This window comes from Bradyrhizobium sp. CCBAU 11430 (assembly GCF_028128855.1).
Classification (GTDB): Bacteria; Pseudomonadota; Alphaproteobacteria; order Rhizobiales; family Xanthobacteraceae; genus Bradyrhizobium; species Bradyrhizobium ottawaense.
This window is the reverse complement of sequence record NZ_LBJV01000041.1, coordinates 1-52,366: the sequence shown is the minus strand read 5'-3', so window position 1 is coordinate 52,366 and position 52,366 is coordinate 1. Positions and strand designations below refer to the sequence as shown.

General features: G+C 57.4%; 43 protein-coding genes. 27 read left to right on the top strand and 16 right to left on the bottom strand.

Features of this window, described 5'->3' with window-relative positions; translation table 11 throughout:
• Positions 1-528: 528 nt before the first annotated feature.
• The 3 genes from XI04_RS10950 to XI04_RS10940 form a co-directional block, all read right to left on the bottom strand.
• Entirely contained in the window at positions 529-1,056 is a 528-nt protein-coding gene (locus tag XI04_RS10950; RefSeq protein ID WP_271623689.1) for a hypothetical protein, read from the bottom strand.
• 309 nt (positions 1,057-1,365) lie between these two features.
• Entirely contained in the window at positions 1,366-1,614 is a 249-nt protein-coding gene (locus XI04_RS10945; RefSeq protein ID WP_271596574.1) for a hypothetical protein, read from the bottom strand.
• 56 nt (positions 1,615-1,670) lie between these two features.
• Complete coding sequence (locus XI04_RS10940; protein ID WP_271623688.1) at positions 1,671-2,201, bottom strand: hypothetical protein; 531 nt, start codon at positions 2,199-2,201, stop codon at positions 1,671-1,673.
• Positions 2,202-2,873: 672 nt separating this feature from the next.
• Here XI04_RS10940 and XI04_RS10935 point away from each other — a divergent pair.
• The 8 genes from XI04_RS10935 (at position 2,874) to XI04_RS10900 (ending at position 11,611) form a co-directional block, all read left to right on the top strand.
• Entirely contained in the window at positions 2,874-4,259 is a 1,386-nt protein-coding gene (locus tag XI04_RS10935) for an ABC transporter substrate-binding protein (protein WP_271623687.1), read from the top strand.
• Positions 4,260-4,327: 68 nt separating this feature from the next.
• A complete protein-coding gene (locus XI04_RS10930; protein WP_271596571.1) occupies positions 4,328-5,290 on the top strand; it encodes a carbohydrate ABC transporter permease in 963 nt (320 codons plus the stop codon).
• Between the two features lie 12 nt (positions 5,291-5,302).
• Complete coding sequence (locus tag XI04_RS10925; protein ID WP_271623686.1) at positions 5,303-6,163, top strand: carbohydrate ABC transporter permease; 861 nt, start codon at positions 5,303-5,305, stop codon at positions 6,161-6,163.
• Complete coding sequence (locus XI04_RS10920) at positions 6,160-7,101, top strand: ribokinase (RefSeq protein WP_271623685.1); 942 nt, start codon at positions 6,160-6,162, stop codon at positions 7,099-7,101. Before XI04_RS10925 ends, XI04_RS10920 begins: the two co-directional genes overlap by 4 nt.
• Positions 7,098-7,868 carry an SDR family NAD(P)-dependent oxidoreductase gene (locus XI04_RS10915; RefSeq protein ID WP_271596568.1) on the top strand — a complete coding sequence of 257 codons (771 nt, stop codon included), beginning with the start codon at positions 7,098-7,100 and terminating at the stop codon, positions 7,866-7,868. The genes XI04_RS10920 and XI04_RS10915 overlap by 4 nt, the downstream gene beginning before the upstream one ends.
• Positions 7,861-8,688 carry an HAD-IIA family hydrolase gene (locus XI04_RS10910; RefSeq protein ID WP_271623684.1) on the top strand — a complete coding sequence of 276 codons (828 nt, stop codon included), beginning with the start codon at positions 7,861-7,863 and terminating at the stop codon, positions 8,686-8,688. Before XI04_RS10915 ends, XI04_RS10910 begins: the two co-directional genes overlap by 8 nt.
• Complete coding sequence (locus XI04_RS10905; RefSeq protein WP_271623683.1) at positions 8,688-9,800, top strand: ABC transporter ATP-binding protein; 1,113 nt, start codon at positions 8,688-8,690, stop codon at positions 9,798-9,800. The genes XI04_RS10910 and XI04_RS10905 overlap by 1 nt, the downstream gene beginning before the upstream one ends.
• 131 nt (positions 9,801-9,931) lie before the next feature.
• Positions 9,932-11,611: a phosphoenolpyruvate hydrolase family protein gene (locus tag XI04_RS10900; RefSeq protein WP_271623682.1), complete on the top strand. Its 1,680-nt coding sequence runs from the start codon at positions 9,932-9,934 to the stop codon at positions 11,609-11,611.
• Between the two features lies 1 nt (position 11,612).
• Here the strand turns inward: XI04_RS10900 and XI04_RS10895 are convergent, their stop codons facing one another.
• The 6 genes from XI04_RS10895 to XI04_RS10870 all read right to left on the bottom strand — a co-directional run bounded on the left by XI04_RS10895 (position 11,613) and on the right by XI04_RS10870 (position 19,403).
• Positions 11,613-12,233, bottom strand: coding sequence for a hypothetical protein (locus XI04_RS10895; RefSeq protein WP_271623681.1), 621 nt, complete (start codon positions 12,231-12,233; stop codon positions 11,613-11,615).
• A gap of 287 nt (positions 12,234-12,520) precedes the next feature.
• The gene (locus tag XI04_RS10890; RefSeq protein WP_271623680.1) at positions 12,521-13,426 is read right to left on the bottom strand and encodes an NAD(P)-dependent oxidoreductase; all 906 of its coding nucleotides are present in this window, start codon (positions 13,424-13,426) and stop codon (positions 12,521-12,523) included.
• Between the two features lie 3 nt (positions 13,427-13,429).
• Positions 13,430-14,110, bottom strand: a complete 681-nt coding sequence (locus XI04_RS10885; protein ID WP_271623679.1) for an HAD family hydrolase — start codon at positions 14,108-14,110, stop codon at positions 13,430-13,432.
• Positions 14,110-15,699, bottom strand: coding sequence for a hypothetical protein (locus tag XI04_RS10880; protein WP_271623678.1), 1,590 nt, complete (start codon positions 15,697-15,699; stop codon positions 14,110-14,112). The genes XI04_RS10885 and XI04_RS10880 overlap by 1 nt, the downstream gene beginning before the upstream one ends.
• Positions 15,700-16,298: 599 nt before the next feature.
• Entirely contained in the window at positions 16,299-18,011 is a 1,713-nt protein-coding gene (gene nodU, locus XI04_RS10875) for a nodulation protein NodU (protein ID WP_271623677.1), read from the bottom strand.
• Between the two features lie 522 nt (positions 18,012-18,533).
• Positions 18,534-19,403, bottom strand: a complete 870-nt coding sequence (locus XI04_RS10870; RefSeq protein ID WP_271623676.1) for a hypothetical protein — start codon at positions 19,401-19,403, stop codon at positions 18,534-18,536.
• 688 nt (positions 19,404-20,091) lie between these two features.
• Between XI04_RS10870 and XI04_RS10865 the strand changes: the two genes are divergently transcribed.
• From XI04_RS10865 to XI04_RS10855, 3 genes are all read left to right on the top strand, one after another.
• Positions 20,092-21,243 (top strand): hypothetical protein, encoded by a 1,152-nt coding sequence (locus XI04_RS10865; protein ID WP_271623675.1) that lies wholly within the window; start codon positions 20,092-20,094, stop codon positions 21,241-21,243.
• Between the two features lie 10 nt (positions 21,244-21,253).
• Positions 21,254-22,246: an AraD1 family protein gene (gene araD1, locus XI04_RS10860; protein ID WP_271623674.1), complete on the top strand. Its 993-nt coding sequence runs from the start codon at positions 21,254-21,256 to the stop codon at positions 22,244-22,246.
• Between the two features lie 155 nt (positions 22,247-22,401).
• Positions 22,402-23,754 carry an aminotransferase-like domain-containing protein gene (locus XI04_RS10855; RefSeq protein WP_271623673.1) on the top strand — a complete coding sequence of 451 codons (1,353 nt, stop codon included), beginning with the start codon at positions 22,402-22,404 and terminating at the stop codon, positions 23,752-23,754.
• Between the two features lie 55 nt (positions 23,755-23,809).
• On the opposite strand, the gene XI04_RS10850 is transcribed toward XI04_RS10855, so the two are convergent.
• Positions 23,810-25,255 (bottom strand): aldehyde dehydrogenase family protein, encoded by a 1,446-nt coding sequence (locus XI04_RS10850; RefSeq protein WP_271623672.1) that lies wholly within the window; start codon positions 25,253-25,255, stop codon positions 23,810-23,812.
• 208 nt (positions 25,256-25,463) lie between these two features.
• On the opposite strand from XI04_RS10850, the gene XI04_RS10845 reads away from it, so the two are divergent.
• From XI04_RS10845 to XI04_RS10835, 3 genes are all read left to right on the top strand, one after another.
• Complete coding sequence (locus XI04_RS10845) at positions 25,464-26,675, top strand: CaiB/BaiF CoA transferase family protein (protein WP_271623671.1); 1,212 nt, start codon at positions 25,464-25,466, stop codon at positions 26,673-26,675.
• 62 nt (positions 26,676-26,737) lie between these two features.
• On the top strand, positions 26,738-27,517 hold the full coding sequence (locus XI04_RS10840; protein WP_271623670.1) for an enoyl-CoA hydratase-related protein: 780 nt from the start codon (positions 26,738-26,740) through the stop codon (positions 27,515-27,517).
• 950 nt (positions 27,518-28,467) lie between these two features.
• On the top strand, positions 28,468-29,808 hold the full coding sequence (locus XI04_RS10835; protein ID WP_271596552.1) for an MFS transporter: 1,341 nt from the start codon (positions 28,468-28,470) through the stop codon (positions 29,806-29,808).
• A gap of 391 nt (positions 29,809-30,199) precedes the next feature.
• Here XI04_RS10835 and XI04_RS10830 read toward each other — a convergent pair whose 3' ends face one another.
• From XI04_RS10830 to XI04_RS10805, 6 genes are all read right to left on the bottom strand, one after another.
• The gene (locus XI04_RS10830; RefSeq protein ID WP_271623669.1) at positions 30,200-31,435 is read right to left on the bottom strand and encodes an NAD(P)/FAD-dependent oxidoreductase; all 1,236 of its coding nucleotides are present in this window, start codon (positions 31,433-31,435) and stop codon (positions 30,200-30,202) included.
• A complete protein-coding gene (locus tag XI04_RS10825) occupies positions 31,432-32,307 on the bottom strand; it encodes a sugar phosphate isomerase/epimerase family protein (protein ID WP_271623668.1) in 876 nt (291 codons plus the stop codon). The genes XI04_RS10830 and XI04_RS10825 overlap by 4 nt, the downstream gene beginning before the upstream one ends.
• A gap of 29 nt (positions 32,308-32,336) precedes the next feature.
• A complete protein-coding gene (locus XI04_RS10820; protein ID WP_271596549.1) occupies positions 32,337-32,660 on the bottom strand; it encodes a MocE family 2Fe-2S type ferredoxin in 324 nt (107 codons plus the stop codon).
• Positions 32,661-32,723: 63 nt separating this feature from the next.
• On the bottom strand, positions 32,724-33,725 hold the full coding sequence (locus XI04_RS10815; protein ID WP_271596548.1) for a sterol desaturase family protein: 1,002 nt from the start codon (positions 33,723-33,725) through the stop codon (positions 32,724-32,726).
• Between the two features lie 65 nt (positions 33,726-33,790).
• Positions 33,791-34,621 carry a 3-methyl-2-oxobutanoate hydroxymethyltransferase gene (locus tag XI04_RS10810; protein ID WP_271623667.1) on the bottom strand — a complete coding sequence of 277 codons (831 nt, stop codon included), beginning with the start codon at positions 34,619-34,621 and terminating at the stop codon, positions 33,791-33,793.
• 154 nt (positions 34,622-34,775) lie between these two features.
• On the bottom strand, positions 34,776-35,714 hold the full coding sequence (locus XI04_RS10805; RefSeq protein WP_271623666.1) for a ribokinase: 939 nt from the start codon (positions 35,712-35,714) through the stop codon (positions 34,776-34,778).
• A 274-nt stretch (positions 35,715-35,988) separates the two neighbouring features.
• Here XI04_RS10805 and XI04_RS10800 point away from each other — a divergent pair, with 274 nt between their 5' ends.
• From XI04_RS10800 to XI04_RS10740, 13 genes are all read left to right on the top strand, one after another.
• Positions 35,989-36,840: an AraC family transcriptional regulator gene (locus XI04_RS10800; RefSeq protein ID WP_271596545.1), complete on the top strand. Its 852-nt coding sequence runs from the start codon at positions 35,989-35,991 to the stop codon at positions 36,838-36,840.
• A 434-nt stretch (positions 36,841-37,274) separates the two neighbouring features.
• Positions 37,275-38,789, top strand: coding sequence for an amidase (locus tag XI04_RS10795; RefSeq protein WP_271596544.1), 1,515 nt, complete (start codon positions 37,275-37,277; stop codon positions 38,787-38,789).
• A gap of 32 nt (positions 38,790-38,821) precedes the next feature.
• Positions 38,822-39,679, top strand: a complete 858-nt coding sequence (locus tag XI04_RS10790) for a branched-chain amino acid ABC transporter permease (RefSeq protein WP_271623665.1) — start codon at positions 38,822-38,824, stop codon at positions 39,677-39,679.
• A 7-nt stretch (positions 39,680-39,686) separates the two neighbouring features.
• Positions 39,687-40,904, top strand: coding sequence for a substrate-binding protein (locus XI04_RS10785; protein WP_271623690.1), 1,218 nt, complete (start codon positions 39,687-39,689; stop codon positions 40,902-40,904).
• An 18-nt stretch (positions 40,905-40,922) separates the two neighbouring features.
• Positions 40,923-42,008, top strand: a complete 1,086-nt coding sequence (locus XI04_RS10780; protein WP_271623664.1) for a branched-chain amino acid ABC transporter permease — start codon at positions 40,923-40,925, stop codon at positions 42,006-42,008.
• Positions 41,995-42,729 (top strand): ABC transporter ATP-binding protein, encoded by a 735-nt coding sequence (locus XI04_RS10775; RefSeq protein ID WP_271623663.1) that lies wholly within the window; start codon positions 41,995-41,997, stop codon positions 42,727-42,729. The genes XI04_RS10780 and XI04_RS10775 overlap by 14 nt, the downstream gene beginning before the upstream one ends.
• Complete coding sequence (locus XI04_RS10770) at positions 42,722-43,423, top strand: branched-chain amino acid ABC transporter ATP-binding protein (protein WP_271623662.1); 702 nt, start codon at positions 42,722-42,724, stop codon at positions 43,421-43,423. Before XI04_RS10775 ends, XI04_RS10770 begins: the two co-directional genes overlap by 8 nt.
• A 643-nt stretch (positions 43,424-44,066) precedes the next feature.
• Positions 44,067-45,320, top strand: a complete 1,254-nt coding sequence (locus XI04_RS10765; protein WP_271623661.1) for a Tm-1-like ATP-binding domain-containing protein — start codon at positions 44,067-44,069, stop codon at positions 45,318-45,320.
• Positions 45,307-46,152, top strand: a complete 846-nt coding sequence (locus tag XI04_RS10760; protein WP_271623660.1) for a phosphoenolpyruvate hydrolase family protein — start codon at positions 45,307-45,309, stop codon at positions 46,150-46,152. Before XI04_RS10765 ends, XI04_RS10760 begins: the two co-directional genes overlap by 14 nt.
• A complete protein-coding gene (locus tag XI04_RS10755) occupies positions 46,136-47,935 on the top strand; it encodes an FAD-dependent oxidoreductase (protein ID WP_271623659.1) in 1,800 nt (599 codons plus the stop codon). The genes XI04_RS10760 and XI04_RS10755 overlap by 17 nt, the downstream gene beginning before the upstream one ends.
• Positions 47,936-48,482: 547 nt before the next feature.
• Entirely contained in the window at positions 48,483-48,851 is a 369-nt protein-coding gene (locus XI04_RS10750; protein WP_271623658.1) for a nuclear transport factor 2 family protein, read from the top strand.
• A 1,528-nt stretch (positions 48,852-50,379) separates the two neighbouring features.
• Positions 50,380-50,904, top strand: a complete 525-nt coding sequence (locus XI04_RS10745) for a hypothetical protein (RefSeq protein WP_271623657.1) — start codon at positions 50,380-50,382, stop codon at positions 50,902-50,904.
• Complete coding sequence (locus XI04_RS10740; RefSeq protein ID WP_271623656.1) at positions 50,901-51,518, top strand: hypothetical protein; 618 nt, start codon at positions 50,901-50,903, stop codon at positions 51,516-51,518. The genes XI04_RS10745 and XI04_RS10740 overlap by 4 nt, the downstream gene beginning before the upstream one ends.
• Positions 51,519-52,366 lie beyond the last annotated feature (848 nt).

The window sequence follows — 52,366 nt, the reverse complement described above, 5'->3', positions numbered from 1 at the left end:
CTCGCCGTCGCCTCCTTCACGACCTCGCTGAGCACGTCGGGAATCGTCTCCTCGAGCCCCAAGAATCGCGTGATCGTCTCGTCGGGTTCCATTTTCATCAGTTCCGCCTGGCGTCTCCAGTGCCGCGGCAGGACTTCTGAGAACTAATTGCGCAACCCTGTTTGAGACTGATTTTATTGCGTTTTTCGGTCCGGCGATCCGTTTTTGTGTCACTCTGGGGGGCGGCGCCCCACGTTCACAGGCTACCAACCAGGATTTTGGGTCATCCTTCCAGCGATGGGGAGCGGATGAACTCGTGCGGGTTCCCGTGAACATAAGGTCCTGAACCCGAAGCCGAGAAAAGCGTTGCCAAAGGACCGGGGAAGTTGTAATTTCCTCGGAGATCGCTGGATATAGGGCGTGAGCATAACCAGCCCCGCCTAGGGTAAAACTAGGACCATCCGAACGGATGGGCAGCCCTCACGGGTCAAGAGGTTCGCCCCGAGACACTTAGGTGTCGAGCAGGCCCGAAAGGGCCTGTTTCTATTTCTACCATGGCGTTCTGCGCTTTTGATCGTAGATGCGTGGGGGCAGCTTCCCCTTGAGGATCAGCCCGACCAGATTGACGAAGCGGACCTCGCCGTAAGTGGCAACATGCTTGTCGTCGGTCCGGTGGAAACCGGTACGAACCCGCATCAGCAATTTCGCATCTGCCCGGCCCTTCAACTTCTCCAAGCTCAGCGCGATGATGTAGTGCGCGTTACCCAAGTCCACGGTGAGCACTAGATAGCGGTCGCGCTCTCCCATCCACACACGGCCCCGCATCGCGCGCTCGATGTGCCCCCACATCTCCAACGACGCGGCGTACCGTTTTGTGCAGAAGCGACCATCAGTGCGGCTGCATCCGGGGAACACAGGTCGCTCATCGTTCGGCTTTGGGTCTTCCGTGAAGCAGTGATCAGAGAAGGTCAACAAGATAGGAACTTCAACGCCGCCGACCGTAACTGCAGCAATGCGGTCGTCGAGATGGCTTAGGTCGAATGTCTGGCCTCCGGTTTGGAAAGCGCCCCACGGCACCGGTATCGATCCTTCAAATGTTTCAGTTGCGTGAGCTCAGTTGCTAGTCGCAATTATCACGGTCCGCAACCAATCATCTTGACCAGATGATGCGTGGGTCTCACGGTATCGGCCGCTTCTGCAGTTCCTGGCTCGACCATTTGGGGAAGGCGCAAGAATGCCGACTGAGCCAGGTAACGGGCGCCGCGTCATCGAAGATGTGATCACATCCACGGTCCGCGTTGTCCTGCTCCGCTGGCTCCAAATATCGGCGCCCGTCATCGCCCCTGATCCGCGACTGATGGCCTATCCCGAGTGATGTAGGTGCTCTTATTTCAAAGGCTCGAAGTTGTGCCGCAGAGGACCGCAATTCCCATCCGGCGCAAGCGCATCTTCAGCGGACACATCCAGAATAAAACACCACGGCTGATTCTTGTGCTCACTGGCGAATCTGCAACCATCGCACGGATAGGGATCCTCTAGCCATGCCGGACCAGGTGTGTCATCGGCGGGCTCTTCGCGTTTGTCGCGATGCAACCGCCCATGGCATTCGTCGCACACGGCGATCAGCTCAAACAAGAACTCCCGCAAGACGTGCTTGTAGGTCAGATGGTGAACCTGGATCGCCTTTCGCTCTAGGCATCCTTCGCAAAGCCATTCGCTCGTTTGAGTACTCTAGTCCGCTTTTCGCGCCACTCGGGGCTGTCAAGATAGCGATCGTATTCACGCCGAAACCCTTCCTCGTCATTTTTCTGTATACGAACGTGCTTCTGAATTAGGTCGCTATATTCATCACCGCGCGCGCGGTGAAACGTGTTTTCAAGGTCGTCTTGCCAAGGTGGCGACGAGGCCAGTTCTGGCACTTTCCTTAGGGCAGAACCGATCGACTTTCCGCAGGTCAGGCACTGGCAGTAGAAATGCATGGCGCCTTCACCGTCCCGCCGTTGCCGAACTTCAGAACTGGAGTGCTCGCAATGACCGCCATGGTATGCTGCTAGATCGGCCTTCAATTCCGGCGTCATGTCCAGGTAATACTGCTTGCCAGTGTCGCGGTCCGTGACGTGCATCTCTGCTGCCGCTTCGAGAATCAATAGCCTCGCATTGCGTGCCCTTCTTTCCACACCAGGCTGAAGATTTTGGCCAACGATCCGGAAGAATGATTCCAAAGATCAGGACGTTCGCTCCCATGTAGGAGCATCACGCGGGGCGGCAGGTAGGCGTCCGACGGCCACGGCCCCTGGTGGTGAGAGATCAGAGTGTCATTAGGTATCTTCATTGCAGCCAGCGCCGCAATTTGATCCGGGCAATGACTGAGGTGATTGCGCAAGCGTGGAGCAAAGCCGCGGCCCCGATGGACAAGCACCGAATAACGAGGCCTACCCGGCCGGACGAGCTAGCAACTGATCGCGAAGTCCACGGTCATCAAAGGTCGGGGTGGTAAATCCGGCGGGCGTGCGGTGGAAGACGGTCGATCTTACCTCGCGAGGTCTGCGCCGTGTCGCGGCAACGGGACTGAGGCCGTAAGGCGACCTGACCGAGGCGCAGAAGTCAGCCGAGGGCATAGTAGGTGGCGGCGCCCGCCGAAGGCCCGAACGATGGAAGTGGTCAGTGGGTGATCTCGCGCGAGCCATGAACGTGGGCCTGCATTGATCATCTCCACCATGTCTTTTGCAACGGGCTGCTGTAACGCTGTTTTCTTGACTTACCCAAAAATACCCAACTTCGATCTGAATGGGTGCATAAGGGCGGAAAATCACGGCTAGCGTTACCAACACTCGCGGCCCTGGAAGACGACAGGCACGTGAATTTGAGGGCCGAAGAGCCCAGAGGAGGGACCAATGCCAAGGACGCTAGCCGCACCGCGCGGCCATTCTTACCGTTTCGTCAAAGCCGCTCTGATTTGCTCAACTCTCTTGTCCGGTGCTGCCGCATCTTTTGGCCAGGCCAAAGCGGAGGATATCAACTGGCGCCAGTTCGAGGGCGCTTCGATCGTGTGGGCTTACGACATCCATCCATATGCTGACGCGGTTGCAGCACAGCTTCCCGAGTTCGAGAAGTTGACGGGCATCAAGGTGACGCCCGAGCTTTATCCGGACGATGCCTATTGGAATAAGCTGACCATCCAGCTGAGCACAAAATCGCCCTCGTGGGACGTCGTCGGCACAGGAATTCAGCCGGCTTGGGATCTTGCGCCCGGTCAACTGCTTGAGCCGCTCGACCGCTATCTGAACGACCCTAAGCTCACATCGGCAAGCTATGACTACAAGGACTTCTTCCCCGCATTGCGTGAAGCGCTGACTTGGCAAGTCAATGGCGGGCAGATCGAACCGGGCCGGGGTCAGGTGTGGGCCATCCCGCACGGGTTCGAAAACATCCAATTGTTCTACCGTAAGGATATCCTTGACAAACACGGTATCAAGGTTCCGACAACCCCGCCGGAAATGTCGGCGGCATGCGAAAAGCTAAAATCTGCCGATCCCGCGATCACGCCCCTGGGTGTGAGAGGAGTGCGCTTTTGGAGCAGCATCCACACGGCCGCGATTTCAATCGCCAAGTCCTATGGTGTACACGACTTCGTCGTCAAGGACGGCAAGTTGGAAACCGGTCTGGATTCTCCCGAGTCGATCGCCTTCCACAAAGACTACGTGGAGATGATCAAGAAGTGTGCTGCCCCATCCTTTGCCAACGACAACTGGTACCAAGTGGTCGACGGCATCAATTCGGGTCGGACAGCGATGGCGATCGATTCCAACATGTTCGGGTTCTGGAACGATGTTGCTGGCAAGCCCGCTTCGGGCAAGATTGCCTTCGCTCCGCCACCGCGAGCTCCGAACGGCAAGACTTTCGAATCGAACATCTGGATCTGGTCCCTGGCCATGAATGCTGCTTCCCAGAAAAAGGGTGCGGCCTGGTTCTTCATTCAGTGGGCGACGTCAAAGCAGGTCGAGCTGAACGGTGCCATCGCCGGCAAGCTCGTCAACTCGCCGCGCTCTTCGACGTGGAGCGACAAGGTTTGGCTCGACTATGCGGCTAAACCGGAATTCACAAATTTCGTGGACACCTTCAAGAGTGTTCAGGACAGGGCTGCGCTCGCCTTTACGCCGCGCGTAGGATTTGCCGAGGCCATGAACGCCTGGGCAGTTGCCATGCAGAAAATGGTCAATGGTGCGGACGTGAAGGCGACCTTGGCCGACCTCGCCTCCGAGATCCGCTCCTCCATGTAAGGCAACCGGGGAGCGGCATCACCGGATTGCCGCCTCCCTACCACCGCGTATCTTTCGAGAAGTGAGCGATGAACCTTCGAGGCATCGACGCAACCGTGACGCTACAATCATCGGTAGGCCAACTGGCACCGCCTAAAAAAGAGCAGGTGCAAAACGCCGGGCAGCATGCTTTTGACTGGTGGAGCCTTGCTGCGATTGCTCCCGCGATCATCATACTGCTCGGATTTCTTTTTCTGTTTGTCTACGGCGTCTTCCAATCGCTGACCGATCTCAAGTTTGGCCGTCCCCTGGTTCGCTTCATTGGCGTCACCAACTATGAAGTGGCAATCAAGACCCAAGATTTCTGGAACAGCGTGCGGGCGACCACGGTGTATGCCTGCTCCGCGGTCCTCGCGGAAGCGTTCTCTGGGCTTGCGCTCGCTAAATTGTTCGCAAGCCGTGTGTTTCTTGCACAACTGATGCGGCCTGTCATTCTCCTTCCGTTGGTATTGCCGCCAATGAGCGTTGCCTTGATGTGGACCACAATGATGGATCCACAAAACGGGATTCTGAACTATTTGCTTTCGCTCGTCGGGATCGGCCGCTTCGCATGGATTTCGGACGCCGGTACGGCGATGTTCTCGCTAGTTCTCATCGACATATGGACTTACACACCATTTTTTGCGCTCATCATCTTCGCCGGTTTGCAGGGCATTAACGAGGAGATCAGAGAAGCCGCGCGGATCAATGGCGCTAAGGGTTGGGCGACGTTCCTCCATATTGAGCTTCCGCTCATTGCACCGTATATCCTGATCGCCGCAGTCTTTCGGCTGATCGAGTCGCTCAATCAGTTCGATATCATCTTCGGAACAACCCAGGGCGGTCCAGGTGACAGTACCTCCGTGCTCTCGGTTCGCGCCTACATCACGGCCTTTCAAAACCTCTCCTTCGGGCGTGGTGCCGCGCTCATGGTTGTCAACTGGTTGATCGTGCTTCTCGGGACCTTGGCCATGGTAAAATTGTGGCGGTTGGTTCGGCAGCGCGTAAGCTAGAGGAGGCTGGCAATGCGCTTCAATCGCTCAACGCCAGCAAGCGTGTTCCTTAATGGACTGGTTGTTGTCTGTACGCTCATCCTGACATTTCCGCTGGTCTGGATCGTGATGATGTCGCTGAAGCATCAGGCCGAGGTCATGACCTGGCCGCCGCGCTTTGTCTTCACTCCAACATTTGAAAACTTCCGCGTTTTGTTCGATGCTGCTCAGGCCGGGGCGACAAGCTACGGCACCATCAAGGTTGATTTCCTGACGCCGGTTGCCAATAGCATCGTGATATCGCTTGGCGCGGTGCTCGTATCGCTGATCGCCGGCGTGCCCGCAGGCTACGTCTTGGCAAGGCGTGATATCCCTAGGAAGGAGGAGATCGCGTTCTTCATTCTGGGCTTCCGCTTCGCGCCGGCTCTCCTTGTCGTCATACCACTGTTCAGCGTGTTCCAAACAGTTGGCCTTTATGACACCTATTTCGGCATGATCTGGGTTTATCAGGTCGTCACGCTGCCAATGATCATCTGGCTAAGCCGATCATATATCGAGGACATCCCAAAGGACATTGAGGAGGCGGCGGCCATGGATGGTGCAAAGCCGTTCCGTGTAGTCTGGCACATCGTTCTTCCGCTTCTAAAGCCCGGCCTAATCGGCGCTTCATTGCTCATTTTCTTGCTTGCCTGGCACAATTTCGCTCTCGGCCTGATCCTCAGTTCGACGAAAGCGCCGGTCACCGTCGCCCTGCTCAAGCTGCTTAATCCAGGCGTTCAGTTCTATCCGGTCATGGCTGCGGGTTTGGTGGTGACCATGATTGTGCCGGTCGTCCTGATTATCCTTGGCCAGCGTCATCTCGAACGTGGCCTTACCTTCGGGGCCGTGAAATGAGCCCCAGACCATTGATGTTCTTCGGAACGACCAATCTTGACCTCTGCTTCAACGTCGAGCGGCTTCCAACGGCGGGTGAAAGCCTGATGGGAAGCTTAAAGCAGAATGCGGGAGGCAAGGGCGCAAACCAGGCAGTCGCCGCCGCTCGATTGGGGCTTCGGCCGAGCTTCTACACCCGGCTTGGCGATGATGATGCTGGCCGATCGTTGCTGCAAGCGCTGCGTGAGGCAGGTGTCCGCCTTGATGCCATTGAGGTATGCCCGGGGGAGATATCCGGTTCTGCTCTTGTCCTCGTCGGCGACGACGGCTCCAACATGATTGTCATAGACCCGGGCGCCAATGCAAATGTCACTCCGAGCATGGTCGAGAAGGCGGCCGAATTCATTGAGCGGGACGCAATCGTCGTTGCCGAAATGGGCATGCCGATCCCCGCGCTCAATCACCTTTTTGCGTTGAAGAGCGTCAAGGAATTCGATCTCATTTTCAATCCGGCCCCCGTGAGGGCGGGCCTGTCGCCCGCGGCGTGGAGGAGTGTCGATTTCGTCACACCAAACCAGACGGAAGCTTTCGAACTCACCGGCGTCGAGGTGCATGACTTCGACGGCGCCGCTCATGCGGCCGGAAAGCTTCTCGATCTCGGTCCGAAAGCAGCGCTGATCACGCTAGGTGCGCAGGGAGCCTACTACGCCGATGCCAGCTCGACTTTCGCGCTCCGGGCATTTCCTGTGAAGGTCGTTGATACGACCGCCGCGGGAGATGCTTTTAATGGAGCTTTCGCAGCCTCTCTTGCTCATCGGTTGCCGATACGAGAAGCGATCAAAAAGGCGCTCGCGGTTGCCGCCTTATGTGTGACGCGACGTGGCGCCCAAAGATCGATGCCTAGCAGTTGGGCCGTCGACGAATTTCTGAATTCTCAATCGATCTTGGAGTTGGAATGACCGAACAGTTCTCAGTTGCAGACAGGACCGTGCTTGTGACCGGTGCAGGTGGAGGCATTGGCTCAGCCATAGCTAATGCTTTCCGTCAAGGCGGTGCGAACGTCCTGGCAACCGACGCGAATTTGGAAAACCTGCGAGTCATTCTGACTCGGTTGCCGCACGGCAATGGCATCCTACCAATGAGCATGGATGTGTCACGAGAAGATGATGTCGGCAGGGTGCTTGATGAGATCGCCAAGCGCTTCGGCAGGCTCGATGTCCTGATCAACAACGCCGGCATAAAATCGGCTCAGGCGCTTCTGACCGGAAATGCCGATCGAATCGAAAAAACCATCCAGATCAATTCCGTCGCAGTGCTTCGTTGCGCGAAGCTGGCGATTGAGCGCTTCATGAAGAGCAAGGGCGGCCGCATCGTCAATGTCGGGTCCTCGTTGTCATCTCAAGGTGCTGTTTTCAACTACCAGGCTGGCGGCGCCGACTATTGCTTGTCAAAAGCCATCGTGCACGATGTGACAAAGCTGCTCGCTTATGAATGTGCTCCGTTCAAGATCAACGTCAACGCGATTGCTCCCGGGATTATCGATACACCCATGCACGGGCGTCCGCGGGAGGAAACCGAAGCGCGCCATAGTGGCCGAATTCCGCTGGGCCGGGTCGGACTGCCGGAAGATATAGCAGGGTTTGCGGTGTTCCTGGCCAGCCCCGCAGCTTCCTACATGACCGGGCAGATTGTCCATGTGAACGGTGGGATGCTGATGAATGGTTAGCGTCAGCTCTAATATCAACTGGCCGCCGATTGAAGGGATTATCTCCGATCTGGATGGCGTCGTTTATCGTGGCGGCACCGCAATAGCGGATGCCATAGAAGCGTTTACGAGATGGCAGAAAGCAGGCGTGCCATTCTGCTTTGCGACGAACAATTCAACGCATACCCCGGAGGACGTCGTCGGCAGGCTGAGAGGATCTGGTCTTTCGATCGCACCGTCTCAGGTCGTTACAAGCGCTATCACCGCCGCAGGCCTCGTTCGAACCAATTATCCGCACCTAACACGAATCTATGTTATCGGAGCTCCCTCGCTTGTGACGGCCATGCGGGATGTTGGGCTGGAGGTCACTGACCGAGCGCCTGAAGCCGTTGTGATGGGGCTTGACCGGGATATCACGCATGAGAAGCTGCGAATCGCGGTTGAGTCAATCCTCAATGGAGCGGTGTTCATAGGAACCAATCCCGATCTTCTGCTGCCGACGGCCAGCGGGTTCGAACCTGGCGCTGGTGCGACCATTGCAGCTGTGGCCGCTGCTACGCAAGTGCAGCCTTCGATCGTTGGAAAGCCGCAAGTGCCGATGATCGAGACAGCGCTCTCGCGCCTCGGTACGAAACGCGGGTCGACCATCATGATCGGAGATCAAGTTCCTACTGATATTCAAGCCGGAAAGAGGGCGGGTCTTGCCACCGTGCTTGTTACAACCGGCGTGCCAACGCGTCAGGATCCGTCCTTGATGGCTCCCGACTTCATCGTATCGAGCTTGCGCGAGATTGAGGTAAGTGCTGCTCGCGCGGCTCAACCGCGACAGTGGAGGGCATAATGGCCGACGTTCGCCTGGAGGGCCTCAAGAAGACGTTTGGGACAATCGAGATCCTGCGTAACATCGACCTGACTATCGATCACGGCGAATTTGTCGTCTTCGTTGGTCCGTCCGGGTCGGGCAAATCGACGCTTCTGCGCATGATTGGCGGGCTCGAGCCCATCAGCGGTGGGCGGCTCCTCATCGACAATAAGCTCGTCAATGACATCGATGCGGCCGATCGCAACCTCGGCATGGTCTTTCAAAGCTACGCTCTCTATCCGCATATGACGGTGAAAGAGAACCTGGCCTTTCCCCTGCGCATGGCCAAAGCCGCGAAAGCCGAGATCGCCGCGAAGATAGCCAAAACAGCATCGCTATTGCAGATCGACCATCTATTGGAGCGCAAGCCTCGACAACTTTCAGGAGGGCAACGCCAGCGCGTCGCAATCGGGCGCGCCATCATGCGAGAACCAAAAGTGTTCCTGTTTGATGAGCCCCTGTCCAACTTGGACACCGAGTTGCGCGTGCAAATGCGTGTTCAGATCGCCAAGCTCCACAACCAGCTCGGAAACACCATGATCTATGTGACGCATGACCAGGTCGAGGCGATGACCATGGCCGACAAGATCGTCGTCCTCAAGGACGGCAACATCGAACAGGTCGGCAGCCCCCACGATCTTTATCACAATCCGGCCTCGCGCTTTGTGGCAGGATTCATCGGCTCCCCGAAGATGAACTTCCTGGACGGCAAGGTCGAGGCAGCTCACGAAAATGGCCTAGACGTGCGACTGGAGGCCGGTTCTACAATCTTCGTTCCGGTCAAGCCAGACCAAGGCCTGGTTGGCAAGCCGGTCACCGTTGGAATTCGCCCGGATGACTTCTGCTCGCCGGCACCCGGGCAGCAAGAGATCTCTATTGGGCTCGACGTGGATTTCGTTGAGCATCTCGGTAACGTCACGTACATCTACGGTGGTGCTGGACATGAAACCGTCGTTGCCAGGGCGCCACAATCCGGCTCGCGCAATCGCGCCGGAAAGCTCACTCTCTCAGCTGCTCCAGCCGATTGCCACCTGTTCATGAGCAATGGAAAGGCGGTAAGGCGGTTGCAAGCGCCTGCGACTTGGAGCTAGTCTTGACGTCAGCCGTGCAATGAGGCCGGCTCAGGATCGATACTCGGACGGCTGAGGTGAAGGGAGCCGGCATCAGGCAGTTCTTCCGGAATTCCCGCTCGTTTGTGCTTGGAGCAGGAATAGGGTCGGGCATGACCGCCAGGGCCGCCGAACGCGCAGGCGCAGACTTCGTGCTCGCGCTCAATGCTGGCCGTTTTCGCGCGATGGGCGGGTCTTCGCCCGCCTCAATTCTTCCGATACGAAACACGAACGAGTTCGTAGCTAGTTTTGGTCGAACCGAGATCCTCCCGAGCACGAAATTGCCGGTGTTTTTCGGCGCCTGTACCTTCGATCCGCAGCTCGATATCGACCGCTTTCTCGATCGCATCATCGGGTGGGGCTTTTCCGGCGTAACCAACTTCCCTTCCATTATCCATATCGATGACGTCAGAAGAGCACTTCTCGAGAAGTGTGGGCTCGGCTATGAGCGGGAAATCGAACTTCTGGTGAAGGCGGCAAGACGTGGCCTCATGACGGTCGCCTATACCCGCACTCAGTCCGAAGCACGACGAATGGTTGAAGCGGGAGCTGAGGCGATCTGCATCAACTTCAATCTCAATCGGGAGTACGAAGGCGGGACCGACCCATCCATTAGCCTATCGGAGCTGGCTGCGCGGACAAGCGCGGTCGTGCGCGCGGCTCAATCTATCGACAAGGGCGTGATCTGTTTGCTTGGTGGCGGACCGATTACCAAACCGGACGAATTGCTGGACATATGTCGCGAAACAGGTGTTAAGGGGTTCATCGGCGGCTCATCGCTCGATCGCGTCCCACTGGAGATGTCGGTCCTTGAGGTTACCTCCGGGTTCAAGACCATCCACTTGCTGCGCGAGAAGGTTGATCTGCTCGAGCGCCAGCTTCAGTTGAGCGGCTTCACCCACGGCATCGTTGCACAGTCCTCAAGCATGAAGCGTGTGCTAGAGACTGCAAGGCGCTTGGCTGGTAACACCAATCCTGTGCTGGTGTGGGGCGAAGCGGGATCAGGCAAGCGACGCATAGCCAGCCTCATTCATGCCTTCAGCGACCGAAAGCACACGAAGCCGGCGCTGTTTCAGTGTCGCCGCGGTCCGGCGATCGATACGATTGGTGCGCTGTTGGGTTCCGAGGGCCATGCGAACAGGAAACGACAACTATCGCTTCTGGAAGCCGCGAGCAATTCTACGGTTTTGCTGATGCATGTCGATCAGTTGACCTCTGACGGGCAAGAGCGTCTGGCCGACTATCTCGAGACGGGTAGTTTCACGCCCCTGTACGGCGTATCGGTTCTAAGATCGAATGCCCGCATCGTTGCAACCGCAACTGTAGCTCGCGGAGCCGGTTTGCAGAGTGTTCTATCTCCACGCCTTCATTCACTCTTTGTTGGGTTAGACATAGAGCTTCCCGCTTTGCCGAACCGGCTGGAGGACCTTCCGCAGCTCATTCAGCATTTTACCGTAGAGGCCAAGGGGGATTCGAACGCTCAGATTCTGGCGATAGAAAAATCCGCGTTCTTAGCGCTGGCAGGCCATCATTGGCCCGGAAATTTGAGAGAATTGCGCCAGATCGTCAATCAACTTGTCGCACAGAAAGATGCTCACATAGTCGCGGAGGTACTTAAGCCGTTATTGAGTAGTGGAGTACACCCCAAGCCCACATCGGCGTTCTCGGAGCGCGAGTGGATCATCGAGGGCCTGAAAAGAAACAGGCTGCATCGCGGAAAGACTGCGGATTTTCTAGGACTTTCGAGAAAGACACTTTACAACAAGATGAAGAAATTGCGGATCTTAGAGTAGCCTATTCTCGCTTTTTGCGTCCAGTTTCTTTCGAACTCGTCGCACCCGAGAGCGAGAATTGTGGTGTCGATAATTCCTGTTGGCCACCGCTGACCAATTCCATCTCGTCCTCAATCCTCATCGCAAGATCCTCTTCCCGCACATGCAATATACCTTGCAGACTGGAACTTAGTCGCCTCTCGGCCACCGTAATTTCGGATTCCGTAGTAGCAGCGAACATCGTTTTGAAGTTTAGGCTTGCGAACCATTCCATACGCCGAAGTTCGATCTCCCGGCCTGGACTTAATGGCATGCCAACCGGCGGCCACTCAATGATCGATGCAGGTGGGAAATTAACCACTCCGGAAATTCCCGCACCTTTCAATAAGTCCCGAAAATCTTCCCAGCAGGCGAAAGGGTCTATCATGACCATCGCCGCATAAACGTGAACGCATCCTTTGTCGGACAGGGCTCGCAAGTCTTGCAAAAGGCAGTCGTTCCAGTCAATGACAGGCAACGTTGCCATCACAAGCAACGACCCTTCTGGCAGGCTTCGCAAGGAAGGGGCGTAGATCCGCAGCGGCGAGCCATTGACTGCTGCCGAGACATCGGTGGTAAGCCTGGAGACAACTTTAGCCTTCACGGGTCTATCCGATCTGCTCATCTCGGAATCGTACCCTCCTATAGACGATTTTCGATCTCGTGTAGACCAGCGTTGATCCGAGCGGGAACGGAATCGTCTCGATACTAACGCGGCGGACAACTCAGGCTGCCCCCCGCCCGCCGGTGAGTCATTCTTGAGAAAGGGTGCAGAGACGCGGCCGCCGGGCGCTGATTCAATGACGGCCAGATCCGAACATGAAATACGCCGACCAGGATTGCTCTACAGGGCGGGAGCAACCTTGCCTCGGATCACAGAGCTCTAAGAGTTTATCTGTGAGACAAATGAGGTAGCGTCAGTTCGGCTTTTCCGTCCAAGACCGCGGCATTTAAGCTGGCGGCAGCAGCAGACAGAACTGGCACCGAAACTGAACTTTCGTTTGCTAGGCGTACTGCACACTCAATATCCTTTGCAGCATTCGCGATGGAGATCGCCAGTACATCAGGTTTCTCGCCCAACAAAAAGGCAGCGAAGGCTTGGAATATTCCGCTATTGGTGGAGCCACGACTAACCAAAGAGCGAAGCGTCACAAGATCGATGTCAAGACCATTTGCGAATTGGCAGACCTCTCCTGCTACCGCCGCTATTCCCATCGTCATGCTGTTATAAACAAGCTTGAGCTTGTGACCTTGTCCAACATCTCCGACATGAAATACGCTCTCGCAAAATGCACTGAGAATGCCTTCAGCAACGGGAAACAGAGCGTCACTCGATCCAACGATCGAGTTGAGAAGGCCAAACTCCGCTTGCTCGGGGCTGCGAGTTACTGGGGCGTCTATGAAGTGCAGGCCACCTTTTTGAGCCTGCTGGGCTAGAGCGATTGTCGAAGCGGGATAGGAGGTGGTGCAGTCAATTATCAAATCGCCTCGAGACAAATGAGCAAAAAGCCCATCTTGCGCAAGGCACACTTTCTCAACTTCGCGGCTCGACGGCAAAGACAACACCACAGCACTTACCTGCCGCGCCAACTCAGCGATAGAGCAATGTTCACGGGCACCCGCGCTGGTCAAGCGATCCGCACCGGCACGATTCCTGTTGGCTTTGATATGCAACTCGACTTGCCGACGCAATAGGCTCAGCCCAATTCCGGTGCCCATACGCCCGACTCCGACAAGCCCGACTTTTTGCTTCGCCGTTTTTCCGTCGGCGTTCGTTGGTGGTCCTTCGCCAATCATGATTCATGCACCCCGGAAGAACCCGTGACTTTGTAAGATGGGCAACAATTCATGATGGTTGGTAATCGTGTAGTCTGGATACGCCGCGCGCAAGCGCGCGTCCGAAACAAATCCCCCTGTAATCGATATGCTCTTCAGTCCGAGATCGCGTGCAATGTCCATTTCGACCGGCATGTCGCCGATGATGAAGGTGCAGCCAGGATCTAGTCTGTTCTTCTGCAGGTACAAACGAAGTCGTTCTCCCTTGCTCATGGACTTGTACTGAGTGGCGCGACTTTCAAAAGCCAGCACATCCTTGATGTAGTCGCTGATTCCGAGTCTTATCAATTGGGCCCGAAGGGGGGCAACTATATGATTGCTCACGATTATGGGCAGAGCGGCTTCGCGGTGTGCTAACTCCAAAATTCTGCGCGCGCCGTCGCGCAGAGCGGCCTTTTCCGCAAGAGGTTCGTAGGTATCATGAAAGACAGCACTCCCATTGTGGTCCACAGCCGCAATCTCTTGCTGCGACATCCCGAGACTACGATAAAGAATAGACAACGGAACGTCGCAGTGTTCCCGAAACGTGGCCATGTCGATCGTCGCATGGCCAAAGTGGGCTAGGATAGCGTTGGTGGTTTGGAGCAGCGCGGAAGCATCATCTAGCAATGTTCCATTCCAATCGAAAGCAAGGACTGGTTTCACTATCCAACCTCTCGCGCGATTGAATTCAAACAGGCAGTGCTGCCGACCAATGCTCGCAAATTCCTGTCTGCTCGTTGCTGTCCCGCAGGAGTAGGCATCTTGAATGTAAAGGGAGACAAGTCGAAGCCCTCCAATCTGTGAGCTAGTAACGATACCAGGAGCTGGAAGGGCAGATAGGACAGCGTGGCTGCGTTGATGCATGCCGCCATACTATCCTCGATACTTCTCAGAACTTCCGGCTTCATCCGGTGAAAGCGGAGGCTTTGCACGCGCGTTTCGGGCGGCAGGCGCTTCCATGTCTGCCAAAATACGAGCTCTTCCAGTGTGTCGATACCGATGCCGTAGTAGTTCGGAGCTACGATCGGCGGCGAACCGATTGCCCAATGTACGGCCGTGGCTCCAGCGGCAAGGAGCATTCGCGTAACGGCTCGACTCGTATCGCCACGAATGAGAGCCTCGTCGACCATTATTATTGTTTTTCTAGAGAGGTCAGGTTCCGACACTCGGTATTTTTGAGCAATGCGAGACTGTCGTTCCTCGAGCGTGCCGATAAGGGTTCGTTCAACAAATCGCGTTGCAATGACTTCGCGTCGCTCGGCGAAAACGTTGTGTCCGGCGAGCGATGCAAACAGCCCGTCCGCGTACGGGCCTCCCGTACGCGGCATGGAGGACACAATTATAGGCGTTGAGCATGATTTTGTTTGCAGTCGCTGCGAAACAGGTCCGCCCAAGGCGACCCCAATGTTGTAGCGGGTTGTGAAATGTGACTGGCCTTGGATCGTCGTGTCTGAATGTCCCAAATAGAGGGTTTCGTATGCGCAGAGTTTGGCCGTGTATCGCCCATTGCTTACGGAATGATCCTTGCTGCGTCCGGTTTGACCGTCGACATACTGTATGTGGCCGGGCGAGAGTTGCTCCGTCGTACCTTCAAAAGCAGCAAATGCGGAATCTTCGGAGGCAAATAGCAAAAACCCGTCACTTGTTCGCATGGTCTCCAAAGGGCGCAAGCCACTTTGACTGCGGTATGCGACAAGGTTTCCTTCGTGGTCCAGAACGAGCGCGCTAATGGCGCCATCAATACGCCCATCAAGCTCGCGAAAGACGGCTTCGTAATTGGTGGGGAGGCCGTGGCGCCAATACTGTTGTTCACAGGAACGTTCAATCCATTGGAGCAGGATCTCAGCGTCGCTATCAGGAACTAATGGTTGCCCTTGACCAAACAATTCTCCTCGGAGTTCTGCGGCATTGACCAAAGCTCCATCCAGAGAGATTGCTAAATGGTGGCTGACGCCCTCATTGCTTTTGATTAGGTCAAGGTTGCCATTGCTGCGGGATCGGGCATGGATCTGGGCGATTGCGACATGAGGACGAAAACTCGATTCCTGTTCAATGGGCTCTATACGCGCTGAGGCGCGCGATGAAGGAAGCGCTGTCGCATATCGAATGCCACGCTTGTACATGAACGCAGCAACTCCGACGCCGGCCTGTCCACGAAGTGTCAGTTTCGAAACAATGTGTTCGAGGCGTTCGTAGACGGTCGCGCTGGGAATTCTTGGCGGACATAAAAACGCACCCGCGACACCGGACATTCACGTTTCCTCTTAGTAGAGCTGCCTCGTTGCCTGCAAACGGGCCGAGGCATCTGGTCTAAACGGGGCTGCCTCGCGTTAAGCAATCATCGTACCAATGGTTGCGAGCTCGGCGGACACGCCACCGGAGCAATGGGACTGAAAAGTCGTGGAGTTTTTTCTGCCGGGATGAGCTTTGTTGTCTGTATCCCGACACTCGTGTCCTGACGGCGACGAGTTGGTGCGAAGAGCACAAAGCCAACCAGATGGTGTTGCCCTTAGCGCAGTCTACGGATGGCTTGAATGCGGCTTACTTGCGGCAGGTAGAGGACGTAACCAAATCCAGCGCGGCCGTGCTCGTTCAAGGCCTGCTTAGTACTTGGCCGGAATCAGCTACCGATTGATTGATCAAGAGCGTGTTGCTGGCAATGATCGGCGGGCGATAGGTGCGGTCAAGCCTATCTGGAAATAGTCGAGCGTATAGAGCGCTGACCAACATCTCGCGGTTGCCTATATTCCTGCGGAGGCAGCGCTCGCTTGGGGCAGAGCTATCGATTGTTATTAAGTACGAAAGCAGCTTCGGAAAGCTGAGACCGTAGCGAGCCGGACCGGCATCTCGCTTACGGAGTTTTCGTCCACAAGACGCCATCAGACCACACGTGCTCTACACGTCCCCACTCGCAGGCGGCCGCCACATGCGGGAAGAATCCACGTCCATTGTGGTTGGCACTCGTATTGCAAAGCAGCGGAATGCCCGTGAGCTTTTCGTATTCGACGAGAAGTTGGGCGACCGGGTGCTGAGAGTTTCTGCAAACTGTCTGCAGTCGAGCTGATCCATCAAGATGTACAACAGCAGGGATTTTGTCTCGCCATTCTGCGCGCGTCTCGTGATCGAACAACATGTAGGGGTCCGGCGTTCCCGGGTTGAAAATATCACGCGCGCGATCCTCAAGACATATCGGCGCCACCGGCCGGAAGTGCTCGCGAAGCTTGATATCGTTCAGATGATCCTTCATTTGGGATGAGGTCGCGGCCGCGAGAATGCTTCTGCTACCCAATGCCCGAGGTCCCAGTTCGGCACGGCCGGCAAGGAAAACGACGGGCTTGTTACGGGTGAGCATGGTCGCAAGTTCATGCATACTACACGGCGAGGCTTCCCAGTCGGGTGGCACGTCGCTCTTTTGTAGCGTTGGACCGCTATATACCGACCATTCAAGCGGCCCAAAGCCGTTGTCGGCCACCATTGCGCAGCACGCTGCTCCGATTGCTGAGCCGCTGTCATTCGGGAACGGGGGCACCCAGACGGCATCGAACAGGCCTGTCGCACGTAACCCGCTGTTCCATTTGATATTGAGGCCGCAGCCCCCGGCTATGCACAAATTGCGCGCCGTCAAGTGCGAATGCCGCTGCAAAGCAATGGTTAATTCGCGGACGAGCAGACGTTCGAGGAAACAATGAAAAGATGCGAGCACATCTTGGGGGCGTGCGGTCGCCAATTGTTGCGCGCTCGCGTCAAAAAAATCATGCAAACTAGACAGCGCCGATTCCATACTCTCGATGTCGGTCCGAAAGCTGGCAAGCGTCGTATCGGCCGCAAAGCGCTCCTGGTACACGTCTTGAAAGATCTTGATGATGTCTTCGTCGACAGACCCGAGCGCGATATAGGCCATTAATTTGCCGGCAACACCCAGGTTGAGCTTGCCGGCACCACCAGGGTCCACTTCGCCAGGGTCACCCAGGTCCCAGTTTGAGCGCTTGATCTGCCTATACGGGCCAAAGTGAAGCCCCGCCACGGCATAGACGTGCCCAACCATCGGGAATAGGCATTCGATGAATCGGGCGCTTCTGCGATCTACATAATAGAGACGTGGAAAGGTGCCGCCGTCCCAGACGAGGCAAAATGCAGGCTCTCCAACTTTGGCGAAGGGGCTGGTACAGTATGCCGACGCCACATGGCTAGCGACATGCGGAAAGCTTCTATAAGGAAAATCTCTGCCGTTGAGCCTCAGACCAACGGCGTCCCGCGAGGTGAGAAGTCCTTCTGGACGACACTCGACATACGGCCCGCCTTTTAGAGTGACGGGTGCAGTGCCGCTGAAGACCCGGAACTGTGACTTCACTCTTCCCGCCCAACCATCGACTACAAACTTGTCAACTTCCTGTGGATCCAGACCATGCTCCGCCAAGGCATCGACAATCGCATCAAGGTTGTCGATCGTTTGATATCGCGGATTATTGTTGCGCTTCTCCTGCTCGACGCAAAAAATAAGCCGGTCGTCCTGAATCAGAGCAACTGCTCCGTCATGCGACAGCTTGATACCGCAAATGCGCATAGTGCCTCCCTTTTTGCGCGACATTCAATGTGAGCTGAGAATCGAGCTGGACGCCGGGAGCCTGGAAGCAGGCGCTTTTCACAGTCGATTCCATCTCCTGGCACGCTTTGCTTGTGTTCGACTTCGGTTACTGTTCATGCCGTAACTCGTCTCGATAAGCGTTTCCGGATTGGCGCCCAGCCTCTACCACGGAAGTCCCATCGTAGATGCCGGGCGAGCAGTGCACGATTGAAGTCAATACAAGTGGGAGCAAGTCAGCAGCAGACAGCCGCAGCATGTCGCGGATTTCGGGTTCATCCCTCTGCTGGCCTTTGCCCCGGCTCGTCGCCGAAAGGAGCGAAGCCCGTCACCCAAATGTGTGACAGCCGCCTTGATGCCCTCCACAGGCCAGACGCGATCGGTGGGCGAGACGGTAGCGATTGGTCGAAATGCCAAGTCGGGCTTCGTTCGGTTGAGAGTTCTTGTTACCACACGCTGTGCTACCACCACATCGCTACTTTGATCGTCGGAAAAGCTGAGCTTTTAATGCTTCTCAAATCCGACCATTTTCATAGTCCAGCGGTTGACGCCTCCCTTATCGTTGCGATGAACGAACATCTTCCTGATCGTTGTCTCGAGAGTTCTGCGTTCGATTCCGGATAGGAACGGGATGTCAAGCTGACGGGTCTGAGTGAATTTCTCCACGACCGTCTCGGTTGAATCGCAGGGCGGGAGCTGTGAGGCAATCCCGTGCGTGGTGTGGAGATCCTCGATAAAGTAGAACCCTCCCGGCTCGACGATCGGAAACAACTTCGCTAGAGCAAGCTGCTGATGATAAGCAGCGTGTGAAGCATCATCGATAATGATCTTTACTGGAGGGAGCGAATTCGCAAGGTGTTCCAGGGCTGCAGCATCGCCCATGTCAAGGCGTTCGAAGCGGAAGCGATCCATTTTGAAGGCACTGAAATCTGCGATGTCGCAGCCGACGATCTCGGCGTTGGGAAAGAACTCCAACCACATCTTGATAGATGGAATATCGTCAACCTTGCGACCGACCATTATATTAGGATCGAGAGAACCGTTCCCGTGCTGCAATCCAATCTCGACCATCGTGAAGGGTTCGTGCCGGAATTCCTCGAACAAAAAAGAGTAGAAGCCGGTGTAGCCATGGGCGTCGCCAATTTCATCCCCCTTATCGGTTCCTAGGGTATTTGCTCGTTTGGTCAAATTTGGAAAGCTCATTGCAACACTCACCTGGATCATTTCGGCCGGATATCTTGTTCGTTTCAAATAGAGTGCCAAAAGAGCAGTACTGATTTCGATGGCCAATTTCCATTTGGGAGCTGTCGCAAGCGGGACAAACGGGCGCAAATCCGACAACCTGTTGTAGTCATGATGAAGCTGCGCCGTCATCCATCTCTGCGCGATGAACGAATGCGCCAGAGACATGCGAAGTCGAATTAGAATTTGCAATCTCTCGGCCTTCCGCCTTCTCGTTTTGACTCAAAAAGCGTTGCTGGCATGCGTATGCGCCATCCTGGATCTGATCGAGATGGGTCTAGTGCATCGCCAAGGGCAGCTCGGGCTTGCTACGTCCTGCGAACTCCCGAACTACTCGATCGATACAAAGAGGCAGGAGCGGTACGGAGTGCGTTCGCACAACCGGGGCCATACCGATCCGCAGCTGCGCCAAGACTACTCTTGAGCTGCCTCTAGGAAAATTACCGCAGTCGGCCGCCTCTTCATCCAACTTGATCCCGTCTCAACACTGCGGAGGCCAGGCATGTCCTGCCGAGTCTATGCCGATTTCTAAGAATTGAGGTCGGTGCCATCAGCCGCAAGATGGACGAACACTGTCGAGGGTCGGTACTGCCGATTAACCTCAACGCCTAAACATCCCCTCTTGCCGCTTGGTGAGGCGGGCGTTCGTGCGGCGGACGAGCCTCAAGGGACGGATCTCTTAAAATCATGGCCAGTGAAATTCCCATCGCCAACCATATGAGCTAGCTCAATTGTGATTGAACTAGCTCAAGATATTGTGCAAGGTGGGATTGCCGTGTGGGCTCCTTAAGGCCTGCGCAGACAAATTAAGAGGACGCAAATGCAAAGAAGCTGGGATGAGGCCATCAACCTCATGAGAGAACGCATCGAGGGGACGATCAGGCAAGTAGACGAGGGTTTCCCGCACTGGGCCGATCCCCAGACCGGAATATGGCGGACGACCGAAAATGGTGACTGGACGGGTGGTTATTGGCTGGGGATGCTATGGCTTGTTTCTCGGGAGGAAGGCGGTGCGCGATATCGCCGTCTAGCTGAGACGGTTTGCGCGCGCCTGGCTCCGCGAATTACCGACGATACGGCCTTCAAAGGGGCGACTTTCTATTACGGCGCAGGACTGGGTTCCCTGCTTGCGGGAAGCGAGGCGGCTCGCGCATTGGGGCTCGCCGCGGCGTCCGACCTCAAGCGACGCTTCAATCCGTCGCTCGGTTTGGTTCCCTTGGGAGCCAAGGCAGAAGAGGGCTCGCAGGTCGGCCAGACCGCGAGCAGCATCGACAGCCTCGTAGTTTCCCTGTTGCTGTTCTGGGCGGCGCGGCAATCCGGTGACCTTGAGACCAAGGATATTGCTAAGCGTCACACAGCAAGGGTGCTCTTGCTTCATCAACGCGAGGACGGCGCCTTCATCCAATCCTCAAAACTGGACCCGAAAACCGGAGAACTTCTGGAGCGCTACACTCATAAGGGTTACAGCGCGAACAGCGTCTGGGCGAGGGCACAGGCATGGGGCGTCTTGGGAGCCACGATTAGTTGCCTTTCGGGCGGCATTGACGAAAGCTTCCTTGCCGCGGCGGTGAAGGGAGCGGATTGGTGGATCGACCACGCCCCCGCCGACGGCGTTTCGTACTGGGATTTTGACGATCCGGCGGCTCCCAACACCGAGCGTGACACTGCTGCTACCGCGTTCATGACATCGACTTTGCTGAAATTGAGCTCAATCGTGCCGTCCGAGGGTCAGCGCCGGAAATACCGAGACGCTGCGGAGAAGGCAGCGACTGCGCTCGTGGGCGGCTTTCTGACGCCGGTGCGCCCTGAAGACAGAAGGCCCGTCGGCATGTTGGTGGAGGGCTGCTTCAACAAAAGAGAAGATTCGCGCCGCGAGGATTTCATCAACAACGCCGAACTTATCTTCGGCAGCTACTACCTGTTCGAGGCGCTGCTCATCCTTAGCGGCCGCCTGCAGCCGTCCGATGTCTAGGAGTCCGGTCATGAGGTTGATTCAATTTAAGACTGCTGAGGGACGTCGGCAGGTGGGCGCCGTCCTTGAGAATGGCGCCCCGCCGCTCGTGGTCAGGAATGCAGCGAGCGTCCGCGAACTCGCTCTTGAAGCCGCGCGCGGGAGTGCGTCTTTGGAGCATCTTGTTTTGGCACGCGGGTTTGATGGAGAAGTCGACTACGATGCACTGATCGCCGATCAGAGATTGTTGCTGCCGCTCGATCATGTGGAGCCTTCCCGCTGCCTCATTTCGGTGACGGGCCTTACCCATCTCGGAAGCGCCGAGTCGCGGGATGCCATGCACGCGAAATTGGCTGCGGCCGATCTCTCCGATACGATGCGGATGTTCAAGCTCGGCCTTGATGGCGGCAAGCCGAGCTCCGGCACCATCGGAGTACAGCCCGAGTGGGCGTACAAGGGCGACGGATCATGGGCGGTGCCTCCTGAACATGCGTTAGGACTGCCGTCGTGGGCTGAAGATGGTGGAGACGAAGCGGAGATCGTGGGCCTCTACATCATCGGAGATCAAGGAGAGGTGTTGCGCGTCGGCTTCAGTCTCGGCAACGAGTATTCCGATCACGTTATGGAGCAGCGCAACTACCTCTATCTTGCCCATTCGAAGTTGCGGCAGTGCTCGTACGGCCCTGAGGTCCTACTCGGTCCCCTGCCGAATGAAGTGAATGGTAGCGTCCGCGTGAAGCGGTCTGGCTCGACAGTTTGGTCCGGGCGATTCGTCTCTGGGGAGGAGAACATGTCCCACTCGATAGGCAACCTTGAGCATCATCACTTCAAATATCATCAGTTCCGTCGTCCCGGCGATGTCCATGTGCACTTCTTCGGCGCGAGCGTCTTGAGTTTCGCTTCGGGAGTGATACCGCAGAGCGGCGACATCTTCGAGGTGGAAGCTGAGGCGTTCGGTCGCCCGCTGCGCAACCGGATGATCGCCGACGAAAAGACCGAACTCGTTTCGGTTAAGGTCTTGTAGGGGTATGGTGGGCGATCGGACGTGCCTGCCACTTCAATCGGGATGCGCCGGTCGGCCGGTTGTCGCAAACCTGTTGAAAATCAATGGTTTCTCGTCCAAATCCGGATTGCGGGCTGGCCTTGCGACGTCGAAGTGCCCTAGGATGACAGACTATAATGCAAAAATGGTACCCCGAAATACAACCCGGCAAGGCCCCAGCCTTTCTCCGTCTGCTTGAGGCGATCGAAAAGGACATTTCGTCGGGGAGCCTTGCGAGTGGGACGAAGCTTCCGACGCAACGCGACTTGGCCGAGCGTCTCGGTCTCAGCGTGGGTACCGTGATCAAGGCATATGCGGAGGGGCAACGAAGGAGTTTGCTGATTGGTCACGTAGGCCGAGGGACGTTCGTCGCGGAACAACGACAAAACTCTCAGTCGCGCGGGCGGGTCGTCGACCTCAGTCTGAACATACCGGGTCCTTCTATCCTGCCGAAGGTCCTTGCCGGCAGCACTTGGACCTTTCCGAACGAAATTTCGGATTACGTCGGCTACCTTTCGCAATCAGGCGTTCTAGACCACCGCATTCAATTTGCCCGGTTGTTGCGCGATACCGGCTTCGACACGTCGCCTGATAATCTTGTTATCACCAACGGCGCGCTGCACGGTATCTCTCTTACTCTGAGCGCTATCTGCCAGCCCGGAGACAAGGTATTCGTCGAGGCAACCACCTATCACGGCATGAAATCCTACGCTCATTTCGCGAGGCTCGATCTCGTCGGGCTTCCTATGGATGAGGAGGGTCTCGTTCCGGACGCATTCGAGAAGGCAGCAGCATCCGGCGCCGCGCGCGTGCTGTTTACGATGCCGACCGTGCAGAGCTCGACCGCCGCGATTATGGGGCCAGCGCGTCGGCAGGAAATCGTTCGGATCGCTCGCAAGCACGATATCCTTATCATCGAAGATGATGCCTATGGCTTTCTCGACCAGGCTAGCCTTCCGCTTGCGTCTCTAGCGCCGGAGCGGACATTCTACGTCAACACGCTCTCCAAATGCCTCGCGCCCGGCCTCAGGCTCGGCATGCTGATCGTCCCGGAGCAATACATTCCCCGCATTCATCAGGCCATGCGGGCGACTTGCTGGATGGCTTCCCCGATCTCCTCCATGATCGCTTCGGAGTGGATCGAAAACGGCACGGCAGCGAAGGTTCGTCAGTCCCTGATCCAGGAAGCGAAAAAGAGGGTCAAGCTTGCCTCGCAGATTCTGCGCCCGTACGTCCGTGCCGGTCACCCGGCAAGCTTCCATGTCTGGCTCGATCTTCCCAGCGGATCCGTCGAACAAGTCTCCGCACGGGCGCTGCAGCGTGGCGTGATCACCACACCCACGTCCGCTCTCCTTGTCGATCCGACGCTGATCTCCGGTTTGCGGATCTCTATTGGCGTTCCGGACCGGCTCGAAGAGCTCGAATGGGCCTTGCGGCAGTTGGCCGGTGCGCTTGAGGTCAGCCACGAAGCGGACATGTCCATCATCTGAAACCGGAATGCGAGGGCGGATCCCGGTCCGATCGCTTTGTCGCGATCGCGATGGTTCAGGCGGTCTCCTCGAAGGAATAGGACGTCTTCACCGTCGTATAGAATTCAGCGGCGTAGCGCCCTTGCTCGCGCGGTCCATAGGATGAGCCCTTTCTGCCGCCGAACGGTACGTGATAATCAACGCCCGCTGTCGGCAGGTTCACCATAATCATCCCAGCCTGAGCATTGCGCTTGAAATGGCTCGCATATTTCAAGCTTGTCGTACATATGCCGGCCGACAGCCCGAAAGGTGTATCGTTTGCGATTTCGAGAGCTTCTTCATAGTTTTTCGCACGGATCACCGTCGCGACCGGCCCGAAGATCTCCTCGCGAGCGATACGCATTCGGTTGTCAACTTCCGTGAAGAGCGCGGGAGACAAGTAGAAGCCGGGCGTATCCCGTTTCAGCAACTCGCCTCCGGTGACCAGCCTGGCCCCTTCATCCTGACCAATGCGGATGTAGCGTAGATCTTGGTCAAGTTGGCGTTGATCGACGACCGGACCGATATGCGTCCCGACCTTACATGCGTCATCCACGACCAGAGATGTCATGCGTTTCGTTATGGCAGCAACAAAAGCCTCGCGGATGCCGTCGGTTACGATCAGGCGAGAGGAGGCGGTGCAACGCTGGCCGGTCGAGAAGAAGGAGCTGTTCACCGCACATTCGACGGCGACGTCGATTTCGGCGTCGTCCAGTACGATAATGGGATTCTTGCCCCCCATCTCGAGTTGAACTTTCTTCATTGGATCGGAGGCCGTGCATGCTTGGGCGACGTGCTTTCCTGTCGCGACCGAACCCGTGAATGAGATGGCCGCGATCTTAGAACTCTTCAGCATCGCCTCGCCGATAGTCGAGCCACGCCCCATGACGAGGTTGAATACTCCTGAGGGGATCCCCGAGTGGGCGATGATTTCGGCCAACTTATGCGCCGATCCCGGCACTAGTTCCGCGGGCTTAAATATGACCGTGTTTCCGTAAGCCAGAGCAGGAGCGATTTTCCAGGCAGGAATTGCGATCGGGAAATTCCAAGGCGTGATGAGCCCGATCACGCCCAACGGCTCTCGCGTAATTTCAACGTCCACGCCGGCGCGGATCGAGGGTACTTTCTCACCTGCCAGGCGCAGACATTCACCGGCGAAGAACTGGAATATCTGTCCGGCACGCGTGACTTCTCCTACTCCCTCCAGCAGCGTCTTGCCTTCCTCACGAGAGAGCAGACGCCCGAGCTCTTCCTTGCGGGAGAGGATCTCAGTCGCGATGGCGTTCAAGCAGTCATGCCTGGTTTGGATGCTCGAGTGTGACCAGTTTCGGAACGCTCTGGATGCGGCGTCGATGGCTCGTTCAGTGTCGAGGAGCGAGGCATGTGCATAGTCCCCAAGAATGTCGTTCGTGTCTGAGGGATTCACGTTGGGTACAGCATCCGCTGCGGCGGTCCATTCACCGGCGATGTAATTCAAAGTCATCTGATTGGGATCCATGTCGGAGGAGGGGCATTGCGAGAGGGGCCTCGGGCGGTAGTCACATTCGCCTTGCAATTCTGATTTCATACAAATTGAGATGCATCAATACACAATTGAGATGCACTAATGATTGACCGGTTCGGAAATGTGCAGTAGCGTTGCGGACAGCCAGCAAGATGCACAAGAACCCGTCCTAAGAGAGGATCCCCCAGTGAATGCTCAACCCAATGGCAGACCGGTCACCGCCAAGGTGGGTGCCCTGAATGGCATCGTCGTGCTGGAAGTGGGGATGGTGATGCAGGTTCCGCTTGCCTGCCAGGTTCTGGGCGATCTCGGGGCAGACGTCATCAAAGTGGAGCGGCCGCAGGGCGACATCACCCGCGGTCTCGACTTCGAGGCCACGCGTGTGGGCGGCATGAGTTCTTACTATGCTGCGATGGGGCGCAATAAGCGGCTGCTGTCGTTGGATCTTAAGAACCCGGCCGCGAAGGAGATTCTGCTTCAGTTGGTCGATAAGGCCGATGTGCTCCTGCATAACTTCCGGCCGGGTGTCATGGAGCGCCTGGGCCTCGGCTACGCCGAACTGAGCGCCCGCAATCCGGGATTGGTGTACGCCGCGGGCTTCGGCTTCGGCGAGACTGGACCTCTGGCCGATAGACCAGGACAGGATATGTTGGCTCAGGCTTTCAGCGGAATGGCGCGCGGCGGGCTGGAAGAGAACGACCCGCCTCACCTGACCAATTCGCCCATCGTCGACTACGGCGCGGCCATGTCTCTTGTGCAGGGAGTGCTCGCTGCTCTCATCGAGCGGCAGACTTCCGGCCGCGGCCAGGTCGTCTCGACCTGCCTGTACGACGTGGCGCTCGCTATGCAGCTTTGCGAGATCGCGAGCGAGAGCATCTACGGCACGAAGACCAATTGGATCAAGCAATCGATCTTCTTCAAGACATTCGACGGTTGGGTGTCCGTGGTCATGTTGTTTCGGGATAATCCGCTGGGCCTCATGTGCAAGGCGATCGGACTGCCAGACATCAGCATGCGGCCTGAGCTTTCGACTCTGGGTGGACAGGTTGAGCATCTTTCGGTCGTCAAGGCACACTGTGAAGAGGCGATTGCGGCGCTCACGACGGAAGAAGTGGTACGAAAGCTGTCGGAAGTCGATCTGCTCTGCATGCCCGTCAATGAAATCGCCGACGCGATCGCTCAGGAGCAGGCCGCGCACAACGGTATCATGTGGGACGTAGAAGTGCCGGGCCGCGGGACCGTGCCTCTCGTCGGCCTTCCAGTGCGTCTGTCGCGAACTCCGCCCGGGGTGCGCATTCATCCGGCGCCGGTTGGCGCCGCCACTGACGAGATTCTCTCCTCGTTCGGGTTCAGTGTTGAGGCCATTGCAGAGGCGCGCAGAAAAAAGGCCTTTGGCTGATCCTGGCAGGTCCTTTCAGTAGGGCCCTAAATAAAAGTTCAATTCGAGTCCGAGTACGCAAAATGACTATCTCCGACCTCGTCATCGCGACAACGCCGTCTCCGCATGTGCGACAGTTGAAAATGAATCGACCCGCGAAGCGCAACGCGCTGAGCAACGAGCTCATCGCCGCGATCGCCGGCGCTTGCCGAGCCGCAGTCGCCGATGAGGACATCCGTTGTATCGTTCTTACGGGCGGCGAGGCGTTCTTCTGCGCCGGTGCTGACATCAAGGAGATGCAGCAGCGCGGATTCGAGGCCATCAACAATCCGGCCAGGCGAAACGACTGGAGGGACATCACGAATTGCGTCAAGCCGATCATAGCGGCTGTCGAGGGCATTTGCTTCGGGGGCGGGAACGAACTCGCAATGCTCGCCGACATCGTTGTGGCGGGCGAGGGCGCTCGGTTCGGGCAACCGGAGGTCAACATTGGCGTCATTCCCGGCGACGGGGGAACGCAGCGCCTGACACGCGTGGCGGGAAAATCTTTGGCGATGTTGATGGTCCTCAGCGGCCAACCCATCTCCGCCCAAACCGCGCTGCTGGCCGGGCTCGTTGCGGACATCGTACCAACCGGTTTGGCGACGGCGAGGGCGGTCGAGATTGCCGGTGTGATCGCGGAAAAGCCGCCACGTTCGGTCGAGCTCGCGAAAGCGGCGGTGCTGGCTGCCTACCAGACACCTCTGGAGGCTGGCCTGGAGTTCGAGCGCCAAGCCATCCGGGTCGCCTTCACGACCGCCGATCAGCAGGAAGGGATGGACGCATTCTTCGAGAAGCGTTCGCCGAACTATCGGGGACAATAAGCGCTTCAGGTGGGCTGCCCTGCGTTCGACCGCCGAGCTCCCGTCTTATCCACGAAATGGGCGATATGCTCGCTGGCCCCAGTAACTCTCGCACACCATCCTGATCTGTACCCTCCGCCTCGCAGTTTGACTTCTCGTTCATCGCCTTCGCGAACGTGTACTTGCCGAGACGGTCTCGCCGACTTGGCAACTCCGACTCACGCCATCGACGGACCAGCACCGCGGCCCGCGAGGACGCGACTGCCCATCCGTGGCAAGACATACGATCGTTTGAGATGGAGCGGGTGCTAGTCCAGCGGATGTGAGCGAACGGGATCATGTCGTTGCCTGGAAGGGGAGCATTTTTCCGAAAATAGGCGTGCGCAGCGCCGGTGATACCTCGAGACAGCCAGACACCCGCTCGGCGCTCAAGCAATTCGCGACTTAGCCCAATAAAATCAGAGCCTTGTACGTTGCGTCGAGCATTTTGTCCCGCTATTCGCCGATAAGAGAGATGGGATGTATCAATTTAGTATTGGTATATTTCAATATTGACATTGGGCTATATGCGTGGTGTGCTCGGACATCGATTGGTCGGCAATGGATCGCACGGCCCTCGAAGACCGTGAGAGCGAACTCCGTTCCCGGATTTCCTACAGCGGACGTGCAGCAGACGCTGCAAGGGGCCGCCAACAAAAAATAAGGCGACGCGACGCGCAAAGCGCGTGAGTAGAGGGAGAGGAATAATGACTTTGGGCGAGGGGCCTGCAGCGGCCCATGCTTTTTGGATTTCCGAATGCGCCTTGATCGCGCTGGAAACTTCTAAAAATTGTCAGGAGCGATGGTACGGCGCGCGGAATACGCCTCCGGCCGGCCATAGCAAACGTCGCCGACGCTCGATGACCGCTCGGCTCGCATCCGGCTCTTCAATGAGCCTTTTCAATTCATTCTGACAACTGGAAGCAGCATCGATGCAAGCCTCTATACAAGCTTTCGATTATAGCGCCAACGATAACGCCATTGAACTGGAAAAGCCCGTTGCAACAAGGTCGATGACGATTGGCCTTGGCGGCGGCGTCGCTCTCGAGTTCTATGATTGGCAACTATACGGCTTCATGGCGGCGTTCCTGTCTCCGCACTTCTTCCCGGCTACCGATCCAGTCGTATCTCTGCTCGCAGGGCTCGCAGTTTTCGGAGCAGGCTTCGCAGCTCGTCCTATCGGTGCAGCAATTCTCGGTCCCATCGCGGATCGCATTAGTCATAAGACGGTGATGATGGTCGCCGTCTCGGCGATGGCGCTTTCTTCGCTCCTGATCGCACTGCTGCCCAGCTACAAAGACCTTGGTATCACGGCCACGATTATACTGGTCACTCTCCGATTGGTCCAAGGCTTGGCCGTCGGCGCAGAGGCTGGCGTCGCAAATGCGATCGCGATCGAATTGGCTCCGCCCGGACAGGAGGGGCGATACCTCGGTTTGATCAACGGTACTTTTATCATGGTAGGCTCAATTGGAGCGAGCTTAGTCGCCTTCCTCGTCAGCGCTGCCGTCAGTCCTGAAGTCATGAAGGATTGGGCTTGGCGAGTTCCGTTCGGCGTTGGTGGCGTTCTCGGTTTGCTGATCATCTATCTTCGCCAGAACCTTCCGGAAACCCTGATTGCCCGTGCCATGCATCATGCGGACGAAGGCTCGCGTATTCAGGATACGACCGGAGGAGTTTGGAGGGCGCTCTGGAAGGCGCGCCTGTCGCTGCTCGCGGCAATTCTGGTTGTCGGAAGCGTGCAACTCGCCAACTACACCTACAACTTCGGCCTGCCCAACATCGCTAACGGCGTTTTCAAGGAGAACAGCACCTACGTGTACGGCATCGTGACTCTCATGGGGGCTATCTGGATGATTTTCTCGCCAGCGATCGGTGCCTTCGCGGACAAGATCCGGCCCTCCCGCGCTTTTGTCATGATGCGGCTACTGCTCATCCCCTCGTTCTTCTTGCCGCTGCTCTACGTCGAGAAGAACATTGTGGTCTATTCCGCTATCATGCTTGTGGGCGGCACGCTGGTCGGCTGCAACATGGCGCTATACAATTTCATTGCCACAACCTTGATGCCGAGAACCGTTCGGACAACCGGCGTTGCCTTAGGTTACGCTGCCGGAGCGACGATTTTCGGCGGTACAACGCCATTCCTGCTGCTATGGCTTCAGCGCTCCAATCTCTCTTGGATGTTTCCGGTCTACGGCACGGCCGTCGCACTGCTCAGCATCGCGGTGTATGTGATAGCTAAGAAGCGGGGCGGCGTCTACGTCGGGGACTAAGCGCTTCGAATTATGCGGGCGCGCCGCACCATCGCGGCGCGCTAGGGCGGTTCGCCTTTGGCCGATCGTCCCAAATTCACATTTGTCTATGAGATCATCAAGTGCGAACAGGACCAACCTGCCCTGAATTCCTCAGAAGAGCTAAGGCTGGGAGCCTGTTGCGCATCTGCGCGGCAGGGAGCTGAATTTGCGCCCGCTATCGTTGCCCATTTCTTCCGCATTTGCGCAACATTCGAGGCCAAAGCAGGATTGGTTTTCGTCCGATGCGACTATCTTCAGCGTGGTGGGCTCCGAAGCGCCGCCGCTTCCTCGCAAGGCAAGCGCTTCCGGGCGTCGACTTCCTTCTGGGATCCTCAGGATTAACTCTTATGCCGTGCCGAACGCTGAATTCCTAGACCACCAGAGTCTTCAGGCTTATGGCGGGGTCCGCGAGAGCCTCTACCGCGGGGCTAAGCCGCCTGCTGATCATCATCTCGGCGAAGCGTATCTCTCTCGCTACGGAGCTCAGGCTGCCAAATCCGCACGCGGCCACGAGGCGTCTGTCGGCGGCTAGGTAAAACGCGATCTGGCCATTTGGGCCGAGATCTCTGATGACTGGCGCTTCTCCCTCAGGAGAGAGGCCGACGATTTGCAGTGTCTCGCCGTATTGATCTGACCAAAACCAGGGGACGTCTTCGTAAGGGCGGTTCTCGCCCATCATGTTTGCCGCGGCCGCCGCGCCTTGCCGCTGGGCATTGCGCCATGCCTCCAGCCTGACCCGCTTTTGATAGAGGCGATGTGGAAACGAACAGCAATCCCCCGCCGCGAAAACGCTCGGATCCGAACTTGCGAGCGTCTCGTCCACCAAGATCCCATCGTCGACCGCCAGTCCGGCAGCTTGCGCAAGGTCGACATTTGGCGTTGCTCCGATCCCTACGATCACCAGGTCAGCCTCATACGAGCGACCACCGGCCATCACCACGTTGGACCTTCCTTCGCTGAAACCGATGCGCTCGACAGTGGCACTTGTCTCGATGCGTACGCCAGCTCGTTCATGCTTGGCTCTGATCATTTCGGCCATCGGAGCCGGCACAGCCCGTGTCAGCAGCCGCGGTCCTGCTTCAAGTATCGTGACCAATGCACCTCTTAAGACCGCGCTCACGGCAACCTCAAGCCCGATGAATCCGCCGCCGATCACGACAACCTTGCATCCCTGACCGATCGCCCGGCGGATGCGCGCGGCGTCTTCATACGTCCGCAACGTCGCCACCTTCACTCCTTCGGCGACAGGGACCAGCAGTTTTCGAGGTCGGGCTCCCGTCGCCAGCAGGAGCCGGTGGTACGCTATCTGTGATCCGTCTGAGAGCCTGACCATGTTCGCTGCGCGATCAATTGAAACCACTTCGCTCCCCGGGCGATAGTCGATCTCTAGCTCGGCAAACCGTTCCGATGTCACAATCAACTTTGGTCCAGGGTTGATCTCGTCGATCAGGACCCCCTTCGACAAAGGTGGGCGCTCATACGGAAGCATTGTTTCATTGCCGACAAGGACCACCATGCCTCGCCAGCCGGCCTGCCGCAGAGCGACGGCAGCGGCCGTTCCGGCTTCACCCGCCCCAACGATCACGATTGCCGATTGATCACTCACGCGACTAACCCATTTCCGGGCGGCGGCCGCTCATCGTTTATCGCTTCCTCAAAGAGATTGCGCACCAGTGATTTGAGTAGGAGAGCTTCCTGCCAACGGTCCGTGGTGTCTTTGCCATCGCGATCGGTGATTGCATAAGGCTGCGGGCCAAGTTCGCATGTGAAAGACAGACGGGCGTCCGCACGAGCGCGCCGTTGCCAGCTCTTAAATCCGTATTTCCACCACCGAAGGAACAGATCGAGCCACATCTTGTGTTGGGGAAATGTAATCTCGACCTGTATCTGCTCGCGGGACGCAACGCGGCCAGGAAATGCCCAGGTGCGGTCGAGTACTTGGCGCACCAGGGCTTCGTCTTCGTCTGAGATCGGATACCAGAATTCGCGGCCCACCAAGAAGTGCGAGAGATCAGCAAGCAATCGCATCTCTGGGACCAGATCCAGCAGGTCGAGCGTAAAGAGAAGATCCGTCGTCATCCTGTTGCGATGCGTTTCGAAGTAGATTGGCATCCCCGCATCCTGCGCCACCCTGATCCAGCCCTCCAGCAGCGGGATACAGTCGGCGAGACGGCGCGGGCGGATGTCCGGTTGGACGTTGAGATGCAGGACGTCGAGATCCCGAGCCAGATCAATGGCGTTTTTCAAGTGGTCGATCGTCTGCGGAAAGCACACGCCCTCGACGGCAAGCCCCGAGCCGGCCAAGGCGCGGGCAACCAGGGCAACCTGCGCAGGATCGGTACAGGAGGTGCTGATGCCATCGAACCCGGCCTCCTGGATCATCGCGATGTTATGGTCGATCGAACGCTCGATTCCGTCGGGCTGGCGCCGTTCCATTGCCCAGAGTGACTGGAGTATGAGCAAACTCCGCTTTGACATCGTCCCGCATTCCCGCGTATTTGGTCCGCTTAGATTTTAACGAAAACGGTGCCGTTCTCGACCTTCACCTCGTAGCTGCGCAGGTCGATGCAAGCTGGAAGCGTCCGGGCCGCACCGGTCCGGTAGTCAAAGGTCCCGAAGTGCTTGGGGCATTCGATAATATTTCCATCGACGATGCCATCCGCCAGGTGGATCTTCTCATGGGTGCAGTGACCATCGATCGCAAAGTAGGCTCCGTCAGGCGACCGAACGATCGCAAAACTCGCTCCTGCATGGTCCCAACGGAGCGCCTCTTCCGGCCGCACCGCCTCGGCCGGACAAGCCGCCACCCATTCACCTGTGGTCGTCACCATGTCTTTTCCCCTATTCCTGAACTTAGAGTGGAGGGCAAATCGCGGTTCTCCCATTCGCTACCCTTATCCACGGGCCCACTTCTTGGCCTTGATACGCTTGGTGAGAGCCTCGTCGGCCTCTGGCGAGCCGTCATGGAAAGTACCAAACCACTCGTCCAGAGGGATGCGCTTCTCGCCGTAGTTCACCTCGAAGTACTTGTGATGCAAGTAGTGATAGTAGTTGTCGGTATCGACGGCATGTTCGTCGTCGAGATACATGCGGTCAAAGCCAACATGGGATTTCGCGGGTGATAATCCGGCGTGTATGAGCTGGAACATTGAATGCAGCGGGTGTGATGGCACGACCAGATGGATCAATACTCCCGTGAAGTAAAATAGAGATTCGACCGGGTGCATGGACAGGCCAGACCAGGGCCCCGGATTGACGTTGTTGTGGTGAATCTTATGGATCCAGTGGTAAAGAGGCCCCATGTGGAGCAGGCGATGGATGAGGTAGAAATGCAGTTCTCGCCAAGCTGGAACAAGCATGAGAAGCACGATGAAGTAGACGGGATGGGTGGCAAACGCGACCCATGGCATGTAGCCATTCGCGTATCCCCACCACGTCACCGCTTCAACGGCAGACCAGATCGGCACCCCGGCGCCCAGCGTGTAGAAAACGTTCTCGGCGGTCTGGTTACCGAACAAGAACGTCGGATTTTCGATGTCGGGCCATTTGGCATTGTATTTGAACTGCTTCTGTTGCCGACGCTGGATGTAGAGGACAGTGTGGAATCCGCCGTAGAGCAGGACCGTCAGTCCTGCGTTCCGGAGGAAGATGAGAGCGATCCACTGCCAACGGAAATCCCGCATTGTCTCGAGCGCGGGCGTGAGATAGAGCCACGAGATAGCGGCGACCGCGCAATAAAGTGCGTTCCAAGGCCAAAGGTATCCCGGATAGCCAAATAAGAATCGTAGAAGCTTCAGCGGTTGCGTAGGCCATACAAAGAGCGGCGCTCGCTTCAGCTTCTTGTTGGGTGTCCAGTGTCCGCGCTTGTCCCTCTTACCGAACAGGGCGTCATCCACAGATGCCTCCTTAGAAGAGATATTTCAGAGCTTAGAACGAACAGTTGGGCTAGCGAAGGCAGGCCCTACCGGGGCGTCTCCTCGAGTGCCGTCATGAATGCCCCGTACTCGTCGTCTCCAATCGCGGCGACCTCGGAAGATCCGGGGAACGAGTTCGCTTCAACGTCCGTCCGAAAGGCGCGAAGGGCGTTGACGCGATCCTGCTTGATGCGCTGCCGTAGCGCGCGAAGATCTCCGTAGGCCCTCGCATGCCGAGGGCGCCGCTCTTCTTCGCCGCAGATGTCGGCGGTGAACAGAAAGATGACGTCCGCACTCGGTCCAGAACCCAGCGAAACCGTGACTAGGCCCGTCCGTGGCTGGATTGCGGCCATGACACGCGCAGGAACGAGCTCGCATTCCACCGCGAACGCACCGGCGTCCTCAAGACGGCGGAAGCGACTGAAAAGCTCCAACGCTTCGTCCGCGTTCTTGCCGAAAGCGCGAAGCTTTCCCACCCAGGTCGATTTCCTTGGAACAAGCCCCAGGTGACCCATCACCGGAATGTCCTCCGCCGCCAGCATGGCGACAGTCGCCATGCCGCGTGCGGTGATCACCGCATCTGCACCGTCGGTCAGCGCCTTCAATGCGGTGCGTAAGATATCGTCCTGTGTTGCGGCATCGGTAAAGCCGAGCGCTGCGGTGATGAAAAGTCGCTTCGAGCCGGCGCGCACGGCCGCCACGTTGGGGGCGCGGGTCACCAGCATCTCGATACCGGCTTCTTCCGCCGCCGCCGCCTCGTCCGCCGTATCAGCGGTTACTTGCGTGTAGCGTTTGCCCGCTTTTCGGGCCGTGCGGAGGTCGGCCACCGTCACTGTGCGCTCAGCCTCGCGCGCCGTCCAATCGTAAATTCGCGGCATCTTGCTAATCAACTCGCTAGGTTCTTGCAAAAGGGATGGTGCCCGGCGTTCCGCATCTGCTTTGCTACCGTTTCGAAACTTCGCGATTGGCGACGCTTACGATGCTCGAAGCCAACAGGGCAGTCGAAAGCTGTCTGATCAGCCATCCGGCTTCTCATCCACGCGTGGCGAAAATTTTGCGGTACATGTCCTCGGCAGCCCTGCGCGTCGCCATACCGGGAATAACCCCGAGTTTGGTGCAGACGAGAGCGCCGCAGCAAATCCCAAAACGTGCGGCCTCGATCACGTCCTGGCCTTCAGCCAGAGCCACAGCGAAGCCTGAGTTAAACGCATCGCCAGCGCCGGTCGTATCCACGACCTCGACTTCGGCGGCCGGGATTGCTGTGTCGATCGTGTCAGTGACAATGAGCACGCCGCGGTCGCCAAGTGTTACAACTACATTGGAGGCGCCCCGCTTGCGCAGCAACTCGACGAGCTCCCGCGAAGGCCGCGGATCGTCCGGCCTGAGGCCTAACAAAATACGAAGTTCGCTCTCATTTGGCGTAAGATAGTCGATGAACTTGAAAATCTCATCCGGAAGCGGCGCCGCAGGAGCTGGATTAAGAATAGTTTTCTTGCCGTGCTTTCGGCCCAGCTCCATGGCGCGCATTGCGACGTCGACCGGAGGCTCGAGGACCGCCATCACGACGTCGCTTTCCCGAATGCGGCTCTCGGCACGATCCACAAAATCCGGATCCATAGCGTTCGTGGCACCATAGTCCATGATGATAAAGTTCTCGCCCCGGTCGTTGAGGATGATGAAGCCAACAGCCGTGGGACTTTCGTCGATTTGCTTGACATAGGCGGCGTCGACGCCCTCGGACTTGTAGAGGTCTGTCGCGATATCGGCGAACTTGTCTTTGCCAATGATGGCGACCAATGATGACTCTGCGCCTAATCGCGCAGTCGCAACTGCTTGATTCGATCCTTTGCCGCCAGGACCCATATCGAAACTGCTGCCCAGCATCGTGACGCCGAAGACCGGAATGTTTGGAGCGCGAATGGTAAGCCCCACTGCGAAGCTGCCGACGACGGTGATTCTTGGCTTTGTCATCAAGTCCTCCCCTAAAATGATGCTTGAAGTCAGCGCTCAAACGTCGGCGCCGTATGAGCTCGGGAATATCAGAAGCTCATCGTGCCGGCGCAGTTTGGGGCCGGTGAGTGTCAGCACCGTCTCCTCCGTGAATCCTCGCAGCGAACTTAAAAGGATACAAAACGTGCGTCCAGGAATGCGGCTGCGAGTTCTTGTTCTTCGTTATTAGCCAGGCTAAATGTGAAATTCGCCGGCGGAAATGGACAAAGTACGCTTGAATTTATATAAAACGCGCATGTCAAAGTTGTTGCAGCGCACGCTTTTTCCTGAGAGCCATCAGTACGTCGTTCCTGACGTCGCGTGGATTCGCTGCGCTTTTACGGTGCTACGAGCTGGTAAAGCTATCACTGCCCCGGACCATCGTATCGCGCGAGATAGCTATCCGGGCCAAGACATTCTGTTCTGCAAAGCGGGTCGTGGTTTCGTATCCAGCGAGGGGAGGACATTAAGTGTTGGCCGCAATCAGTTGATGTGGATCGCCAACGAGACCCCGCATGCGCACTGGCCAGATGAGAGCGATCCCTGGACCGTTCTATGGGTGCGGATCGATGGACCCAATTGTGCGGCCATTCGGCGCAAGGTGTTCGGCGACGGCCCAACCCTCACGACGATCTTGAAGCCGAGCGAGATTGAACGATGGTTCGATGAGTTGTTTGATGTCTTGCGCGCGAGAGATGATAACGTCGATATGGCTCTCAATCACATAGTGTCGGAGCTGTTGCACTTGATAGCAGCGCCTTCACCCAGGCACGGTGAATCTCGTCTTCCCGCCCCATTGCGCGCCATCGTCTCAGAGATGCAGCACGCGCCAGAGCGACCTTGGCATGCCGATGAGCTGGCCTCCGTCACCGGTCTCAGCCCCGGACAAACGCGGCGCCTATTCCAAAAGTATTTGCAGATCAACCCGAGGCGCTGGCTGATCCGAGAGCGTATTATGATGGCACAAAGGCTACTCTTGGAAACTGATGCACGACTAGGGACTATCGCTGAACGCTGCGGCTTCTGCGACGTCTATCACTTCAGTCGCGAGTTCAAGCGTAGCACCGGCACCGCCCCCCGCACTTGGAGGCGGGCCGAAGGGACTTGAATAAATATCTTTCTGCTTGCCACATTTACTCACCCTTTGGAGCACATCAGGTTCTTCCTGCGGTGGAGCTTGTTAGTCAAGGTCAACGAGCCGGGGTGGGGAGCTTGGGAGTGCATTGGGCTCTGTCAGATGGCTGCCACACTGCAACTCTAAGCTGATCGCGCTGGCTTGCTCGTCCGGCCGCTCGATCGAAAAACAAGACGCTCGCGCTAACCGAGACAGGAAGCGGCAAGGCTTGACGGCCCGGCAGCTCCGCAATGCTCTGCACGAGCAATGGATGAGTGCGAGCTGCTTTACCCAATATTACTCACATCCCTTTGCGCGCCCTCTTTGTGGCGGATGCACTTGCTCCTCAGAATGGCGGGGACGCGGCCATCGTAGAATAATCGATAGGCGGCACGTCTAAATACCAGGATAAATTTTTAGGAAAGCCCATGTCAGTCGCCCTTCCAACCCCCATCCAGCTTCGCAGCATCGCCCAACAGTGTGGTCTCTCGCTGACCGATGAAGACGTTGCCTCCTTCCGGGGGCTGATGCAGGGCACGCTCGAATCGTACAATCTCGTCGCTGCGATGCCCGACGAATTGCCGGCGGTCAAATATCCACGGACCCCTGGCTATAGGCCATCTTCGGACGAAAATCCGCGCAACGCTTGGTACCGCAAGACCACCATCCAGGGGGCCGCCAGCGGAAAGTTGAAAGGCAAGACGGTTGCCTTGAAGGACAACATCATGTTGGCCGGGGTGCCTATGATGAATGGCTGTGCCACACTTGAAGGCTACGTACCCGATTTCGATGCCACGATCGTGACGCGCATGCTCGATGCTGGCGCGGAAATCGCCGGGAAGGTCCACTGCGAGGCGTTTTGTCTCTCCGGCGGTAGCCACACCAATGCAACCGGCCCGGTACACAACCCACACAAGAAGGGCTATTCGGCCGGCGGTTCCTCCTCCGGAAGTGGGGTTGTGGTCGCGCTCGGCGAGGTCGACATGGCGATCGGCGGCGACCAAGGCGGCTCGATCCGCATGCCGTCTTCGTTTTGCGGCACATACGGTATGAAGCCGACCTGGGGTCTCGTTCCCTACACGGGAATCATGCCGATTGAGGTCTTTATCGATCACACCGGACCGATCACGGCGACAGTAGCCGATAACGCGCTGCTGCTGGAGGTGATTGCCGGCGACGACGGCTACGATTCGCGCATCAAGGCACCAAAGGTGGATGAATACACCAAAGCGTTGGGTGCCGGCATCAAAGGAATGAGGATCGGCATCCTTAAGGAAGGATTCGAGCAGCCTTCGGCGGAGGCTTCTGTCAATGAGTGCGTGCGGGAGGCGGCCAAGCGCTTTAAGGATCTCGGTGCGACCGTTGAGACCGTCTCGATTCCGATGCATCTGTTGGGAGCGGCGATCTGGACGCCGATCGGAACTGAGGGCGCGGTCCAGACCATGATGTACGGCGACGGCTATGGTGTCAGCCGAGGCGATCTATATCCAACGTCGCTCATGGATTTCCATCGCGGTTGGCGGCGGCAGGCGGATTCGTTGTCCGAGACGACCAAGCTGTTCCTGCTGCTCGGCACCTATATCAACAACACCTTTGGATCCCGCTTTTACGGCAAGGCGCTCAACATCTCACGCCGGCTCGCTGCAGCATACGACAAGGCCCTCGAGAGTTACGATCTCCTGCTCATGCCGACGACACCGATGAAGGCAACGCCGCTGCCGCCTTCCAATGCCAGCCGCGAGGATTACTTCACTCGCGCGATCGAAATGTTCACCAATACCGCGCCGTTCGACATTACGCATCATCCAGCCATGTCACTGCCCTGCGGAATGGTCGACGGATTGCCAGTCGGCCTGATGCTCGTCGGTCGTTACTTCGAGGAATCCACGATCTACCGTGCCGCCCATGCCTTCGAACAAATAGGTGACTGGAAGAAGATGTAAGGCGAGCTGCGCTGGCGCGCGGGTGGATCTATATGACTAACACATTCATGGCGGCATTCGACATTCTGAGCTTCAGCGCGATCATGGTCCTGATCGTGCTAGGCCTCGGAGTCATCGCGAGCATGATGGGCATCTTCAATTTTGCCCAAGGCGAGTTCGTGTTGCTCGGTGCCTACATTACTTATCTCGCCTATCATCATGGTCTGCCGGTGTGGGTCGGTATGGCTGCCGCACCTATTCTCGTCGGATTGCTGGGCTTTGTGCTCGAAGCGCTCATGATCCGCCGGTTCTATGCGGCACCCATCGTGGCGATGCTCGGCACTTATGCGCTCGGCCTCGTCATCCGAGAGACGGTGCGTGGCCTCATTGGCGGCTTGTATCTGACGGTTCCGGAGCCAATTGGCGGATCTATCGGTATCGCCACCATGCACATCTCGGCCTGGCGCTTTACGATCCTCGTGATCACGGGCTTGGTGTTGGGAGCCTGCTATCTGCTGCTGTCGCGCACGAGCTTCGGCCTCCGCGTTCGGGCGACACTTGAAAACCCCGCTCTGGCGCGCGCATCTGGCGTTTCGACGACGTTCATCTATGGCGCTACTTTTGCCTTCGGTGCAGCGCTAGCGGGGCTCGCCGGTGCGCTTATTGTGCCTGTTTTCGATCTATTTGCCGATCTTGGAGTTCGTTTTCTGATCCAGGGATTTGTTGCGGTCATGGTTGGTGGGGTCGGCTCCTTCATCGGACCAGTAGCAGGCGCTGGCATCATCGGCGCTGTCAGCGCGGCGCTGCCATGGGCTGTGGCACCGGTCGTCGCCGATGTGCTCGTCTTCGTACTTGCTATCGTTTTCGTCAAGTGTCGGCCGCAAGGCCTCATCGCTCAAAGGGGAGTGTAATCATATGATTGTTGATCGCGTCCAACTTACACGCCGTCGTTTCCTTTCGAACTTCGCTTTCACGGCTGGTGCGATCGCTACAGGAGCCGGCAGCTGGGTGATCCGGCCCGACTGGGCCAATGCCGCCGAAGGTCCGATCAAGGTCGGCATCGCGATCGATCTCACCGGCCCGATCGGCTTCGCCGGAAAGGCGGATGCCAATGTTGCCAAGATGGTGATCAAGGAGATCAACAATTCCGGCGGACTGCTGGGCCGACCGATCGAGCTCTATATCGAAGACACCGCCTCCAATGAATCGATCGCGGTGGGTAACGTGCGCAAGCTGATCCAGCGCGACAAGGTGGACATGGTCCTCGGCGGCCTCGCCAGCTCAATGCGCAACGCCATCAAGGATGTCATCGTTTCACGGGGCAAGACGCTCTATATTTATCCGCAATTCTATGAAGGTCAGGAATGCACACCATACCTGTTCTGTACCGGCGCCACCCCGGCGCAGCAATGCGACACATTTATACCTTGGCTAATCAAAAACGGCGGCAAGAAGTTTGCCCTTCCAGGCTCAAACTATATCTGGCCGCGCAACCTGAACGCATATGCTCGTAAATTGATCGAAGCCAATGGCGGGGAGGTCGTGTTCGAGGAGTATTATCCTCTCGACCAGATCGATTTCTCCGCTACCGTCCACGCAATTATCTCGAACAAAGCTGATACCGTCTTCAATACCGTCATTCCTCCAGGCGTCGGTCCCTTATTCAAGCAGCTTTCCGAAGCGGGATATCTCAAGAATGGCGGACGGCTTGCTGCCGTGAATGAGGATGAAAATTATCTCAGCCTCCATGCTGCCAATGAGATGGAGGGGCTTGCAAGTTGTCTCGACTATTACAAAGCAGTCGCAAAGGATGATCCGGTCTCCGCCAGAATTCACGCGGCCTATGAGAAGGAATATCCTGGAGAGTCCCTGTTTGCAGCGAGCAGTGCCGCGCCCAGTACCTACCGCGGGCTGAAGCTTTGGGAGGCCGCCGTCAAGGAAGCTGGAAAGGTCGATCGCGAGTCAGTCGCTGCAACGCTCGATCACGCCAAGATCGCGGAAGGTCCGGGCGGACCGGCGGAGATGGTTCCCGGCAAACGTCACTGTAGGATGAACATGTACACGGCGGTTTGCAAGAGCGGGAAGTTTGAAATCGTGCAGCGCAGCAACGGGCTTGTCGAGCCCAGGGAATGCTGACGAACCCCCAATAAAGCCATGAGCGCGGTAGAAAGGCCCTCGGTGCCCACACTAGAAGTCAATCTCGCAGCTGCCGAAATCGGTGAAACAGCCTTTGCAGGACGGGTTAGACCAGTCCTGTTCATCATCGAAGGGCTAGTGCTTATTGGAGCAATAGTGCTCCCGATGATGCTCCACGACTATCTTACGGTGTTTGCGACCCGCGTCGTGATCTTGGCGCTCTTCGCTCTCTCATTCGATCTCGTGTGGGGGTATGCCGGGATCATGAGTTTCGGGCAGGCCCTCTTCTTCGGCTCGGCAGGCTACGCCGTTGCGTTGCTTGCACGGGACCTCGACATCACCTCGATCCTTCTGGTGCTGCCCGCAGGCACACTGATCGGTTTCGTCTTCGCGATGCTGCTCGGTGGTTTTCTACTCCTCGGCAGGCATCCGGCCAGCGTGATCTTCGTTTCGCTCGGGACTCTTACCGGTGCCTATGCCGCCGATCGTCTCGCTCGCGGCTGGTACTACCTCGGTGGCCAGAACGGCATTCCCTCGATTCCGCCGATGACGCTCGGCACTTACGAATTCTCGGAAGGGCCGGTGTTTTACTATCTTGCACTGGGGCTTCTCGTCACTGTCTACCTGGCATGCCGCTTTCTGGTGCGCTCGCAGTTCGGGCTCGCGCTCGCCGGCCTGCGCGAGAACGAGCAGCGCATCGCTTTCTTCGGATACAAGACACAACATTTGAAAGCCATAGTGTTCGCGATCGGCGGCGCCATCGCAGGCTTGGCCGGCAGCCTCTACGCTTCCCAGGAGGGTTTTGTCTGGCCCAATATGGTCGGCGTTGTTGTCTCCACCCAGGTCGTGCTCTACGTGCTGTTCGGCGGCTCGGGTACGCTGATCGGCGCGGTGATCGGTACGGCTATCGTCGAAGGCCTATCCTTTTGGCTGTCGGACAATTACCGGGACATTTGGCCGATCATTTTGGGCCTGCTTCTGCTCGGCGTGATCCTTTTCCGGCCTCTCGGACTTATCAGCATGGTGCTCACGGAGCGCGAGCGCGTGGGCAGCTTCGCCGCGAAAGCGCAAAAGAAGAAGGCAGAGCATCATGCCGCTTCTTGAAGCCGCAGGCATTCGCAAGATCTTCGGAAAGCTTACAGCTCTCGAGGAGGCGGCGCTCACCGTCGGCGAGAACGAGTTCCACGGATTGATCGGGCCCAATGGCTCGGGCAAGAGCACGTTGATGAAGTGCATAGCGGGGGCGGAGGTGCCAACGCAGGGCAAGGTCAGCTTCATCAATACAGATATTACTGCATTCACGCCCAGCGAGCGCTCCCGAGCTGGCATGAGCCTGAAGTTTCAAATCACATCGGTACTGCCAACCCTCACGCTCTACGACAATATCCTCCTCGCGCTGCAAGGGCATTGCTCGCTGCTTGATCTTGTCTTGTCGCGCAGCCGCAGACAGCTGCACGATCAGGTCATGATGATGCTGACCCAGTTCCGTCTCGCCGATCGTGCGTTCGATGCCGCCGCAACGCTTTCCCACGGCCAGCAGCAATGGCTAGAGATCGCGATGGCGCTCGCCGGCAAGCCACAGCTCCTGCTGTTGGACGAGCCTACCGGAGGCATGAGCCTTGAGGAGCGCCGCGTCACCGGCGAACTCTTGCGGCCCATCAAACAGCATTGCTCCATCGTCATCGTGGAGCACGATCTCGATTTCATCCGCGACATCTGCGACCGCCTCACGGTCCTTGACCAAGGTAGGGTGCTGGCGACAGGGAGCGTGGCCGAGATCCAGGCCAACAAAAGTGTCCAGGAGATCTACTTACGCCGTGCTTAAGAAACAGTTCCTCGACATAAGGCATCTTGACGCTGGGTACGGGCGCAGCCAAGTGCTGTTTGATCTGACCCTCGGTATTCCCTGGCGAGGCGGTGTCGCCGTACTTGGCCGTAACGGTGCAGGAAAGACCACGTTAATGAAAGCCATTGTCGGCGAGCTACCAAGCTGGAGAGGCGAGGTGGTCTTTGATGGCCAGGCATTCAACCGTCTTCGAACTGAGCAGCGTGTGCGCGCTGGCATTGGCTATGTGCCGCAAGAGCACTCGGTGTTCGCACGCCTCTCGGTGCGGGATAATCTTGCGATGGGATCGCTCTTCAACACCAACGCTTCAGCGATTGACCGCGTCCTGACGATGTTTCCTAAGCTCGGCCACCGCCTTGATCAGGCAGCGGGCACACTTTCGGGTGGCGAGCGTAAGATGCTAGCGATCGGGCGCGCCTTACTGGGAGACCCAAAACTATTGCTGCTGGATGAGCCGACCGAGGGAGTTTGGATCGGGGTGATCGAGGAGATCACCGAACGGCTGACTGAACTCGCGAAGGAGATCGCGGTCGTCATTGTCGAGCAGCACCTCGATCTCGCATTGCGGGTCGCGGACCACGCATACGTGCTCGATCGTGGCCGCATCGCGCTGCAGGGCGCAGCAGGGGACGTCCGCGGTAATCCTGAACTTCTGCGGTACCTCGCGCCGTAAGTGTCTAACCTCAGTCCTGGATAGAGCCACTTCCAGCCTTTCGCTACGCGACCTGACTGCGCAAGGCCTTGACGTCGCAGTTCGGGACCGGCGTCCGAGCAAGGCGAGAGTGCCCGCGGAACCATTGCGGCATCTTACGGCAGCAGCCGAGGTACCCCTCAACCTGCTTGTATCCGATCCATAGGTCGGATGCCTGATTGATTCGCTGATCACGGCCATAGTGAGCACTGTTCTGGCGAACCTGGTGCTCAGCAAAGAGCCACAATTGGTTAGTTGGCTCAAGAGTTGCGGATCGGCGGATCGGCGGATCGGCTCGATCGCTAGCTCTGCTCCGGCCGCGCTGACTTTCGCGTGTCCGGAAAGGACAAGCAATGATGTCTGCCAACCGAGCAAATTTTCGCGCTCATCAACACCGACTTCGCATTGTTCGAGAATGACGAAGCAGAAGTACCTGAGGTGCGTGGGGGAGCCGGAACGGCTCGCATAGACGCCGCGCCGTGGTCTCGGCAAGGCACTTAGACCGTCGGTGATCTCCAACTGATGCATCTACCCAACTTTACCCAACTCCGGCCGCCTCCGTTCTTATGCTCCGGTTTCAGTCATCCTAGACCACGAGAGACTAGAATGGTTCGGGAGAAAGATCGTGTCTCACCATCGCGCGGACGACCAAGAGGCAGTCCGGGATGGTAACCTATCCAAAAGTCCTGCTTCTGCATCGCCGGCAGTGGCGATTGTCGCCACGCTGGACACCAAGGGTCGCGAGGCCTCTTTTCTATCCGACATAATCCAAAAATTCGGTCGAAAGACCGTCCTGATCGATATCGGCACATCGTCGGGAGGCAAGGCTATCGATTCTGCGAGGCGCTCGCTTTCACCTGCTGAGCTCCTGACACAGATCGCCGCGTCGACCCGCGCGAGGGTGGCTGAGCTTGGAGGCAATGGCACAATCGACGCCATTGTGGCCGTTGCGGGAGGGAAGGGGAGCGCCGCCTTCGGCGAGATCGTCTCCGATTTGCCGTACGGCTTTCCAAAGCTGCTGGTGACAAGTGCGCGGCCTGCGCTTCTCGCTGAACTGGCAAGCCATCACGACATCATATTGTACCCGACGCTGGTCGATCTCTTTGGTGTCAATGCCTTTACGGCAAAAGTGCTGGAGAATGCAGGGCGGGCGATCTCCGCCATGCACTATCAATCCAACAACAGCAAACGCGAGCGGAAGATCGTTGCGATCACAGCCTTTGGCGTGACGACGCCTGCGGCAGATCAGTGCGTGTCCCTACTTGCCGATGCCGGTCTGCACGCGATCGTGTTTCCAGCCAACGGAGCCGGTGGCCGGAAGATGGAGCAGTTGATCGCTGCCGGCGAATTTGATGCAGTGATCGACCTGACTACGACGGAGTTGGCCGATGAACTCGTGGGAGGCACGGCCAGTGCGGGCCCCGATCGGCTCAAGGCGGCTGCGCACCAACAGATCCCGCAAGTGATCGCGCCCGGCGCCGTTGACATGGTTAACTTCGGTCCGCCCTCCAGCGTACCCGATCGATTCCGAAACCGGCGCTTCTACTCCCATACGCCCTACACAACTCTGATGCGTACGACGCCGGCCGAGAACATTGATATCGGCGCGCTTACGGCCGAGCGGCTGTCGCAGGCTAAGGGGCCTGCCATTGTGCTTTGGCCGGCTAAAGGTGTGTCGGACTACGACCGGGAGGGTGGCGTATTTCGAGACGCGGAAGCCGACCACGCTTGGCTTGAGGCAATCAAGACCAATGTCCGGCCAGAGATCACAGTCCGCGAGCTCAGCTGCCACATCAACGACCGTGAATTTGCCGAGACCGCCGTGACGTGGATCGTCGAGCAGCTCGGGCTGGGAGGCTTTTCTCGTGCAAATATTTGATCGCGCGGAAATTCTTTCGAGGATCGCAGCCCAAGTTGCGGACCGAAAGGCGATCCTCGCCGCGGCCAGCAGCTGTGGGTTGGTTGCCAAATGCGCCGCGCTCGGGGGAGCCGATATGCTGGTCGTCTACAGCACAGGTCTGTCGCGGCTCATGGGCCTTCCCACCAGTCGCATCGGCGATTCCAATGCCCGTACGCTTGAGCTCGCTGCGGAAATTCGCAACGTCGTATCTTCTGTGCCTGTGATTGGGGGCGTTGAAGCCTGGGATCCTCTCCGGCTTGATCTTGATGCCCTTCTAGACAAGTTCTCCGCTGCCGGCTTCTCCGGCGTGATCAACTACCCGACCATCTCCACCATGGGGGAAAAATGGCGTGACCGCCGCGGCCGTGTCGGGCTCGGCTTCGAGCGCGAGCTTGAGTTGATTGCGACTGCTCGCAAGAAGAACATCTTCTCGCTCGCCTACGTCGCAAGCCCAGAAGACGCCAAGCTCATGGCGAGCAGAGGAGCGGACTGCATTGTCCCTCATGTCGGCGCTACTCGCGGCGGTCTGGTGGGCCACGAGGATGGACAGCCGATCCAGGAGGCGATCAGGAGCATTAACGAAATCAACGCGGCAGCCAAGGCGGTTCGATCAGACATCATTCTTCTCTGCCACGGCGGCGCAATCGCAGAGCCGCAGGACACGTATGAAGTTTATCGGTCGACCGATTGTGTCGGCTTCGTTGGCGCCTCCTCCATCGAACGGATCCCAATCGAACGTGCAGTGAAGACGGCGGCAGAGGAATTTAAGGCCGTTCCTCTGCCCGGGCAAACTGATGTTCATCGCAAATAAAGAAGAAACCGGGATGAAAAAGCCAATCAGCCAATCAGGCATGGAAACCAGGACAGCGCTTCCCCCAGCGGGCAGATCGCCGGAGTATCGCGAAACTGATCTCCTCGTGATCGGTAGCGGTGCGGCCGGTCTGTCCGCCGCTCTCTATGCGGCGAAAGCTGGACTACGGGTGATCGTCTGCGAAAAATCGCCGCGCCTCGGCGGAACGACAGCTCTCTCTAACGGCATGATCTGGGTGCCCTGCTCGGTTCAAGCGCGGTCCGCGAAAATCGACGACTCGCTCGCCAAGGCTCGGACCTATCTTCAGCATGAGCTTGGCAATCACTACCGGCCGGACTTTATCGAAGCCTATTTAGAGGACGGTCCAACCGCGCTTGCTTCGCTCGAGCACGGGAGTGAGGTCAAGTTCACGCTGGCCCCAGCGCCCGACTATCACTCCAGCCAAATCGGTGGCGCAGACAAGGGTAGGGCGCTCAGCCCTGCGCCCTATGATGCGCGCCTTCTCGGCAAAGACTTCGATCTCATCGGCGATCCCATTCGGGTTGTACTCGGAGGGATGATGATCTCGTCCGGTGAAGTCCGAAGCTTTCTCAATCCGTTTCAATCCATCTCGTCCCTCAAGCACGTCTTGCGTCGCGTGAGCCGCTACGCACGCGATCGCTTGAGCTACAGGCGCGGTACGGAATTCAGTGGAGGCAACGCGTTGATCGCACGCTTGCTGGTGAGCTTGCGCAAGCTCGATGTCGAAATATGGCCGGCGTCTCCTCTTCTTGAACTCATCAAGGAGGATGGGCGAGTCACAGGTGGGATCGTGAAACATGCCGGTTCCGAGGTACGCGTGCGTGCTTCCCATGGCGTCATCCTCGCAACGGGTGGCTTCGCCCGCAACGCACAGCTGAGAGCGGAGCTGAGCGGACCACATCAGCATGACGATACGCTGGCTCATCCCGATGTCATGGGCGATGGCATTGAGCTTGCAGAGAAGGTCGGAGCCGCAGTCGACAAGGATGTCGCGTCCGCAGGCTTCTGGACACCGGTATCGATTCTCAAGACGGGCAGCACGTCAAAGGTGGTCCCGTATGGCTGGCTCGATCGCGGACGTCCCGGCGTTATTGCAGTCGCGCCGAACGGGCGCCGGTTCGTAAATGAGTCCAACTCTTACCATGACATCTGCCTGGCGATGTTCGCTAACGGATACCCCACAGACAAGCGGTTCTATTTCGTCTGTGATTCCGAGTTCGTTCGCCTTAGAGGCATGGGGCATCTGTTGCCATGGCCATGGACGATAAGCGTCGGCAAATACGCTCGACTTGGATATATCAAGGTGGGCCGAACAATCGCAGAACTCGCCCGAGAAATCGGGCTCGCCCCCGACGTGCTCGAGAGGACGATCGAGGAGCACAACACCCATGCCGTCATAGGGATCGATCCGCTCTTCAAACGCGGCGAGTCGACCTTCAACCGCACGCTTGGAGATCCAAAGGTCGGAACAAAGAACCCGAATCTAGGACGGATCCGAAAGGGCCCCTTCGTGGCGCTGCCGATTGTTCCGGCAACGCTGGGCACTGCGTTGGGCCTCGCGACTGATAGCTGCGGCAAAGTTCTCGATGGTCAACGCAGGCCGATCCAGGGTCTCTACGCCTGCGGCAACGATATGACATCGCCAATGCGCGGAATCTACCCCGGAGCAGGGATTACAATCGGTCCTGCGATCGTCTTCAGCTACCGCGCCGTGGCGGATATACTCGCCGCCTCAAGCACGAAGAATCGCGTAGCATCCTAAATGAAGGAATGCGATTGCTGTCCTAGCTTCTCTCGAGGTTGTATATGCTCGGTGTCTCGTTCAAGCTGGATGGCTGATGTGGGCAAGGAGCGCCATTGTTAGCCTCTCTGGCTTGATGCCAGGGCGCCAAACAACGAGAGGCCGCCGCGCGCATGGTAATCTCTCGAGTGTTATGTTCTCCGCGCGACTTGGTCTTGGTCGACGAGTGATGATAAAGAGCCGCGACGATCCGCCTCCTCTTCCAATTACCGATGATGCCTGACCTCGGCGCGGCCTGCACACACAATCGGACGATACATTTCTGCATGGCCAGGATCCGCTCCGAAACACGCAGCTCGCCACGCGCAGTTCGCGACGCGGCGCGGCTACTATCTGGAAGGGACGCGTACAGCTATGATCGCGGCGACATTGCCGGCTCATCGTGTGGAAGACCGGCAAAAAGCTGGCGATTCGGAAAAGGAATTTAACCGCCTGTGGACTACGTCGGGCGAACAACCGGCGCGCTGCGCAACCTGAATGTCTTCCATTTGGGGGGCTCTTTTTGAATATGAACGATGTGACGCCTGACGTGCGCGCATTCTTGGTGCTCTGGGCGCAAGCCTTCAACGCTCACGACATCGAGAAGCTGGCAGCCTTATACGCACCTGACGCCGTGCTCTACGGTACAACGAGCCCGGAGCTCCATTCGGGGGCAGAAGAGATTCGCACCTATTTCCGTAACACGGATTCGGTGAGATTTGAGACGTGGCGTTCCGTCAGATTAGGGGATGGCCTCGTTCTGGTTGTGGGCAATTACCTCTTTTCGCAATCTTCGACAGACGACGTTGGGACGATACCGGCGCGCTTTACGCTCGTACTCTGCCACAAAGACAGCTCGTGCCAGATCTTGCATCATCATTCGTCCCGCAGACCCTGATGGTTCGCTTTGGCGACTTTGACCGAACCGAAGGGGCATGGGACATCACGTCCAAGCCTTCCCACTTATCTCGGATCGCATGAAATGCGGGCGTGAACCTTCTTCGCACCACAATTGTTACTCTGATGCGAAGGTCAGCATTCTTCCGTGACCGTAGCGTATCTCGCGGCGATCTTACTCCTGATCGCGGCTGGTTCGAGGATTCTGGCATGTAGCCTCGGAAAAGCGCTTACAGAGTGGGCAAGCAATTGTCGGCCGTCATGGTTGGTGCGTGTTCCTCGTCAGAGTTCTCTCTCTCTCTCTCTCTCTCTCTCTCTCTCTTCCTCGTTGCCCCGGCGGCCTGACAGCGTTGCATCGTCGCCCAGCGACAGCGATACGTATTTAGAAACGAGTGGGGTGTCCGGCTTCTCCACGGCTGGTTTGGCGGATCACGACGGCCATTCTTCTGGTGAGCCGTCTGATTCCCATTGTTGTGGCCATGGAGGGCGGGAAACGCACGATGAGCGCAAAGTGCTCTCAGTTCTGCGTGCGGAATCCAAAATGTGTATCCGCCGGTAGGCAACCCCGAAAGTCCCACCTCGAGGCTGAAACCTCTGCCGCGTAGGCGGCGGATCTTACGAAACTGCCTCTGATCGCTGAGGTCGCCCGTCCGATTTACCCAAGCTTACCCCTATGCTCGCCTCAAGCCCCGTGACCCAGGCGAGATCGTCTGGAACAATGGCGACTAGAAGCAAAGACTTTCTCAGGCTCTAACCACGTTCTAGTCCGCGAACTCGATTCATTCTCCAGACGCGATCGGAAATACGTCGGCAGTATCAAAAGGGGCGACAACAAGATTCCGTTTAGTTCCTCCGCTCCGCTGGCAGGCCGGTTCGTCTGCTTCCTCCCTAGACTTAGCCCGCTGTTGGAGAAATCCGGCAGCGGCCTTTTTTAAAGTGTACCGGCTGCGCCAATCATTCATGCGAACCTCACGAGGCAGTTCGCTGACGTTTTTGCGGGGGCCATGGAAGTGCGTGCCACTCGCAGCGTCGTTGGGTTTCGTGTTGGCGCAATTCAGTGACGAGATGGCTCATCTCGAATGAGCGAGCTTCTTTGTAGGCCGTATTACTTCGCCTGCGGTCGGAGAGGCGCCGGAATTCGTCAAAGCATCGCGATAAGTCGACGAAATCTGCCGATGAACTGCGCTAGTGTGCCAGTCAAACTCAATTACTCCGATACAATGTATGAGGTCACAGAGATCGGCCTGGTACGGCAGCGCGATATCCCTAGGTGTGGTGCAATCTGAACCTTAACGCCGCACCGCAGACGTAGTTGTTGTCATGTTGTAAGTCCACATTTGCCAGGTTGGTATGGGCTATCCTTTTCTTTCGGGCGGGCTAATAAGCTCAGGGGTGATGCTTTGCTACACGCGTCATTATGGCCACCACAAACCGGAAAATCCGCAGGCCGGAGACTAGAGTTCGGCTATTGCGCACTCCGGTCTTGTGAACCTCTCAACATCTAACAATCAGAATTATTGAGGCAAATCATGCCGTTTACTGACGTCGTGCCCGTTGGCACGTCAGAAGACAACATTCTCGAAGTCCTGGAAAGTATTAAGGACGAACTCGAGTCGGATTCGAGGCTGGTTGAGCGCTGCCGAAGTCATGTTCCTGCCATGCAGGTCATGTCGCGAGACGAATCAACGATTCTGATCAAAGGCACATTTGACGAGGGCCTACGAAAAATGATGCTCGCGCTCGGCAGAGATCCTTCATCGATTGAATTCGAGGTATCTATCTCGTTGTCGTCCGGCACGACCTTGGTTTACACGGCAAGTGATGCTCGCAGTATGGCTAGTTCTCGGGCAATCATGGAGCATATCGAGCGGGAGCTAGACGGTATTCTCGACAAGTTCTTCAGCAAAATAACTTACAACGCGCGCAAGGCCCGCGCGAAGGAGTACATCAAGAAATATCTCCCCAAAAAGCTCGGGCCGATGATCCGTGCGCTGGATCTTAACGGTGAACAGGGAACCGTGAAAAAGGTTGTCACGGTCATCAGCCGTAAATGAACGCATTTCCGAACGATTGGTTTTTCATTCGACGTATGCTCGACACGATCGGCTCGCGAACGCTCTTCGTGTACGTCTACGGTGCCACGTTCATCACTTGGTTCATTGGTGTCGTTCAGAGTTGGGGCTTCGATTTGAGGTTTCCACATCAGTGGATGCTGATGTTCCTCTGCGGTCTTTGCTATTTCGCAGCCGCCCGAATTTACCAGACCTGGGGGCCAGGCGTGGGCAGCCCGGATTATGCTCAGCTTTATCTGCAAGAGACTGACTTTACGTCCCGGATCAAGGCAGCTTTGGAATCGCGTATCCGTGCGGAAACCGAAATAGATGCAGCAGAGTACGGCAGTTTGCTTAGGAAGATTGGCTCCTTAGATCTCGTCCAAGGAGATAGAGAGGCAATTCTGCGCCATGTGAAGGATACTTACATCGGCGCTCGCGTGATTGAGATCGTCGCAAGGGAGTATGGATCGATATTGAAACAGTCGAGTGCGACGGGCCGACTAACGCAGTTTCGGCAGGCCCAAATATTCTGCTATGGGCTTATATACCTTTCCATTGCTCTCTCTGCTGCCAACTACGCGATCACCATCTGGAAGGTCGTCTCTAAGGCGTAGGTGACCATCTTCCTTCAGGCCAAGAGATTCGCGCAGCACACGTGCGAACTCGGCTGCGACCTGCGGCGTAACTTCCTTGGCCCCCACTCTCTGCGCAGCCCGCAGGATTGCCTTGGTATCCCTGTCCATCCGTCCCCCTGGGCTCAATTGTCCCGCAAGTGTTGGACGCAGTACAAATGAAGGGTGAAAGGCGAATCGCTGCCTTGACCTCCCTATTCTGCCACTAAATGTTGTAAGAACTGATTACCTTGGGTGCAGATATGGGGAATGAACAGGTTTTTAATGTCAAAGCTGCAGGTCGTGCACCAATGCTTCGAGGCCCAGCTCGGGCCAGGTCAGTCCAAGGTTGCAGGAAAGCAGCTCTGGCCCCGCTTAACGTGCTTACGAGGGCTCACGATGATCGACCACGCCCTGGCGCGAGAGACCCATTGCCCTTGGCAGCGCAGGGACGAATCTGCAGATTCGCATGCACGTTGAGGAGCGGGCCCGGCTCGGCGGAAGGTCGGTGGCAGAGGCGCCGACACCGTAGGTCGACGGCAACGCATGCCTCATAAAGCCTTGGGACACTCGATAAGCGCTCGGCACCCGGATTCGATCAATTCTGATCGCATGACGGCAGGCCGCCGGCGGCGGCGGCATTTGGTTTTCCTTGCCCCGAATGACTGTCCGCGATTGCTGTTGCGAAGCAGCGACACACCAAACTTCATCAGACCGGCCGCACAGCTCTCGACGTCCTGTGCTTTCCTAGCAAAGCCGACATTGAGTAGGCGAACACGCGACCTCCGGCTATAGCGCGACGATCTGGGTCGGAAGAGCGCGGCGATCAGGATGGCGAGTCAGTGTCGCGG

Bases quoted from the DNA above. Each gene is read 5' to 3' on its own strand.
- XI04_RS10795 (WP_271596544.1), top strand. From the start codon at position 37,275: ATGTCAGTCGCCCTTCCAACCCCCATCCAGCTTCGCAGCATCGCCCAA.
- XI04_RS10890 (WP_271623680.1), bottom strand. From the start codon at position 13,426: ATGATTGGCGAAGGACCACCAACGAACGCCGACGGAAAAACGGCGAAG.
- XI04_RS10935 (WP_271623687.1), top strand. From the start codon at position 2,874: ATGCCAAGGACGCTAGCCGCACCGCGCGGCCATTCTTACCGTTTCGTC.
- XI04_RS10820 (WP_271596549.1), bottom strand. From the start codon at position 32,660: ATGGTGACGACCACAGGTGAATGGGTGGCGGCTTGTCCGGCCGAGGCG.
- XI04_RS10755 (WP_271623659.1), top strand. From the start codon at position 46,136: ATGTTCATCGCAAATAAAGAAGAAACCGGGATGAAAAAGCCAATCAGC.
- XI04_RS10920 (WP_271623685.1), top strand. From the start codon at position 6,160: ATGAGCCCCAGACCATTGATGTTCTTCGGAACGACCAATCTTGACCTC.
- XI04_RS10835 (WP_271596552.1), top strand. From the start codon at position 28,468: ATGCAAGCCTCTATACAAGCTTTCGATTATAGCGCCAACGATAACGCC.
- XI04_RS10740 (WP_271623656.1), top strand. From the start codon at position 50,901: ATGAACGCATTTCCGAACGATTGGTTTTTCATTCGACGTATGCTCGAC.
- XI04_RS10805 (WP_271623666.1), bottom strand. From the start codon at position 35,714: ATGACAAAGCCAAGAATCACCGTCGTCGGCAGCTTCGCAGTGGGGCTT.
- nodU (WP_271623677.1), bottom strand. From the start codon at position 18,011: ATGCGCATTTGCGGTATCAAGCTGTCGCATGACGGAGCAGTTGCTCTG.
- XI04_RS10900 (WP_271623682.1), top strand. From the start codon at position 9,932: ATGACCGCCAGGGCCGCCGAACGCGCAGGCGCAGACTTCGTGCTCGCG.
- araD1 (WP_271623674.1), top strand. From the start codon at position 21,254: ATGAGGTTGATTCAATTTAAGACTGCTGAGGGACGTCGGCAGGTGGGC.
- XI04_RS10750 (WP_271623658.1), top strand. From the start codon at position 48,483: ATGAACGATGTGACGCCTGACGTGCGCGCATTCTTGGTGCTCTGGGCG.
- XI04_RS10825 (WP_271623668.1), bottom strand. From the start codon at position 32,307: ATGTCAAAGCGGAGTTTGCTCATACTCCAGTCACTCTGGGCAATGGAA.
- XI04_RS10840 (WP_271623670.1), top strand. From the start codon at position 26,738: ATGACTATCTCCGACCTCGTCATCGCGACAACGCCGTCTCCGCATGTG.
- XI04_RS10880 (WP_271623678.1), bottom strand. From the start codon at position 15,699: ATGTCCGGTGTCGCGGGTGCGTTTTTATGTCCGCCAAGAATTCCCAGC.
- XI04_RS10870 (WP_271623676.1), bottom strand. From the start codon at position 19,403: ATGACGGCGCAGCTTCATCATGACTACAACAGGTTGTCGGATTTGCGC.
- XI04_RS10865 (WP_271623675.1), top strand. From the start codon at position 20,092: ATGCAAAGAAGCTGGGATGAGGCCATCAACCTCATGAGAGAACGCATC.
- XI04_RS10925 (WP_271623686.1), top strand. From the start codon at position 5,303: ATGCGCTTCAATCGCTCAACGCCAGCAAGCGTGTTCCTTAATGGACTG.
- XI04_RS10790 (WP_271623665.1), top strand. From the start codon at position 38,822: ATGACTAACACATTCATGGCGGCATTCGACATTCTGAGCTTCAGCGCG.
- XI04_RS10850 (WP_271623672.1), bottom strand. From the start codon at position 25,255: ATGACTTTGAATTACATCGCCGGTGAATGGACCGCCGCAGCGGATGCT.
- XI04_RS10775 (WP_271623663.1), top strand. From the start codon at position 41,995: ATGCCGCTTCTTGAAGCCGCAGGCATTCGCAAGATCTTCGGAAAGCTT.
- XI04_RS10915 (WP_271596568.1), top strand. From the start codon at position 7,098: ATGACCGAACAGTTCTCAGTTGCAGACAGGACCGTGCTTGTGACCGGT.
- XI04_RS10910 (WP_271623684.1), top strand. From the start codon at position 7,861: ATGGTTAGCGTCAGCTCTAATATCAACTGGCCGCCGATTGAAGGGATT.
- XI04_RS10810 (WP_271623667.1), bottom strand. From the start codon at position 34,621: ATGCCGCGAATTTACGATTGGACGGCGCGCGAGGCTGAGCGCACAGTG.
- XI04_RS10800 (WP_271596545.1), top strand. From the start codon at position 35,989: ATGTCAAAGTTGTTGCAGCGCACGCTTTTTCCTGAGAGCCATCAGTAC.
- XI04_RS10905 (WP_271623683.1), top strand. From the start codon at position 8,688: ATGGCCGACGTTCGCCTGGAGGGCCTCAAGAAGACGTTTGGGACAATC.
- XI04_RS10930 (WP_271596571.1), top strand. From the start codon at position 4,328: ATGAACCTTCGAGGCATCGACGCAACCGTGACGCTACAATCATCGGTA.
- XI04_RS10780 (WP_271623664.1), top strand. From the start codon at position 40,923: ATGAGCGCGGTAGAAAGGCCCTCGGTGCCCACACTAGAAGTCAATCTC.
- XI04_RS10855 (WP_271623673.1), top strand. From the start codon at position 22,402: ATGCAAAAATGGTACCCCGAAATACAACCCGGCAAGGCCCCAGCCTTT.
- XI04_RS10745 (WP_271623657.1), top strand. From the start codon at position 50,380: ATGCCGTTTACTGACGTCGTGCCCGTTGGCACGTCAGAAGACAACATT.